The organism is Vicinamibacterales bacterium (assembly GCA_036012125.1).
GTDB lineage: Bacteria > Acidobacteriota > Vicinamibacteria > Vicinamibacterales > UBA823 > UBA11600.
Genome location: DASCOS010000034.1, coordinates 115,343 through 172,492, shown reverse-complemented (window position 1 = coordinate 172,492; position 57,150 = coordinate 115,343). Strand labels below are relative to the sequence as shown.

The following is a 57,150-nucleotide window of genomic DNA, read 5'->3' as shown; positions in this document are numbered from 1 at the left end:
CTCTTGAGCAAGTTGTTGGCAGCCGTCTTCGTTTCCATGGGTTACGGGTAGCGTTAGCCGAATCATGCACGGGTGGGCTCTTAGCGTCTCGGCTGACTGATGTGTCTGGAAGCTCCGCTTATCTCGACTTGGCTGTAGTTACATATTCTAATTTGGAAAAGATTAATCTTTTGGGCGTACCGGCAGCCCTCATCGAAACACATGGCGCGGTCAGCGAGGCTGTAGCTTTGGCCATGGCATCCGGTGTTGCGGCCAGAGCTAAGGCCGACATCGGTGTCGGCGTTACAGGCATTGCAGGGCCCGCAGGAGGCACTACTGCCAAGCCGGTCGGAACGGTGTTTATTGCTGTAGCCGGTGCAGGAGTTGAGATGGTTAAGTTGTTTGCATTTCGAGGTGAACGGGATATGGTCAAACGCCAAGCGTCACAGGCAGCGCTCGACATGCTCCGGCGAATACTTGACGATCATGAGTGACAGTGCCTCACGATCACGTCTCTTCATTGCCGTTGATCTCAGCGCGGTTGTGCGTCGCACGGTCGTAAAGATTTCTGCGTCGATTGCTGAATCTCTTACGATTAAAGGAGGGTCAAGAATCTCTTGGGTGCATCCGCGGAACCTCCATGTCACGGTAAGATTTCTTGGGCTGGTACACCCAGTCGTGATGGAACGACTACGGACTTTATTGGTTCAGCCTTGGTCGGTTGAAGCCTTCGAATTAGAGTTAGCGGCTGCGGTCACCGTTCCGTCGTCTGGTGCCCCGAGGGTAGTATGGCTGGGCGTACGCGACCGTGCTTCAGGTTTTGACCGTCTAATGCCAGAACTTTATGGGCGGCTCCATGCAGCCGGTGTCGTTCAAAATCAGGTGCGGTTTGTTCCACACGTTACAGTTGGACGTGTCAGGCGAGCGCCGCAGCGTGGGAGGATGATTCGTGACGCTGTTCAAAAGATTAGGGTCGAAGCTGTACGATGGCAGGTAAAGCATTTAACTCTCTATGAGAGTCGCATGGCCTCGTCGACTCCAGATTATGTGCCGCAAGCAACTGGGGTGCTACAGGCTATCGCTCCGTGATGAAGATGACAGATGTTTGGATAATTGCACTCGGGTATTTCGCTGGTTCAGTCCCGTTTGCCTTTCTTATACCGAGATGCTTTGCCGGCGTGGACGTGCGTAATGTGGGGAGTGGCAATATAGGCGCTGCGAACGTCTTCCGAGCAACCCGGCCATTAATCGGATTAGCCGTATTCGGACTTGACGTGTTTAAGGGCTTTGCGATTGTTTTGCTCGCCACGAGACTTGGTATGGACGATCCAACGCGTACAGCAGCTGGAGTAGCAACGATCATGGGCCATATCTATCCTGTGTGGCTTAGATTTCGTGGAGGGAAGGGAGTGGCCACGGCGGGTGGTGTCTTCGGCGTATTGTCGCCGATAGCTGCCCTGGCAAGTGTAGTGATATTTCTCGTTGTTGCTTGGTGGACACGTTACATTTCTGCCGGCTCGATTGTGGCATCACTAATACTCGTACCCTTACTCTATGTGATGGCAGCTCCCCCTTCGACGATGATCGGTGGGTCATTAGTCACGGTGCTCATCCTCTATCGACACCGAGGAAATCTGATTCGGTTGAGTGACGGGACAGAGCGGCGTTTTGGACAGTAGGAGGAGGCTTTAAGAGCATGGCGCATCGGTTGACGGTACTTGGAGCGGGTAGCTGGGGCACAGCGCTCGCGGTTCATATGGGGCGGGTGGGGCACGAGGTACGACTCTGGGGACGTGATGCACCGCTTGTCGCCTCGATGATTGAACACCGTCAGAATTCTGCTTACCTTCCTGATTTTGTACTGCCGGAATCGGTTATGCCAACTGCATCTCTGGAGGAAGCGTTGGTTGGGTCCACATGTGTTGTGGCTGCGGTACCCTCACACGGAGCCCGCACGGTAATCCAGCAGGCTAGTGCTTTCTTGCCTGGAGGTGTACCGATCGTGAGCGCTACGAAGGGGCTTGAGCCGGGCAGGATGAGGCGGATGTCGCAGGTTATCGAGGAAGAGATGGGTGGAGCAAATCCTGTGGCGGTACTCTCTGGGCCAAGCTTTGCGGCTGAGGTAGCACGTGACCTACCTACAGCGGTGCTAGTTGCATCGAGGGAACCATCTCTACTGAAGCTGGTGCAGGAAGAATTCCGGTCTAAGTACTTTCGGCTGTATGCGAGCAACGATGTCATCGGAGTAGAGCTTGGCGGTGCGCTCAAGAACGTCATAGCAATTGCGGCTGGCGTCGTCGAATCGCTCGGTCTCGGGAATAACGCTCTGGCTGGCTTGATCACGCGAGGTCTCGCTGAGATGACACGTTTGGCGTGTGCTGAGGGTGGGCGGCGTGAAACCCTGGCTGGTTTGAGCGGTCTCGGTGACCTCGTATTGACTTGTACCGGCGGGCTTAGCCGTAACCGGAGAGTCGGTCTTGAACTAGGCAAGGGACGGCCTCTCGAAGCGGTCCTTGGTGAAATGAAAATGGTGGCAGAGGGCGTGCGAACCACTGGTGCTGCACTTGCTCTTGGTGTCGAGCATGGTATCGAACTACCCATTGCCCTGCAGATGGCCGAGGTTTTGGCGGGTAGGGTAGCACCTTTTGAGGCGGTTGAGGCATTAATGCTGAGACGTCAGCGAGTTGAAGCTGACACGAATGAGCCGGCATGACTGGTCTTCCGTCTATGTCGTGCCGAGATTGTTGTCGATGGTGTTCTGACTGATCCACAGCTTGTTATAAGTGCGAAAATGTTGGGGTAACGTGTGGCAGGGGTAAGGGAGTTTACGTAAACAGTTAGCCTTGGTGAAGTGCTGGCTTTTTCTTAGAGATAGGTAGTTGCCTTTGGATGATGGCGAGTACATGGGTCGGGCCTTGAGAATGGCTGCCCTGGGTCGAGGCCTGACGAGTCCCAATCCACTGGTGGGGGCGGTCGTCATTTCCCCCAGCGGTGCTGTCGTCGGTAGCGGTTACCACCGACGTGCTGGCGAGCCCCATGCCGAAGTGTATGCGTTGCGTGCGGCTGGACCGGCCGCTCGAGGGGCGACCCTGTTCAGCACACTTGAGCCCTGTTGCCACACGGGCAGTACGGGGCCGTGCGTCGATCGAATTGTGGAGGCTGGTATTGCTAGGGTCGTGATTGGAGTTGAAGATCCTAATCCGCAAGTACATGGGAAGGGCATTCAGTTTCTTCGCGAGCATGGAATTGCGGTGACCGTGGGTGTGTGCGAAACGGAGGCCGCTCACTTGAATCTGCCGTTCTTCATACGCGTTCGGTATGGCCGACCGTATGTAATGATGAAAGTGGCGCTAACGCGGGACGAGTGTGTTGCGGAAGCGTTGGGGGTGCGGAGTAACATCACTGCCGAGCAGACGACGAGTGATGTGCACGCCCTGCGGGCTGAGTTCGACGCAGTGGGTGTTGGTTCTGGGACCGTGTTAATTGACGATCCTGAACTGACCGTTCGAGCGTCTCCTCAGACGCGACCGTTGACGCGTGTAATCTTCGATTCGCGCTTGCGGGTGCCTTGCTCGGCGGCGATGTTTTCGACCCAACAAGCCGGGCCGATTCTCATCGTTACGACCGAGGCTGCCGTGGCACATTCTTCGGATCACGCCGAGGCGCTCGAGTCGCTCGGAGCCAGGCTTTTGGTAGCACCGCTTCATGACTTGACCTCTGCACTGACCGTTCTCAGTAATGAAGGGATAACATCTCTACTGCTGGAGGGTGGTCCGACTTTGCATGGAGCAGCGTGGGAGGCAGGGGTAGTCGACCGGGTCCGAATCTACGTTTCCCAAACAGAGTTTGGTAGGAGTGGAGTCCGTTGGTTTCGGATGAGGTCAGCAATAGTTGAGTCACTTAATAATTTGGATGTTCGAATGGTCGGGCCAGACGAATGTACGGACGGATATGTTCACCGGATTGATTGAGTCCATCGGAATAGTGCGAACCGTGGCGCCCATGATGAAGGGGCTGCGCCTGAGTATTGATACTGTCCTAGCAGGCGAGTTGTCGGTCGGGGACAGTGTGTCCACCAACGGAGTCTGCTTGACCGTCATAGAGGTCACAAGCGAGATGTTCGACGTCGAGGTCTCGCCAGAAACAACCCGAGTGACAACGTTGGGAACGTTAGCTGTGGGCCACGTCGTCAATCTTGAACGGCCGGTACGGGCGGACACGCGCATGGGTGGACATTTTGTCCAAGGTCATGTCGATGCAGTAGGTTGTGTTGAGACCATACGTTCAGAATCTGAGTACCACCGTGTGAAGATTGCTTTTCCTGACTCGCTTTCAAGGTATTTGGTAGAGCGTGGCTCCATTGCCCTTGATGGCGTTAGTTTAACGGTTGTTGAACTCCGAGCCAGTACGTTCGATGTCCAAATCATTCCGTTCACATGGGAGCATACTGCTTTTAGTAAGTACTCTGAGGGTGATGCAGTGAACCTAGAATGCGATATTCTTGGTAAGTACGTCATGCGTGCCATGGAAATCAAGTCGCCAGACTCATGTTGAGTAAGCGGCGTAATCGAGGCATACCATCATGAAGTCCCGTTCGGTAGGACGTAAAGGATCGTTGAAGGTGGCCCATCGATCTGAAGATTATGGGTTTTCGTCGGTTGAGGATGCAGTGGCAGCGGTCCGTTCGGGCAGGATGATTATTGTGGTTGATGATGAGGATCGTGAGAACGAGGGTGACCTTACGATCGCGGCCGACAAGATCACTCCGGAGGCTATTAACTTTATGGCTCGGTACGGTCGCGGGTTAATTTGCATGCCTATGACTACTGAGCGCTTGGATGAACTCGATATTCCACTTATGGTGTCGCAGAATACAGCACGTTTTGATACTGCATTCTGCGTTTCGATCGAAGCAAAGGAATCTACAAGTACTGGAATTTCTGCAGGTGATCGTGCTGCCACGGTGCGAGCTGCTATGGACCCGGAGACGCGTCCCGCAGATTTGGCTAGACCTGGCCACATGTTTCCGCTCCGTGCGCGACCTGGCGGTGTACTTGTTCGTTCAGGTCAGACGGAAGCTGCAGTGGATCTCGCACGGATCGCTGGTTTGAACCCAGCCGGCGTTATTTGCGAGATCATGAACGATGACGGCACGATGTCGCGTGTACCAGAACTAGCTAAGTTTGCAGGTTTGCATGACCTGCCGATGATCACGATTGCTGAGCTGATTAAATATCGAATGGCGACGGAATGTCTGGTAAAGCGACTCGCGTCGGCAAAGTTGCCAACTGATTTCGGTGAGTTTCGTGTTATTGCGTATAAGAACATCATCGGGAACGAAACCCATGTAGCGATGGTCCGAGGTGAAATAGGAGATGGGCAGGACGTGGTTGTTCGGGTGCACTCCCGCTGCTTGACTGGTGATGTGTTCCATTCCACACGCTGTCCATGTAGGCGACAGTTGGATGCTAGCCTAGCTCGCATTGCTCAAGAGCCTCGCGCCGTACTGTTATATCTCAACCAGGACAGTCAAGGAATGACTTTGGCTAATCAGATTCTGGCTTACGAGCTTCAAGACCAGGGTCTTAATTCTGTGGAGGCAAATGAACGCATCGGTGTGAGTCCTGACCAGAGAGATTATGGTATCGGTGCCCAAATTCTGCGTGATCTTGGAGTTCGTTCGATGCGCATATTAACCAATAATCCCCGTAAGTTTGTTGGGTTAGAGGGCTACGGTCTTTCTATTATCGAGTCGATTTCGTTCGCGGTTGGGTCTAACACCGATTCGGGTAGGAACCTGGGTTCCGGCTAGCGCGACTCTCTATTGTTCAGACCAACTACCGTCTCGAAGTGCGGCATAACTAAATAACCGGGGCCACTTCCATCCGTTCCGTCGTTGACAGGTTGGCTAAGGCTAGACTACGATAAACGATTGCGCGTGAGTGGCTTACAGTAATTATAGCCTGCTCTTATCTAGTCGCTGAGTAATTGAAAAAGGGTTGTTGGTATGTTGTCGATACGTATGCGTCGTGTGGGATCAAAAAAACAGCCGTTTTATCGTGTAGTCGTCTTAGATTCAGCAAAGGCAACGGATGGTCGATTCGTCGAGATTCTCGGCTACTACAATCCGAGGACCGATCCTGAAACTATTGAGTTGGATCGAGAGCGGTTGGCTCACTGGGTGAAACGAGGGGCTCGAGCATCTGACACGGTCAGAACGCTTATTAAGCGCCATCCGATTGCTGTTGCAGAAGCTGAGGAAGTTACGGAGACGGCGACGTCGTGAGCCGGGCCCGGACACTCGTCGAAGTTGTTGCGAGAGCACTGGCGGAACTGCCCGAAGAAGTGAGTGTTTCTGAAACTACCCGTCAAGATTCAGAATTGATCGAACTGTTTACGGCACCCGGTGATCTAGGAAGGATGATCGGTCGGAGGGGGCGTACCGCCGCTGCTTTTCGCACACTGGCAGCAGTGGCCGCTGAAAAGGAAGGTTGCAACGTGACGGTCGAGTTTCGTGACAGGTCGCCCGATGACAGACGGTGACGAACGTTTACTCGAATGTGCGGTCGTGGGTCGGGTAGCGCGTACACACGGTCGTTCGGGTCAGGTCATCGTGAATCCTGAAACGGACTTTCAACATCAGCGCTTCATGGTAGGCGCTGTGTTCTTTGTCTGCTCCGACGACCGGGTTAGTCGAGCGACTGTGACTTCGGCAAGATTTCACCAAGGGCGTCCGATTCTGGGTTTTGAGGGGGTCGAAACGATCGATGCAGCGGAGATTTACGTTGGTGCTGAGTTGAGAGTGCCCTTATCAGAGCTGAAAGTGTTACCGACTGATATGTTTTATCACCACGACCTTATCGGCTGTGCCGTCCGGATGCCTGACGGGATGGTTCTTGGGTCGGTAGCTGCTGTTCAGGGAAATGCCGAGAATAGTCGACTTGTTATCCAAACAGCAACAGAGGAAGTGTTGGTACCTCTAGCTGCTGATATCTGTCAGCAAATAAGTGTTGCTGATAGGACTATTGAGATTGATCCGCCTGAGGGGCTGCTTGAGTTGAATACTACGAGCCGATCTCGGAGTACGGGATGAAAATTGACGTCGTAACAATCTTTCCGGAAACTGTCCAAGCGGTGCTTAGGGAAGGTGTAGTGCGGCGTGCTATCGATAGAGACCTTGTTGAAGTACGAATTCATGATCTGCGTGACTATAGCGATGACCGGCACCGTAGTGTGGACGATGTTCCATATGGTGGTGGCCCAGGAATGGTATTAAAGTGCGAACCACTCTTTCGTGCTATCAGTTCGATAGAAGACAGCGTTGGGTTGCCGGAAGCTGTGGTGTTAATGTCGCCACAGGGAAAACGATTTGCGCACCCCGATGCTCAGCGCCTAAGTCGTTTGTCACATTTTGTTGTGCTCTGTGGTCGGTACGAGGGCGTTGACGAACGAGTTAGAGAATCCATTGTAACCGAAGAGCTATCGATCGGAGACTACGTGCTAACGGGTGGGGAGCTGCCTGCGTTGGTAATCATTGATGCTGTAGCTAGGCTAGTGCCAGGGGTTGTGGGAGACGCTCGTTCGGTTGAAAGTGAGTCCTTTGTGCGGGGCTTACTCGACTTTCCGCAGTACACGCGGCCTGCTGAAGTGAGAGCATTGAGGGTGCCGGAGACTTTACTGTCGGGTCACCATAAGGAAATTTCTAGATGGAGGAAGCGGGAGGCGGTACGACGCACTTTAAATCGTCGTCCAGATCTACTTGCTCAGGCTTCTCTCGATGACGAGGAACGTGCCATTCTTCAAGAGCTATTGACGGAAAGGGTGAAGGGGGCAGAAGTATGAACGCGATCGAAACTATCGAACGGGGCCAGTTGGTAGAGCGGCCAGTAATGCAGTCTGGCGATACCGTAAGGGTTCACGTAAAGGTCCGTGAGGGTGAGAAGGAGCGCGTTCAGATATTTGAGGGCGTGGTTATTGCTCAACGTCGAGGCGGTGCTCGGGCGTCATTCACGGTCCGCAAAGTATCGTTCGGACAAGGAGTTGAACGGATTTTTCCTTTACATTCGCCCATTGTCGATCGCATTGAAGTCGTAAGATCGGCGCGAGTACGCCGGTCGAAGTTGTATTATTTGCGAGAACTTCGGGGGAAGGCCGCCAGGATGCGCGAGCGGAAGCCGAAACCCAGGGCCTGATTTTCTTCCCCGTTTGGCACTCAGACGACCAAAGCGAAGAAGCGCTGGGATGCCCAGACCTACTGCTCGTCGTACTACTGAGAACGCAATCAGGCGTTTGGGGTTTGCGAGGGTAGCCGGAGTCGATGAAGTTGGGCGCGGATGTCTGGCTGGTCCATTGGTTGCTGCAGTCGTCGTCCTAAATCCCGACCGGCACATTCCTGGTGTTTGTGACTCAAAGCTTTTATCTGCCTCGGCTCGCGAGTGTCTGTATGAAGAAATCGTTTCATTGGCAGACGGGTGGAGCGTTGGTTGGGCGAGTCCCTTTGTCATTGATAAGTTAAATGTTCACCAAGCAACGTTCTCTGCGATGCGGGACGCGGTGATGGGTTTAGTGACGCTTCCTGATTTTGTACTTGTAGACGGTTTCTGTATTCCAAACCTTGAGTTACCGCAACGTCACATTATCGGTGGCGACCGTCGGTGCTCGGCCATTGCTGCCGCCTCAATTATTGCTAAGGTTACACGAGATCGTCACATGAGACTTTTGCACGAACGAGATCCCCGCTACGGCTTCGACCGGCATAAAGGCTACCCAACGGCAAAGCATCTTGCTGCTATCAGTTGCCACGGTTATTCGACGGTGCATCGACGGTCATTCCACTGTTCGTCGCTGAGTGACGCACCGCACTGATCTCGAGGTGTTACTTCTTTTGATTTGTAGTGACCTCTCTGGTTTTTCAAGTGTAATGCCCTCCTGTAATGGACTTGGTGACTTGTTCGATAACCATGGCTATTTGTTGTAACGCCGGTTGACTCCGGTGATAGCCCGATGTCGATAGCGGTATTAAGTATTTAGCGAAAGTTGTGATCGCGTGCTAATGGGTTCTCCGCTAAGTGGTTGGCTATTTGTTGCTTACTTTCTGGAAGTGGGACTGGTGTTGACTTTCGTTCCGTGGTCGACTTACTGGGATCGGAATCTTCTTGGCGAAGTCATTCCAACGTTAAGAGTGGTCCTTCAAAACAACTATGTTCGGGGCGGTGTGTCAGGAATCGGTGTGATTAATCTTATTGTTGCCTTTGACGAAATCATGACGGTTATAGCGAATACTCGATTAAATAATGCACCTAATAAATCTGTCGCAGTGTCGGTTCTTGAAGATCCGGTCGAAGTTATCGAGCCCAGGTCCAATGAATCCTAAGGGTGAAACGTTATCAACGCGTGGTCCGCTCATCTGTCTTGTTACCGATCGTCAACGTTTGTCTCCAGGGGCTTCACTGGATTGTCAGATTAATAATCTCGTTACCTTCGTAACTTCGGCGGCAGTAGCTGGAATCGGAGTTGTTCAGGTGCGTGAACGAGATTTATCGGGACGGGTACTGACGTCGCTCGTTTCGCGATGCGTTAAAGCCACGGCCGGCAGTGCCATGCATGTTGTCGTGAACGATCGTGCTGATGTTGCACTTGCGAGTGGTGCGGCGGGCGTTCACCTTCGTGAGGACTCCGTCAAGGCAGAACGAGTCCGTACGATCAGTCCTCCTTCGTGGTTGGTGAGTCGTGCAGTTCACGATTCATCGATGGTGCTATCAATGTCCTCAACCTTGGACTATTTGGTCTTCGGTACTGTATTTCCGAGCCCTTCCAAGGCTATGACAGATGTGCCCGCAGGTCTTGGTGTACTTGAGAGGGTGATTAGTCAGAGTGAGATACCCGTGGTGGCCATTGGGGGCGTTAACGAGGATCGCCTCAAGAAAGTGTGGATGGTTGGTGCTGCGGGCTTTGCTGGTATTGGTCTATTCATTGAATCGGCTAGGGCAGGTTCTACTTGGACCGCTGGCCTCACTGATCTTGTTCAGCGTGTGCGACGGTCGTTTGACAGTGCCAGGTCTCACGTCTAGAGTATGTAGTTCCAGATCCGACAATGTTCGATTCTGATGGGGATTATTCGTGATGCTGCAAGTAGATATTGGGGCTCGGTTGCGAGAGGCGCGGGAGGCGCGTGGTTTAACCCTTGATGAGATTGCGGCAACCACAAGGATTGCTATTGGAACGCTTAGATCCTTAGAGCGTAATGAGGTCGATTGTTTACCGAAGGGTATTTTCTTTAGGTCATTTGTGCGTTCGTACGCGGCAGAGGTTGGTCTTGATCCCGAGGCGACGTTACAAGAGTTCTTGTTAGCACACCCTATCGATGGCCTGGTTGCGGGAGGTCCACGAGCAGCCGATTGGCAAGAGGGAGATCATATTTTTGAAAATCATCGAGAGATGGCTAGAGTGTGGTTCACACTTACGGCTTTTAGCCTTCCGCTTATTGGCTTAATAATCTATTTTAGTTTTGTTGGATTAGGTTCACCGACTTAAAATGATTTAGCACAGACATCGAAACCCACGGATGTCGTTGGGTCGATTGGCGAGGTCGCATTTGTGGAGACTTCGCTTTCGACTCGCGAAGGTGCGTTGCTAATCGACATTGAGCCGCAGGGTCCTTGTTGGGTGCAATTGACTGTTGATGGTGAGCCCGTAATGTCTAGGTTGGTACAAGCCGGTGAAAGCCTTCAGGTTGAGGCGGATAATGAGATTGTCATTAACGTCTCTGATGCTGGCGCCTTCAGGTTTACGCTAAACGGTCGCGCTGGGAGACGACTGGGCACAGCGCGCGAGATTGTCACCGTATTGATCAACCGTGATAACTACCGCGACTACCTGGTGTCATAGTGGCGTAGTTGCCAAACTCGATGATGTGAACACCACGACACCTTATTTATTGCTTCAGAGACTATTTAACAGAATAGTCGACATCCTGTTTCTCGAGTATCAATAGCACATCTTTTACCGGTGTTTGGCGCGGCGTTTTTTCGCCAGAGTCCACTCGGATCGTAACTGCGATAGGCCGTCCATATACACTGCTGCTTCTTGACGTGCACTCTCTGTCGGCAGCGACTTGAGTAGCTCGACGGCTTTATTCACGTTGCCCTGAATCGTTCTCGGGGTCGCCTCAAGATACAGCTTCCGTATTTGCCTGACGTTATTCCTTGTAACCGTGGGAGCCATGACGAGGAAGATGGACGAAGTTATTCGGGTGGTGCCACGCCAAGAGTGATCTGGAGTCCGTTCGTGTCGATGTCACACGGCAGTATCGTTGCACCGCCGTTACTTAATGCGGAGGATACAGCGACAACCTCTGTGGGTTCCGCTAAGCTGACGATGCATCCTCCTCCGCCCGCTCCACAGACTTTGGCCCCAAGTGCACCGACGCTTCTGGCCTGCTTAATGAGATTATCAATAGCCGGGGTGGTAACCCCGGGAGCTAGACATTTACGTAATTCCCACTCTCGGTTCATCTGATGGCCGACCTCTCGCCAATTGCCAGCAACCAATGCTGACCGCATAGCTCTGGCAACCAAACAGATTTGTTCAAAATGATCGATAAGGCTCGGTTCTCCATCGATCCTTCCCTTCATGACCTGCCAGTTGTTAATCCCTGATTGTCTTGAAACGCCACTATAAGCGACGACTAGGCGATCGGCGATCGCAGGAGTATCAACGTCGAGAGGCACACGCGTTATTCCTCCAACTCCCATCTCAATTGCGGAAATACCGCCGTAATAAGCGGGGCGATAGTCCTGTGCACCAGTCGGCACATTGATTACTTGAGCCTCGATGTTCATTGCGATGTCGAGAAGTTTCTCGGGGGAGAGGTTGAGGCCTCGCCACTTGGTGAATGCGGCGCATGTGGCAACGTTCAGGGCTGAAGACCCAGCGATACCTGCACCAATTGGAGAATCACTCTGAATTACGATGTTAAGTCCTTCGCCCTCAAAGAATTCGCTGATGCGTTTTATCAGGCTCCATGAAGGGTCATCAGGTAGTTCCGATCGATGTGTAACCTCAATGAGTTTATTGGTGTTGAGGGACCGCAAAACAAGCCTTCGGTCATCACGAGTTTGTAACCAACAGCGGGCTTTAAGAGTCACGGCAACGTTTATTGTTTGAACATCTGTGTGGTACAGATACAGAGGCCATATGTCTAAGGTGGCGCCGGCAAGGTCAATCCGCATAGGGGCGGACGCTTTGAGCTGCACTGGCGCATTATAATGTGACTACGGGTGAGTTGGGTGGACAGCCCAAGTGATCACTAGCTATCACTAACGCGACATGTCACAAACTGCGTTTCGTCGTCAAGTGGGGCAGTTCGCCATTGTGGGCTTTCATGGCTACACGGTGCCTGACGAACTGCGCATGTTGGTGAAAGAGTTTGATATTGGTGGCGTTATTTTGTTTTCACGCAATATCGACAGTCCAAATCAGGTTGCTGAACTTACGCGTGAGGTGCAATCGCTTCGACGGGATTGGCCATTGTGGGTCAGCGTTGACCAAGAGGGTGGTCGAGTCGCTCGCCTTCGCGATCCCTTCACGGAGTGGCCTGCGATGCAAGTACTTGGCAAAAGTCGTGACGCTAATCTAGCCCGCCGATTTGCATCAGCCCTCGCCTCTGAATTAACTGCTGTCGGTATTACCCTCAACTACGCACCAGTCATGGACCTACACACGAATTCGAAGAATCCTGTCATTGGCAACCGTGCAATGTCTGAGAATCCGGCTATCGTTTCAACACTCGGAGTTTCGATCATTGAAACCTTGCAGTCAGGGGGACTCGCTGCTTGTGCTAAGCACTTTCCAGGACACGGTGACACTAGTCAGGACTCGCACCATGAACTACCAATCCTCGACATCGATTTGGCGTGTTTGGACAAGCGGGAGTTAGTTCCATTTCGTGCGGCGATTGGCGCAGATGTTGCGTCGGTTATGACTGGGCATTTGCTAGTTCGGAGTCTTGATGAAGTTCGGCCCGCGACGCTATCACGGCGCGTAGTGCACGATCTGCTCAGGGGTGAATTGAATTACGGTGGCTTAGTTGTGACGGACGATATGGAAATGAAGGCGATAACAGGGAGATATGGCATAGAGGAGGCTGCTGTGGAAGCTGTTGGCGCTACTGTCGACCTGCTGCTGTTGTGCGGGACCGATACAGCGAGTCATGCCGGTGTGTTAGAAGCTCTTATACACGCGGCGGAGCAGGGTAGCTTGGCAATGCACGACCTGGAGAATTCTCTCGGGCGGCATCGGAAAGTGAAGGAGCGGTATTTAACAAAGTTGCCGTTAAGAAGGCCTAAAGGTCGTGTCGAAGATTGGATCGGGCGTAAGGAATACAGGATGATTGCCGAGGAAATAGCTCACCATGCCTGACGGTGTTCTGAATGAACTTGATGTCAGCGTAATCCGTAGTAGGTTGCGCGAATGCTAAAACCCAAGGCTTTACGTCCAGGTGACCGCCTGGCGATCGTTGCCCCAGCAAGTGGATTCGACCGTTCGGAGTTTGAGCTTGGTCTTACCGAATTGCGGGCGCTCGGATTTGACCCAGTTTATGACGAGAGTGTTTTTGATCGACGTGTCTACGTTGCTGGCGAGGCCGCAGAACGAGCTGAGGCGTTCCGTAAGGCTTGGCTTGATCCTGATATTGCCGGTCTGGTTGGAGCGCGAGGAGGCTATGGCAGCGTTCAGCTGCTCCCGTGGCTTACCCCAACCGAATTGCGACGAAGCCCGAAGGTGTTCCTTGGTTACAGCGATTTAACTAGTTTGCTTGCACATCTTACAACCGGATGTGGCGTGGTCGGGTTCCACGGTCCCACGGTCGTTGGACGTCTGTCTAAGGGTGAAGGAGCCTATGACCGGGAGTCCCTGAAGCGAGTGACGATGGTAGCCGAACCATTCGGGGAACTCTCACCTGATAGCCTTGAGACTCTGAATCCTGGTGAAGCTACGGGGACTCTCCTCGGAGGCACTCTGACCCAGCTCGTGGCTTCACTGGGTACGCCATATGCGTTTGCACCTCAGAAACCGTTCTTGCTGTTCATCGACGAGAGCGGCGAGCGTCCATACCGGCTCGACCGCATGTTAACCCAATTGCGATTGAGCGGTCTCTTAAGTAGGGCCTCAGGAGTTATATGGGGTGAGTTACCAAGTTGCGATGAACCGGCCGGCGAACCAACGGCCAGGGCGACGGTTGCTGATTTACTTTCAGATTTTAGGGGCCCTGTTGTGTTCGGCTTTCCTTCTGGTCATACACGGGGGTCGGCGATTACCTTGCCGTTCGGTGTGCGTGCTCGGCTCAGCACAGAAAGTAGGCCACGTTTAGTTATTGAGGAGGCGGCGGTTTCGTGAGGCACGTTCACTTTATCGGTATCGGTGGCACAGCGATGGCGACTCTCGCGGTCATGCTCAAGCAGCGCGGTGTCGACGTGCAAGGCTCAGACCAAGCGATTTATCCTCCGATGAGCGACGTTTTGGCGGCTGAAGGAATCGAGCCCTTTGATGACTTTCGACCTGAGCAGATCAGTGGTGATGTGGATCTCGTCATTGTTGGAAATGCTATTTCGCGCGGAAATGTGGAACTCGAAGCGGTGCTTGATCAAAAAATGGCCTACGCTTCTCTTCCGGAAGTTGTGCGCAACCAATTCCTATGGGATTCTCGATCATTCGTCGTTGCAGGCACACATGGTAAGACGACGACCGCAGCGCTTGTCGCGTGGCTACTAACACATGCTGGTCGCGATCCGAGCCTGTTGATGGGAGGGGTGGCTAAGAATTTTGGGGCGAGCCATCGGCTTGGCCGAGGTCGGGAATTCGTTATCGAGGGAGACGAATACGATAGTGCATTCTTTGATAAGACGGCGAAGTTTCTTAAGTATCTTCCAGATGTGGCTGTGGTTGGCAATCTGGAATTTGATCACGCGGACATTTTTGACGATCTTGATGCTATTCGTCTCGAGTTTCGTCGGCTAGTTCGACTTATTCCTGGGCAGGGTCTCCTGATAGTTGGTGCTGATAGCGACGAAGCCTTCGCGCTTCGGGATGAAGCCCACTGTCGTGTTGAGTCGTTCGGACTCAGTTCAGGCGCTGACTGGAAAGCGGTTTCGATTACGACGGTTGAAATAGGTACTGAGTTTTGGATTGAGAGAGACGACGAACCATTTGTGAGGATAACTTCTCCGTTGCTAGGTGACTACAACGTTCGGAATGTGCTTGCGGCGACGGCGATGGCGGCGGCGGCAGGCGTGGATGCAAAAGACATCGCTAATGGTGTAGCGACGTTCGAGGGTGTAAAACGACGACTTGAGTCGTTGGGCGAAGTTCGCGGGGTTACGCTCTATGACGATTTTGCGCATCATCCGACGGCTGTAGCTGAGACGTTGGCGGCGGTCAGGGCAGCCTATCCTGGTCGACGCATTTGGGCAATTTTTGAACCTCGCTCGGCGACTGCCTGTCGTCGACTGGTTGAGGCGGATCTTGTATCGGCTCTGATGAAAGCCGATGAAGTCGTCCTAGCGCCTGTCTACCGCAAGACAGTTGCTGAAGCCATGCGACTCTCACCAGAGCGGGTCATTGCAATGCTGACTACGAATGGAGTCCGGGCAAGATATCTTTCCGAGGTGGAGGATATTGTAAAGGTCGTGGCTGAAGAGGCCCGTGAGGGTGATCAAATTGTGATCATGTCGAATGGGGCATTCGCCGGTATTCACAATAAACTTTTGACTGCGTTGAGTGTCGCATGACAGCTCCTGTCGAGATTCGCGCGGCTGGAGACTCTGCGCTCGTCGTCGAGTTAGGCACTGAAATCGATTCTACTCTGAACGCGCAGGTTGTCGCGATCGCAGCGACACTTCGTCAGGAGCAAATCGAAGGGGTCCGCGATGTCATTTCAAGCTATGCTTCGGTTACCGTCTGCTTTGATCCGCTACGTACCAATCTCGAGAGTCTAATCTCTGCCATTACACGCCACGTTACTAATACTGCTACTACTACGGCGACAGTGTTGGCACCATCCCGATCACCAAGGGAGATTCCTGTTTGTTACGGGGGTGTGTATGGACCTGATCTAGAAGCCGTTGCAAATTACGCAGGCTGTTCAACCGACGATGTGGTACGTCTCCATTCGGAGGTTGCCTACCGGGTCTATCTGTTAGGTTTCGTACCAGGATTTGCCTATATGGCAAAGGTTAATGAGCGGATTGCAATGCCCAGACGTGAGACGCCGAGAGTATCTGTCTTGGCTGGTACTGTGGGTATTGCTGACTGTCAGACTGGAATTTATCCTTCCGCCACACCAGGCGGATGGCAACTCATTGGACGCTCGGCATTCTATCCGTTCGATCCAAATCGTGAGGAACCGTTTCTGTTTACGGCGGGGGATACTGTGCGTTTTGTACCGGTGGACGAGATAGAGTTCCGCTCTTTAGTGGGCCCAGGTGTTACGAATGGTGACTTTTGATGGGCATCCATGTGAATAGTCCGGGGATGTTAAGCACGGTGCAGGATCTTGGTAGATGGGGTTTTCAGAATCTCGGAGTGCCCGTTGCTGGTCCAATGGATCGCTACTCCCACCGTTTTGCCAACGCCTTACTGGGTAATCCGTTAGGATCTGCAACTCTAGAAATCACATTATTGGGACCAGAACTTTCCTTCGGACTTGCCACAAGAGTAGCGGTTACCGGTGCTGAATTCGAACTTGCCCTTAACGAGAAACTAGTGCCGATGAATGAACCGGTGGTTGTAGCGGCCGGTTCGAGATTATGTTTTGGCGAACGACGTGTAGGTGCTCGGGCCTACCTAGCAGTAGAGGGTGGTTTTGATGTGCCCGAGGTGTTGGGAAGTCGCTCGACACATCTTCCGAGTCAGACCGGTGGTATGGGGGGTCGTGCACTGATGACTGGTGATGTCCTGCATTCACGGTCGTTTGATGGGGAAAAGCCACAGCCTCCTCGATTACGGAACTCTCTCCTTCAATTACCAAGTGGAGGGGCCAGGATCCGTGTCATGCTTGGACCGCAGGAACGACTCTTCACGCCGTCAGGGACTAAGACTTTCTTTACGTCGCGGTATGTAATCAGTAACCAGTCCAATCGCATGGGTTATCGCTTGGATGGTCCGCCCATTTCCCTGGCCCCGTCAGTCGGTGTGCTGTCCGATGCAACGCCGACGGGTACAATTCAGGTGCCAGGTTCAGGTCAGCCGATTATTCTGATGGCGGATGGACAAACGACGGGTGGCTATCCAAAACTAGCGACCGCTATCACAGCGGACCTTCCACTGCTAGGGCAGTTGAGTCCTGGAGATTGGGTGGAGTTTGAGGTGTGTGACCGAGCGGGTGCCCTAAGTGCTCTAATCACGCAGGAGCAGACACAATTAAACTAATCCCCTAGTCTTTCTAGATCTAATTACAGCGGATACGGCGACCGGTCTTTTACAGGAATCAGATATCGTTCTGTCCTGTAAGCGTTGGCTAAGTAGGGACGGTCGAGGTCACTGGGGAACACCCTCGTGTCTAATGATCTCAACGTTCGCCGGGATGGTGAACGAAAAATGAGAATCAGCAATACCCAGGTTTTCCTCAAGATTGCTGAATCGAAAGGTTGATATGCCGCCCTGCCGGTCAATCGAAATGAGCCGATGTAACATCAAGTTACTACGATCGACGACTAAAGTCAGTGAGGTATAGTCAGGCGTTGGAACAATCGGCTCAAGTCTCAGAGCGTAACTGTCGTTTGCGAGGTCTGGAAGTTCAACATACTCCGGACGAAAGTCTCTAACGAGGTTGCCTCGTCCGATCAGTAGCAATACTGCTGCACTAATTTCGTCGCCTTGTGGCATAGGGCTCACGGTGACTTGTGCTTCATCCAAAAAATAGGCGTACATTGTGCGCCCGTCGAAGACGAACAGTTTCTCTTCAGGTGTGTCGTAGTGCCATCGCATCTTCCCAGGCTTCTTAATCTGCACGGTGCCTTTCTCGGTCGCCGTCATTCGCAAGGCACCACCTTCATACACGTGGACGAAGTCAGCAGCGAAGTCACGGACTTGATCGTAATGTTGCTGGAGTAAGCCGGCGAGTGTCGTCGGGTCAGGACGAAGTGGTGTTTGAGCTAGAAGTGGTGAGGCCGGGGAGGAGTAGCAGAAGCTGAGCAATAATCCAGCCGTAAGTAATGCAAAAGCGTTTGGCACGAGGTCGACTACTGGTTAACCATGAGAAAGGATTGCTAACCCTTCAATGAGCCGGCCTTTGGGGGAGCCTGTACCGGTGCAGCTTTGGTATCGGTTGGATACTTAGCGGCCATCCATTCGGCGATCCCGCCTTTTAGAACACGGGCTTGGAATCCTTTTCGGATCAACGTAGCTGCGTACTTTGCACCCACTAGCTCTTCGGGATCAGAGTCGTAAGTAACGATTTCCCGACCACGTGGAAGGGTTGAAGGATCTGGTTCACGAAGCGCCCCAGGCAGAGTGACGGTACTGTGTTCGTAGGGATACTTCAGTCGTACGTCAACTATGATTGGCATCGACGACCCGACGCCCTCGAGGCGTTCTTTCAGTTCTTCCTTGGTGATTCGTGATATTGACATCTTGAGTATTGTCGCTGGCGCCGAAATGTACTGTCAAGGTGCCGTTGTATAGCACTGTAGTAAAAAATCTGATAGGGCAGAGTGGTGGACGGCAAGGGGCTCGAACCCTCGACCTCGGCGTTGCGAACGCCGCGCTCTCCCAACTGAGCTAGCCGCCCATTTCAAAGGAGCGCGCTGCCAACGGCACTACGTGCACTCGGGATTTTAGCATACGCTTAAAACCTGCTGTTTGAGCGGAAAGAAACTACCCTGGGAAATTGGAGTCACCAGAAATCAGATGGAATCTAGAACGTCAAGGTATTTTAGCGCTCCACCCGTGTTAAACAGAACAACCTTGTCTTCCGGTTTGATGGAGTTATTGCCAATTAATTTATGTAGGGCTCCAAGAGCGGCTCCACCTTCAGGCGCGGCGCTGATGCCTTCGTAGTGGCCGAGATCGCGCATATAACCAACCATGTCGACATCATCGACTGCGATCGCGCATCCGCCGCTTTCGCGAAGGGCTCTGAGGATGAGGAAGTCCCCAATGGCTTTCGGTACACGTAAGCCATCGGCAACGGTATGTGCGTTAATCCACGGTTCAGCGAATTCGGTGCCTTTCTCAAATGCTCTGACGATTGGTGCGCACCCAGACGCCTGTACGGTAACCATGCGTGGTCGCCGACCCTTTGAAACCCAGCCGATCGTTTCGAGCTCGTCCATTGCCTTCCACATGCCAACCATTCCCGTGCCTCCGCCGGTCGGGTAAATAATCCAATCTGGCCATTCCCAGTCAAGCTGCTCAGCTAATTCGTAGGCCATCGTCTTCTTGCCCTCTATTCGATAGGGCTCTTTTAAGGTAGATACATCGTACCATCCGAGTGGTCCACCTCTCTCTGCTGCTAAGCGGCCGGCGTCGGTGATCAGTCCATCAACCAGCGTGACGTCTGCACCATAAAGCTCGCATTCACGGATGAATGGTCGCTTGACATCTTTTGGCATAAAGACCTTTGCTGGGATACCAGCTTGCGCCGCATAGGCGGCCATTGCATTAGCAGCATTTCCGGCTGATGGTACTGACAAGGTATGGGCTTTTAACGCACGAGCTCGTGTTACAGCAGCTGACAGTCCGCGAGCTTTGAATGAGTTGGTCGGGTTGAGTGATTCGTCTTTGATGTAGAGTGCCTGTAAGCCGAGTTTTCGTCCAAGCGACTTTGCGTGGAAGAGTGGAGTGAAGCCTTCACCCAACGTAACCGGTTCGCCATCGCCCAGAAGAGGCATCATCTCTTTGTAGCGCCACATGGTTGGCGGTCGGTCCACTAGAGTCGACTTCTTCCAAATGTTGGCTACGCGGTCAAGATGGTAGCGAACTAACAACGGCATTCCACACGAACAGAGATGATGTTGCTCGTGAGGGTCTAGGGGAGTGGCTCCGCAATTGGCGGAGCACTCAAGATGCGATACGTATGACATGGACACTAGGTCGGCCGCCGGTGCTAACGGTTTAGGAGTTCGTCGTCTTTCTTCTCTTGAACATCATCAATACTTTTCACATGTTCATTGGTTAGTTCTTGAACATGCTCTAAGGCACGACGTTCTTCGTCTTCAGAGACGTTCTTATTCTTGAGCATTTTCTTGAGTTGGTCGTTCGCGTCGCGCCGTGCCTGGCGTACACCGTTTCGACTTTCCTCGGCAAGTTTGTGGACAACCTTCGACAACTCTTTACGGCGTTCATCGGTTAGGGGCGGAATCGGAATTCGGATCATCTTTCCATCGTTATTCGGGTTGAGGCCTAGATTGGCTGCTTGGATAGCTTTTTCAATTGCACCGCTCAAGGAGGGATCAAATGGCTGCACTGCGATAAGCATCGGCTCGGGAACGGACAAGCTGGCCACCTGGTTGAGTGGTACTGACGCGCCGTACGCATCAACGTGCACGCCGTCAAGAATCGTGATCGAGGCACGTCCTGTGCGCACGCCTGAGAGCTCTCGACGGGCGTGCTCGATCAGACTATTCATTCGCTTATCGACTTCAGCATAGAGCTCTTTCAGATTATTGACATCCATCGCGCCTCTTTCCGCAACTAGTTCAGACCTTCACTAGCGATCCAACCGACTCGCCCATAATGGCACGCATTAGGTTACCGGGTTGCTGGATGTTGAAAACGACGATCGGCAGACTATTATCCATGCAGAGCGAAATAGCAGTAGCATCCATGACCTTTAAGCCCTGTTCGAGGACCTCTATGTAAGAAATTGAATCAAAACGTGTCGCTTCAGGATCCTTTAGTGGATCAGCGGTGTAAATCCCATCAACTTTGGTACCCTTAAGAATGACATCGGCTCTGATCTCCATTGCACGGAGCGCAGCTGCCGTGTCCGTTGTGAAGTATGGATTACCAGTACCGGCGGCGAAGACGACGACACGCCTTTTCTCTAAATGGCGGATAGCTCGACGACGAATAAATGGCTCGGCGACTGCGCGCATCTCTACGGCGGTAACGACCCTGGTCACCACCTGAATTTGTTCAAGAGCGTCCTGTAGCGCAAGGGCATTAATGACCGTTGCCAGCATGCCCATATAGTCGGCAGTGCCCCGGTCCATTCCACGGGCAGTCGCAGCAAGTCCGCGAAAAATGTTTCCGCCACCAATGACGATGGCCACTTCGACGCCGAGCCGGTGCACCGCGGCAATTTCTTCAGCGATCTGTGTGGTTACGTTCGGATCAATTCCGAAGGACTCAGGTCCAAGGAGGGCTTCTCCAGAAAGCTTGAGGATGACACGCTGGTATGCTGGTGAGGGCATGATCGTGGAGATTATAGATCGCCAACCGACTCGTAGTGGATTAGCTTTACTGAAGTCATCGAAGGCGTCAGGCTTGTTCCTCGCCGATCTTAAATCTTGCGAAACGTGAGATCGTGACGTTCTCGCCCATTTTTGCGATCGCAGACGTAACAAGCTGGCCAACCGTTGTTTTTGGATCACGAATTGATGGTTGGTCGATCAATACAATTTCTGAGTAATAGTTTTCAAGCTTGCCTTCTAGAATCTTTTCGACCACATGAGGCGGCTTGCCCTTGTCTTCTAGTTGAGATTGAAAGATTCCTTTTTCCTGTTCAATCGTTTTGGCGGGCACGTCCTCTCGCCGAACATAAAGTGGGTTAGCCGCAGCCACATGCATAGCTAGCTCCTTTACGAGCTGCTGAAAGTCCTCCGTTCTTGCGACGAAATCGGTCTCGCAGTTTACCTCAATGAGCACGCCGATTTTACCGCCTGTATGGATGTAACTTCCTACAACGCCCTGATCGGTTGAACGGCCAGCGCGCTTAGCGGCCTTAGCGAGCCCACGTTTTCGTAGGATGGTCATCGCTTGTTCGGTGTCACCCTGAGCTTCGGTAAGGGCCGCCTTGCATTCCATAAAGCCCACTCCGGTCTTATCGCGTAGAACCTTAACGTCTGTGGCTGAGATACTCATCGACTTTCTCCAGGTGCTTGGCCCGCATGGCGAGCAATGTACAGAAAAAATGCCGGCGCGCAGCTGGGCCGGCTCGATCGAAGCTGGGCGCGTTATCCTTAGGCAGAAGCAGGGGTAGTTGCCTGCTCAGCACTAACCGCTTGACTCGCCGAGTCAGAAGGGGTGGTGTCGCCGGCCGCACGTTCCGATTGGCTAGATTCTCGAAGACCCCGTCCTTCGATAACGGCATCTGCGAACTTACCCACAATCAACTTGATAGCTCGCAACGCGTCGTCATTACCAGGGATAACATAATCGACGTCGTCCGGGTCGCAGTTCGTGTCGACGATACCTATGATCGGGATCTTGAGCTTCCTTGCCTCATCGACCGCAATTTTTTCCTTGCGCGTATCGACAACGAATACCGCGTCTGGCAGTTTTGACATCTTGCGGATGCCATCAAGATTTTTATGAAGTTTTCGCTTCTCCTTCTCGAGCCGTGAAATTTCCTTCTTCGACAGTGTTTCGTAGCGTCCATCGGTGCCCATTGCTTCCAGATCGCGAAGCCGTCCGATGCTTCGTTGAATCGTCGTGAAGTTAGTTAGTAGGCCACCCAGCCATCTCTGATTAACGAAGAACATTCCGCAGCGCCGTGCTTCTTCGATAACAACATCCTGAGCTTGACGTTTAGTGCCAACGAAAAGGATTGTGCGGCCTTCTGCGGCTAGCGAAGAAACGAACTGCGTTGCCTCATAAAAGAGCTTGGCTGTCTTGCTGAGGTCGATGATGTAAATGCCGTTCCGTTCCCCAAAGATGTACTCCTTCATCTTTGGGTTCCAGCGCCTCGTCTGATGGCCAAAATGGACACCAGACTCGAGGAGTTCCTTTAATTCGACTGCACTCAAGCGTCTTCTCCTACGCGGGTTTCCGCCGAATTCAGGTCCTGTCTTGTAATCACAATACTTTTATCGCTTGCTAAATTGGAATCGCTTGCGTGCACCGGCTAGACCATACTTTTTGCGTTCCTTGATTCGGGGATCGCGAGTCAGAAAGCCAGCTTGCTTGAGATCGGCGCGGAGGCTTGGGTTCGCTTTAACCAAAGCGCGTGCGATTCCTAACCGTAAGGCGCCGGCTTGCCCAGAAACGCCGCCACCAGTCGCCGTGGCCAGAACATCATACTGGCCAAGAGTTTCAGTCAGTTGCTGCGGTTGCAGAATTTGCATCCGAAGCACTTCGGTCGGAAAGCTCACATTCAGCGAACGCCGGTTGACCTGAATGTTACCGGTACCAGGGCGGAGAAAGACGCGAGCAGTGGACGTCTTCCGACGTCCGGTGCCGTAGAATTGACTATCTGCCAAGGTTACGCAACCTCAAGGGCGGTAGGTTTCTGGGCGGAGTGTGGGTGGTCCGGGCCAGCGTATACATTTAGCTTACGGTACATCGTGTTCCCTAGCTTTGTCTTGGGAAGCATGCCCCGCACTGCCTGTTCAACCAGACGGATTGGTTTCCGCTGACGAACAAGTCTTGCACTTTCTTCTCGAAGACCGCCTTGATAACCGCTGTGCCGTCGATAAAGTTTTTGGTCTTCTTTGCGACCACTCAATTTGACCTGTGCAGCGTTGACGACAATGACATGGTCACCAGTATCAATGAAAGTTGTGTACTGCGGACGGTGCTTACCCTGGAGGAGGCGTGCCGCGACCGTTGCGATCCGCCCAAGGATCTGACCCTCGGCGTCAATCAGATGCCACTTGCGCTCCAAGTTCTTCGATGACGCCACAAACGTTTTCATCAACTACCTCTACAGGAACCACCTCGTAACCGCAAACCCAAATGATACGGTCGATTACAGGTGGTGTCAAGGAATCAACCCCTCAAATGGGCGGCAAGAAGTACCGTTGGTAATTGCATTCGACACCGTTTCGACCTCGCTGCGATTCCTATTTGCTGACCGATGATTTTCTGAAGAGCTTAGCCAGTCGGACAATGGACAGTGTTACTCTGTTTGTTTGTGGTCGAAGGGCCGATAAGGCTCACCAGGTGGTTTAGTTTATGCTCCCAATTTGGTGGTCTGCGCAGGCCAATAGCATTCCGAAAATGTTTGGGTGATGGGTAAGCCGACTTCGAAGGATCTAACGAGGCGTCTTGAACGAGTCTGGGAAAAACTCGATGATGAACACCTAGATGCGTTTCTTGTTAGTCACGTACCGAATGTTCGATATCTCACAAACTTTGAGGGTTCTTCAGCATCCCTCCTGGTCTCTCGCACTGGCTGCATCTTGGTGACCGACGGTCGATATTTAACAGCTGCTCGGGAATTGCTTCAATCAAGTCATGGACCGAGTTACATCGAAGTGAGGTCTGTGGCTCATAGCTATGAGAGCACACTCGGAGACCTTCTGGTGTCGTCCAATGCTGAGAAGTTGGGCTTCGAATCAGACCGGTTGACTGTTCAAGCCCACATCTATCTATCCACTGCACTCGAGCGGGCATTGGCCTCCGGGCATTCAGTTCCCGAATTGGTGGCCACGTCTCGAGTTGTTGAGAAGGTGAGGGCTGTGAAGGATGACTATGAGCGGACTACCCTGCGTGAGGCTGGACGGCTTCTCTCAATGGTTGCAGTTGACATAAACCGTATTATCGAACCAGGTCGTCAGGAACGTGATGTAGCAATTGAGATTGATGCCAGCCTACGCAATGCTGGTTTCGAGCGGCCAGCATTTGATACCATCGTTGCCTCCGGCCCCAATAGTGCCCTACCACACGCACAACCAGGTACTAGAGTTTTCACAGAGGGTGACATAGTCCTGCTAGACTTCGGCGGGGTCCTCGACGGATACTGTGTTGACCTGAGCCGCGTGGCGACTATTGGGACGCCCAGTAAGGTTGCTCGACGTCTCCACTCAGCTGTCGCAGCTGCTCAGGAAGCGGCGATTGCTACGGTCCGTCCTGGTGTGTGGGCGAGTGAAGTTGATGGTGCAGCGCGCCGGGTGCTTGAGGAGAGTGGGCTCGGTGAGGCTTTCAACCATGGGACGGGACATGGCCTAGGCTTGGAGATTCACGAGGATCCGAGAATCTCGAAGCGTGATTCGGACCGCGAGCACGCTATGGCTGAAGGATCCGACGTGCTCTTGGTTCCCGGCATGGTGTTCACTGTTGAACCGGGGGCCTACGAGCCGGGTCAAGGTGGGGTACGTATCGAAGACGACGTTCTTGTGACCGACGAAGGGCATGAGTTACTTACAGACGTTAGACGGGATCTGTGGGTTCAGTCTTGAGTCTTAACCGACTACGGAAGCAAACATGACCAACAAAGTTGGGCGAAAAGAGTTGCACCTTAATAATCTTGACGAGATCAAGGAAATCATTGAGCTTGCTCAGGAGCATAACCTCTCAGAGTTCGAAATTGAGAAGGAAGGTGTCCGTCTCCGGATCAAGCGCGAGGGTTCGCATGACCATGGTGCCGTGACCGCTGTTTCGGCACCAGCGCCTGCTCTGATCGCCGCTCAGTCAGTTGAATCGACGTTTGGGACTGACGTGGATGGGTCCACTGATCTGTCAGTAGTTAAGTCGCCGATTGTTGGAACATTTTTTCGTGCTCCAGATCCTGAGGCTAAACCGTTCGTTGAGGTCGGCGACAAAGTGGGCAAAGGGCAAGTTTTGTGCATCATTGAAGCGATGAAGTTGATGAACGAGATCAATGCTGAAGAGGATGGCGAGATCGCCGAGATTCTTGTTGAAAACGGTCAGCCCGTTCAGTACGGTGACCAGCTGTTTTCCATGCGCGTCCGTCCAAGGGTCAGTTGAAACCGGACAAGTTCTGTCCTCATTCTTAATTTTCAAGCTAAATGTTCAAGAAGATCCTGATTGCCAATCGTGGTGAAATCGCACTTCGTGTCATCCACGCCTGTCGTGAGCTGGATATCAAGACGGTAGCGGTTTACTCCGACGCGGATGAGCACTCCGTCCATGTCGGTTTTGCTGATGAGTCAGTCTGTATCGGCCCTGCCAGAAGCATCGATAGCTATTTGAGCGTGCCAGCAGTGATCAGCGCTGCTGAGATCACTGGCGTTGACGCATTGCATCCCGGATATGGCTTTCTGTCGGAAAGTGCGTTTCTCGCCGAAGCCTGTGAGTCCTGTCGTATCAAATTCATTGGTCCCGATCAGACCGTGATGCGTCTGATGGGTGATAAGGCGAGGGCGCGCCGAGCGATGAAGAAAGCTGGTGTGAAGGTCCTCCCAGGTAGTGACGGGCCGGTCGAAGGGTTAGAGAAGGCTCAGGTTCTCGGTAAGAAGATTGGATTTCCGCTCATCATTAAGGCGACGGCTGGTGGTGGTGGGAGAGGGCTACGGGTGGTACGGTCATTCCCGGAATTGGAAGTGGCTTTCCAGACGGCTCAACACGAAGCTGAAGTGGCGTTTGGATTCCGCGATGTATATATCGAGAAATTCGTTGAAGCACCTCGACACATTGAAGTGCAGGTGCTCGCCGATCAACACGGTCATGTCATTCACCTCGGAGAACGTGAGTGTTCGATTCAACGTCGTCACCAGAAGATTCTCGAGGAGGCTCCATCGGTGGCCCTTACCAACCGGTTGCGCAAGAAGTTGGGAAAAACGGTTGTGCATGCTGCTAAGGCTGTGCAGTATCAAAATGCTGGAACCTTTGAGTTTCTTTTGGACGGCAAGCGTAACTTCTACTTCATAGAAGCGAATGCTCGGCTTCAGGTCGAACATCCTGTGACGGAAATGATCACAGGAATTGATATTGTCAAGGAGCAGATTCGGATCGCCGCTGGTGAGAAGTTGGGCTTCCAGCAGAGGGGGGTGAACTTTGACGGCCACTCGATCGAATGCCGAATCAATGCCGAGGACCCCGACACCTTCGTGCCATCGCCAGGAGTGATCGAGACGTTCAGTTTCTTAGGTGGCCCGGGTATTAGACTCGATACTTACGCGCATGCTGGCTGCACGGTGTCCCCGTTTTATGATTCGCTTGTGGCGAAGGTCGTCGCGCACGGGCGCGACCGCAACGAGGCAATTGCTCGTCTAAGGCGTACACTTGATATGACAGTCATCGAAGGGATCAAGACGAACATCCCTCTCCATCAAGCCATTCTGGAGGACCCTGGATTCGTGGCGGCCGAGTTTGATACGACCTTTCTGGAGCGGTTCCAGGCAAATCGACCACGTAAAGGTTTGGCTAAGGCTGTCTAGTTCTATTGTAGGCGTATCTGTCGCGTTACAAAACCTAAGTCCTAAGCGTGTCCATGCCGCTGTCCCCACTTTACGCAATTGTTGATGCTGATGTGTCATCCCGCCATGGCTGGGAGGTCACGCAGCTTGCCGAGGCCGTGATGCGTGGCGGGGCGCGGCTTGTGCAGCTGCGGGCCAAGTCAGTATCGAGCAAGACCTTTATGGTCTGGGCTGACACCATCGTCAACCTAGGCATTCGATATGGAGCGAGCATTATTTTGAACGATCGTGCCGATCTTGTCAGGCTTTCCGGTGCTCGCGGCCTCCACCTTGGTCAAGAGGACTTGCCGGTGGATGCCGCACGGCAGATCGTAGGACCGGAAGCTTTGATAGGCCTCTCGACCCACACCCTGCGACAACTCAATGTCGCCCTGTCCGGGCCGACCTCCTACGTGGCTGTTGGCCCAGTCTTTGAGACGCAGAGTAAGACGGCTTCCGATGCGGTTGTGGGGCTAGAGTTTGTCGCGCAAGCTGCCGAACGTGTCAAGGGCGTACCGCTTGTTGGTATTGGCGGTATTACCCTGGAGCGTGCACGTAGTGTGATCTGCGCTGGTGCAACGTCGGTTGCGGTAATCTCCGACCTGCTGACCGGGGGTAATCCGGAACGCCGAGCAGCTGAATTTCTCGACGCTCTCACTGATTGAGTAAGAGTTCTTGTCCTAGCTGCTTGTGTTAGTGCCCTCGAAGTATTCTTGAGTCAACTTCTTAACGGTTCCAACGAGGAAGATCAGGCCTATCAGATTTGGAAACGCCATAAATCCATTTAACAGCGTGCCGATAGCCCAGACCATAGGCACTGAAATGACCGAACCGACCATGACGAGCGCCGTGAACAGCACTCGGTAGATCAGGATCTTGTCCGAGCCGAACAGGAACTCGAAGCATTTTTCACCGTAGTAGCACCAGCCGATGAGCGTCGAAAAGCCAAAGAGGAAGGAGCACACCGCGACCATCAGGGAGGCAAACGGAATGCTGGTGCTCAGGGCGGCAGCGGTTAGATCGCCGCTTGCCTGTTGGTAACTTGGGTCTGTCCACAGGCCTGAGGAGAGAATGATGAATGCGGTCATCGAGCACACCAAGATTGTGTCGACGAAGACTTCAAAGATACCAACCAAGCCCTGCTCAGAGGGATGTTTTACATTGGCAATCCCGTGCGCGATCGGTGCGCTACCTAGCCCAGCTTCATTCGAGAGTACGCCACGGCTAATTCCAGCAGCCAAGGCCTGAGCGACTGAGGCGCCGACGAAGCCTCCAACCGCGGCCGAGGGTGAAAAAGCCCGGGAGATGATTAATCCAAACATTGCCGGCAGTTCGGTCACGTTCATCAGGATATAGACCATTGCCACTGCGAGATAGACAACGATCATCGACGGCACCAGCTTTTCCGCAACGGCAGCAATTCGCTTGATGCCGCCGATTAACACGAGTCCGACAGCGGTCGTGATCAGTATGCCGGGAAACCAGAGAGGCACGTCGAGGTTGAAAATTGTTCGCGCCGCTTCCACGAACGTTCGTGCGACTGTGTTCGACTGGGCCATGTTGCCTGTGCCAAGTAAACAAGCTACGGCGCCGAAGAACGCGAAGGCGTAAGCTAGCGGTTTCGCAAGCCACCCATAAGGGATTCCACCGGTGATGTAGTACATCGGACCCGCCGCCAATTCGCCTGTCTCACGGGTTACCCGGAAGTGGACGCCTAGAACCGCCTCAGCGTACTTCGTGGCCATGCCGACTGCTGCACAGACCCACATCCAAAAGATAGCCCCCGGTCCACCGATGATTATGGCGGTGGCTACGCCACCGATATTGCCATTGCCGACGGTTGAGGCGAGAGCTGTTGATAGAGCCTGAAACGGAGTGATGGTCCCGTCTTGGGCGGTATTCTTCTTAAAGGCTCCAGCGAATACCATGCGGAAGGCAGCTGGGAAACGGCGAATCTGCACCAACCCTGTTGTGATGGTAATGAGTCCACCCGTGGCCAAGAGAATTAGGGGAACCGCATACCACTCGTACACAGAACTTTCGATGGCTTGGATTTGCTGCGTCAGTTCTTCCACCCGCGGCTCCTTAAATCGAGATTAACGTTGGCGAATAATATCAGGCGATTAAGCTTTGTAAAGTGCCGAAGATGATAAGAAAAATGGCTGCTGGGCAAGCGTAGCGGATGAGTAGGCCCCAGAACTGACGTCCTGGAAACCACGCCTGTTCAGCCAAAAGCTCCTCGAGTGCACTGTCAATGCGCCAGACGTAACCGACGAATACTGCGGTCAGAAGTCCTCCAATCGGCAAGGCAAAATCGTTCCAGACCGTGATCATCAGTGTTAGGAAGTCGAGGCCGATAATTGGAAGACTCGTAAAAAAATTATTAGCGCCACTGGCTAGAACTGACGGAATGGCGAGGACAAAAGTCGCCATCATCACAACGAGCACCGCCCGAGTGCGGCTCCAACTGTGTGTGTCAATGAAATGAGCTACGGGAACCTCGAGGAGCGAAATCGCTGAAGTAAGAGCAGCCAAGGTTAACAAGATGAAGAAAGCGGCTCCAAAAAACTGGCCTCCAGGGAGAGATGCAAACAGCCTAGGTAGCACAACGAAGATGAGCCCGGGTCCTTGGCTGCTGGGGTCGAATCCAGGAATTGAGAATCCTGACGGGAAGATCATGAAGCCGGCAAGTAAAGCTAGGCAGGTGTCGATAACTACCACCATAACAGCCGCTTTAGCGATACCTTCACGTCGGGTTAGATAGCTTCCGTAAACCAACATTGTTCCAAGACCGAGACTCAATGAGAAGAACGCCTGACCCAGAGCAGCGTTGAGGGTGCCAAAATTCATTACCTTGCTGAAGTCTGGCTTCAGGTAATATGCGACCCCTTCGGCCGCGCCTGGCAGTGTGATGGCACGGATGGCTAGCCCGACCAGGAGAACCGCTAGCACTGGCATGAGAAATCTTGAGACGCGTTCGATGCCTGAGCGGATGCCTCCAAGCAATACAACAGCTGTGGCTGCCAGCATCACGAAGGTCAGCATTAGGTTGATAGGTGCACGAGCCGTAAATTCGGTGAAGAATGTGGCACTTTCGAGTGCTCCACTACTCACTGTGCCGGTTGCACTGAACCAGATGTAGGCGAGCACCCATCCAGCAATGACGGAGTAGAAAGATAGAACCCCGAATCCGGCTGCCACGCCGAGTGCGCCCGCCATCCACCACCTAGTTCTTGGGCTGAGTTTTGCGTACGCGCTGACAGGGTCACTCTTGGTATGTCGACCGATCGCCAGTTCGGCGATGAGAATGGGGAGGCAGATAAAAATTACGCAAGCTAGGTAGACCAAAACGAAGGCGCCGCCGCCGTTCTGTCCGACCTTTGTCGGGAAGCCCCAGATGTTTCCGAGGCCGACAGCCGACCCTGCCGCAGCCAGCACGAAACCGAACCGTGAACCCCACGTGCCACGATCACTGATAGTCAACAACGTCTCCAGGCTGCATGCTTGATCATATAGGGGCGGCGGCATTCTACTGAAGTTCCCACGGGTTCCAAAGCCGAAACTCCCACTATTACTGTAAAGATGATGTTTGGGGCTGTTAGAATGGGATTGTTTCGATGTCCTGTTGGTTTTTATCTAGTTGGTGGAAGGATCTAACTGTAGGCGTTTCGGTATGGCAGCCCGAGTCTTAGACGGTAGGTGCATCGCGGCCGATATTCGCGCAGAACTCATTGCACGCGTTGAGGCCTGTAGGCTGGCTGCTCGACGTCCTCCAACATTGGGAATCCTGCTCGTTGGAGATGATGCGGCGTCTGAAGTATATGTAAATACTAAGTCAAAAGCCGGTGACGCGTTGGGCTTGAAAGTTGATGTAGTTCGGTTACCGAAGACGGCCACGCTTGATAAAGCTAAGGAGGTCGTGTGCCGGTTCAATCGTAGTCAGGACCACGATGGCATCTTAGTTCAGGCACCTTTGCCCAGCGCGCTCGGGACTGCTGCAGAGAGCATGCTTTTTGAGGCGATTGATCCTACGAAAGACGTCGACGGTTTTCATCCAACCAACGTCGGCCGGTTAGCCCAGGGACGCTCTGTGTTTGCTCCTTGTACCCCTTCTGGAATTCTCGAACTCCTCGACCGGAGTGGTATCAATCTTAAAGGTCAGCGTGCTGTTGTGATCGGACGCAGCCAAATAGTTGGTAAGCCAGTTGCTCTCATGCTGCTTCATCGCCATGCCACGGTCACAGTTTGTCACTCGAAGACGCGCGACCTAAGTGCGGTGGCTAGAGAGGCTGATGTTCTCATCGCAGCATTGGGTCGACCAGCGTTCGTAACGTCGGAGTTTGTCAAGCCTGGGGCCACGGTGATCGATGTAGGAGTTAATCGCTTGGTAGATGAAGCTATTGTGAAGAACCTGCTGCTGCCTAGTTCACCTAGGCTTCAAACGTTTGCGCGACGTGGATCTCTATTGGTAGGAGACGTTCATCCAGCTGTTAGTGAAACGGCTGGCGCGTTGACGCCAGTGCCTGGGGGCGTCGGTCCCCTCACTGTTGCGATGTTGATGGTTAATACTGTCCGAGCCGCGGAAATGCATCTGGGAAAGGCCGTCTAACACAGCGGCTAGATCGCTTGATCTAGCTCCTGCACGAATCGGTCGATCTGTGCATCGGTCTCTTTCAGTGTTCCCTCTGTTGAAATCACAACATCAGCTCGTGCCGCCTTCTGCGCCGTTGGAAGTTGGATAGAAATTCGTTGCTGAGCGTCTTCTTTGCTGAGCCCATCCCGGGCCATGACACGTTGCAACTGTGTTTTGGCATCGCACGCAACGACAATGACCTTATCAAAATCATCGTCGTGTCCAGTTTCATAAAGTAGCGGGATGTCGGCAACGGCGGCACGGTGGATACGCGCCTGCGCTAGGTCATCAAGCCAGTTTCTAATCTCTGAATAGACGCGAGGATGAAGGATGCCCTCCAGGTCTTTTCGGGCTACTTCGTCGGAAAAGATAATTGAAGCGAGAGCCGCTCGATTGAGAGAACCATCAGTTTTCCAAATGCCTTTACTGAAGCGTTGACGTATGTCGCGCCAAGCTGGTTGACCAGGACGGACTACCTCTCTAGCGATTGTGTCTGCATCGACTGTCGGCAGCCCTAGGGTGGCAACTCGAACTCTAACGTGACTCTTGCCGGTCGCAAGTCCTCCCGTGAGGCCAATTCTTAGCATGCCGAAGTCCCAAGTGGGTTCATTCGCGTTCGCGGTGCGGATTCGTTGGTTCCTTTGCAGGTGCCATCCGTGCTTCGAGAAAGGTCTTCCACTCGTGGCACTGAGGACACTTCCATAACAGTTCCAAGCTTCGATAATGACAGTTTATGCAAATATGCGGGTCGAGGTAAAAGATAGCGCCACGGGTTAATTCAACGTAGCGCTGCACAAGAACCGTGTCGAAGTTGAGTTCAGTCAACGTTTGAAAAATCGATTGATGGATTGAAAGAGCGTGTGGATTGTGTATGAGCGCTTCAAGGAGGAGTTCCAGTGCGTCACGGACCGAGCCTCGCTCAGCTAGGTGCCGTGCTAGGGCCTGACGTGCCCGCCAGTCAAACGGGTTTGATGTGATCAACTGACGGCATAACTCCTGAAACTTCTTGGGGGAACCGATTTTAGGGTAGGCGTCGTCGAGTCGGTCGAAAGCTAGGTAAGCGTGACTTGGCTCTACGTTAATGATGTGTTCCCAAGCTGAGACCGCCCCTTTGGCGTCACCCGAGGCTAAGCGTACGTCACCTAGGTTTAGGTATGCCGGCACCGTGCTCTTGTCAAGCGCTATGGCCGACTCAAAGCGAGAGATAGCCTCCTTTACATCAGCCTTGGATCGAGCTTCTTGGCCGATCTCAGTTTCAAGGAAAGCAAGAATGGAACGATGGGAGGCCTGTGATTCGGGCTCGGCGACTGCCATCACGCGCTTCCGTATTGCGTAGGCTTCGGGCCACTGGTGTTGATCTTCGTAAAGCCTTCCTAGGTATAGTAGAGCATAGTGGTTATCAGAATCGAGCCGAAGAACTTCATTAAACGTTTCTAGCGCTCGATCGACGATACCGCCACGTTTAAAGTCAAGTCCAAGGCAAAGGAGCACATGCGCATGTTCGATAGTGCTAAGTCCTGATCGTTGCAGTAGGTCTTGGTGAACTTGGATCGCACGGGCGACCTGACCTTTTTCACGATAGAGGTTGCCCAGAATCATATGGACTTCAAGCGCGTCTGCGTCAAGGCCAGCAGCGTTACTCAGTTCCTCGATTGCCAGATCGACTTGGTTCGAGACTAGGAAGTTAAGACCAAGGATGTAATGGGGAGATTCCCTGGCTTTTCGACGATCAATCCAGCGACCCCCACGCAATTTATAGCGTTCCCAGGCCTTTCCAATGGTAAGGCCGATGAGTAAGGCTACTAACACGCTAACAAATGTGACAGAAGCTGTTTCATCCATGGGATAGATCGGATTCTGGGTCGGCTTGAGACTCAACAATCGGCGGCCAGAGCGATCGAGCTCTCAGGACGACTTCAATCAAATCACGTGCAGCACCTTCACCGCCGCGTGCCGAGCTGATCCAGTCGACCTTCTGTCTTACGCCAATAGCAGCGTCGGCTGGCGCAGCAGAGAGACCGACCCGGGCGAGCACTGCTAAGTCGAGTAAGTCATCGCCCATGTAAGCGACTTCAGTGTCAGTCAGCTGATAATTGGCTAGGACTTGTTCGTACGCGGAGAGCTTTACTGTGACTCCTTGGAGAACAATGGGCATTTCAAGTTGCTTGGTTCGTAACGTTGTCGCAACTGAAGTACGCGCTGAGAGAATGCCTGTTAGTAGACCGGCCCGATTGGCCCACATAATCGCTGCGCCGTCGCGGATATGAAAACATTTTGATTCGCTGCCATCCGGGTGTAGTTCTATTCGACCGTCGGTGAGAACACCGTCAACATCGAACAGCAGTAGGCGAATTCTCGAGGCTTTATTATGGACCGACATGGTGTTACTTTCGTTGTGCAACTAGAGTTCAGAATTGCTCAACTCGCCAGAGGTCGTGCACGTGCAACACCCCTTGGATAACACGGTTGACATCAACGACAACAAGTGACGTGATGCGCTTCGCTTCCATGGTATTTAGCGCTGTAACAGCGAGAGCGGTTCCCTGGATTGTGACTGGCGCCGAAGTCATGACATCGCTTGCAGCACAGGTGAGGAAATCAGCTGAGTCGTTCATATGTCGACGTAGATCGCCATCAGTGATGATTCCCAGAAGGCAATGGTCGGCATTGGCTACGCAGGTCATGCCAAGACCCTTACTCGACATTTCGTAGATTACGTCACGCATGGGAGTTGTGGACTCGACGCAGGGTAGCTGAGGACCACCGTGCATTAGTTGGTCGACTCTCATTAGGCGCTCGCCGAGCTTCCCGCCAGGATGGTTTATCGCGAAGTCCTCCTGCTGGAAACCCTTTCTGACGCTGAGTACCATAGCTAGTGCGTCCCCTATAGCCAACGACGCGGTGGTACTGGCAGTCGGCACTAGATTGAGCGGACAAGCTTCTTCACCAACTCGACAGTTGAGAGTGACGTCCGCGGCCCGGCCAAGTGCTGATGAAGGATTGCCAGTAACGGCGATCAAGCGTATGTCTCGACGCCGGATCGTTTCGAGCAGTCGTAATAGCTCATCTGTTTCCCCGCTGTAAGAGAGCGCGAGTACGGCATCGTCGGGTTGGACCGCCCCAAGATCGCCGTGGATGGCCTCGGCCGGATGCAAGAAGAATGCAGGAGTCCCCGTACTTGAAAGCGTTGCAGCAATTTTTCGACAGATGATGCCTGACTTTCCCATGCCGGTAACGATGATTGTTCCTGAGCAGCGCTGGAGCAAGTCAACCGCGCGTTCGAATGCTGTGTCGAGACGATCAAGAAGCGCTAAGATGGCCGCAGCCTCAGTTTCGAGAACCTGACGCGCCAACGTCAGGCCGGCATTGTTTCCAGAGTCCGAAGCGGGCTGGTCTGGCATGTTGGCTTTTCGCGAATTACACACGCGTCGGAGTTGTCCGCACCACATCGTCAATTCGGACGAGGCGTTGCAGTAGCGGTTCTAATTCGTCGAGTGGACACGCGTTCGGTCCATCGCTCATAGCCTTAGTGGGGGAATCATGGATTTCGAGAAATAGTCCATCGATTCCGGCAGCCACTCCAGCAGAAGCAAGAGGTGTGATGAATTCGGCTTGACCGCTTGACTCACCATCCGCGCCGCCGGGCAGTTGAAGGCTGTGAGTTACATCGAAGACCACAGGTACTCCCAAACTACGAAGCTGAGGAAAGGCACGCATATCGACCATAAGGTTGTTGTATCCGAATGTAACCCCTCGCTCTGTCACAACTACCTGACTATTACCGCTCTCAGTAATTTTTGCGATTGCATAACGCATGTCCCCTGGTGCTAAGAATTGTCCCTTTTTTAGGTTAACAGGTCGGCCAGTTCGAGCGGCTGCAATCAGGAGATCGGTTTGGCGTGAGAGAAACGCAGGAATTTGCAAGGCGTCAGCTACCTCGGCGACCGGTGCAGCCTGTGCTGCCTCGTGAATGTCTGTGAGAATCGGAAGGTCTAGCTCACGTTTGACGCGGTCAAGGATACGGAGGCCCTCATCGATTCCAGGACCACGAAAGGAATGAAGTGATGTTCGGTTCGCCTTATCGAATGATGCCTTGAAGACTAGTGGAACGTTCTGGCGTGAAGTGATTGTCTTAATACGTTCACCTAGCGACAAAGCGTGCGCCTCGCTCTCGATAACACAGGGTCCACCGATCAGCGCAAGGCGATGGTTTCCGCCAAATCCGATGCCTCCGACTGTGACCGTTTCCATTGGTTCATTATAAACCGGCGTCGGATGTGACAGAGTCATTACAACGGTCATTTAGCCAGGGATGGAGCGGTTTCGGTTTGGCTTGAGATACCCCGTTTATGCTGGTAGCTAGCACCAACGAAGTGGTCGAACAGGGGGTGTGGCTGGAGGGGCTTCGACTTAAATTCTGGGTGAAACTGGACTGCCACGTACCACGGATGTTCTGGCAATTCGAGTACCTCAACGAATTTACCATCGGGAGATTGTCCAGCTATTCGTAGACCATGTTCCGCTAGTGGTTGCTCATATTCGCGGTTGAATTCGTACCGGTGGCGGTGCCGTTCGCTAATCTGACGCTTACCGTAGGCCGCGAACGACTTTGAGTCGGCTGTGAGCTCACAAGCGTACGCACCGAGCCGCATGGTTCCACCCAAATCATCCACTCCGAGGAGATCGCGTAATTTGTAGATAACCTTGTGCGGTGTATTAGGTGAGCACTCAGTGGAATCCGCGTCCCGTAAGCCACAAACGTTTCGTGCGAACTCCACTGCGGCCCACTGGAAGCCGTAACAGATCCCAAAATAGGGAATTAATCGTTCTCGGGCAATTCGAGTAGCGCACATCATGCCTCGGCTACCACGATCTCCAAAACCACCGGGCACAAGAATGCCATCAGCGTCATCTAGTAATTGTTCGCCGTCGGGAACCTCAAGCTCTTCGGATTCAATGCATTTAATCTTAATCTTTAAACCATGCTTAAAGCCCGCGTGGTAGACCGCTTCGTTTAGACTCTTATAGGAATCCTCGTAGCCCACGTACTTACCAACCACGCAGATCGTCAGGTTGTCTTTTGGGTGCTGAATCCGATTCACGAGGTCTTCCCACGCCCGCATGTTACGCCGCTCGTTAGATAGGTTGAGATGTTTAAGAGCTATGCGGTCAAGTCCTTCAGCTGCGAGGACGAGGGGCACCTTGTAAATGTTGTCAACATCCCGTGCCGTGATAACGGCTTCTTCGCTGACGTCACAGAACAGAGCGATTTTCTTCTTAATTTCGGTTTCGAGTATCCGGTCAGTTCGACATAGCAGAATGTCGGGTTGAATGCCAATAGCACGAAGATCGCGAACACTGTGCTGGGTTGGCTTGGTCTTGACTTCACCTGCTGTGCCAATAAAGGGCACTAATGTTAAGTGGACGTAAAGGGTGTTTTCGCGACCTACGTCCTGACGCATTTGACGGATTGCTTCGAGGAAAGGCTGGCTCTCGATGTCGCCGACAGTCCCGCCGACCTCCACGAGAACGACGTCAGCCTCGTCGGAGACACCACGAATGTTTCTCTTAATCTCATCAGTGATGTGTGGGATTATCTGCACGGTGCGACCGAGATAATCACCTCGGCGCTCTTTATTAATTACAGACAGGAAAATTTTTCCGGTTGTCCAATTGTGATTACGTGTCGTGATCGTACTGGTGAAGCGCTCATAGTGTCCGAGATCTAGGTCGGTTTCTGCGCCGTCGTTGGTGACATACACTTCACCGTGCTGGTATGGGCTCATTGTTCCGGGATCGACATTGACGTAAGGATCGAACTTCAGCATCGTTACCTTGTGCCCGTGCCCTTCGAGCAAGCAACCCAGTGACGCTGCGGCCAATCCTTTACCTAAGGATGACACCACGCCACCCGTCACGAAAATGTATTTAGTTGGCCGTTCTTTCCTATCCTGCGAAGGCTCGGTCACGATCGAACTCCTTAGGTCAAAGACCGACGAACCCGTTCGACATCTTCGGGTGTGTCAACTCCAAATGAATCACTCTTTGCCTCAACGGTCCTGATTGTGTAGCCGTGTTCCAGTACGCGAAGTTGTTCAAGCGACTCGGCGGTTTCAAGTGGCATGGGTGGCAATGTTGCCAACTCGAGTAGGAGATGTCTCCTATAAACGTAGAGCCCGATATGTTTATAGAAAATCGGTTCCACAGGGGACACTGAATGAGGGATCTTGTGTCGAGAGAAGTACAAGGCGTCTCCGTGACTATCGACGACGACCTTCACGATACTCGGATTCGCTAACTCTGCGGGTTCTGTAATTTGTCTACGCAGTGTGCACATTTGCACTGATGGCTCAGAACGAACCATTTCAAGTGCTTCCTTAATCATCGAAGGTTCGATGAGCGGTTCATCGCCCTGTATGTTGACAACGATGGCGCAGGGCAATCTCGCGGCGACTTCAGCAACTCGTTCTGTGCCAGAGCGATGGGTTGACTGAGTCCTCTCGGCGTGCCCACCGAAACCCAGAACGGCACTGATAATCCGGTCGTCGTCAGTTGCGACGATGACTGCATCAAGTTCTGGAACCGAAGATGCACGCCTGTAGACGTGCTCAATCATCGGTTTACCGGCGAGGTCGATGAGTGCTTTTCCTGGAAGTCGTGAGGACGCGTAACGAGCAGGGATGATAGCGACGATCGAAGACTTGGTGAGAGTCTTGAGGGAACTAAAGGTTGTTGAAGGGTGCACGACGAATGTTACCACAAATGATTTCGTGGGTCGACGAAGTGCTAGAGAGTGACGACATCTGAATAGCTTTTCCCAACTTCTTTTCTCACGAACTGTCCTAAATCCGCACCAGTTGGGCCGACTTGATGGCTGGCACAGCCCGGAGCGTGTCGAGAAGTCCCTCATCTAATTCACGGTTACCGGAATCCATCGAATCATCGATGCTAATAACGGAAACTGCCCCGGCCGGACCTCGACCCAGAGCGAAGCGTGCGATGTTGACTCCGCATTTAGCTAGGATCGACCCCACAGCGCCAACCACGCCAGGTTCGTCGAGATTACGGATCACAATGTGGGTACCTTCGAGACCGGCCTCGATTTCAACACCGTCAAGTAGGACAATACGGGCCCCGCCATGCTCAAAAATGGCACCCTCGACCCATAACTCGCCGTTGGAAGTATTTAATTTCACGGACATGAGGCTAGTGAAATTTCGGGGTCGAGGACTGCGTGACTCGACTACGTCCACACCACGACCCTCAGCTACTGAGCGTGCGTTGATTAGGGTGATCGTGTCCGAAAGCATTGTTTGGAAGAGACCCTTCAGTACGGCTCCAACTAGCGGTTCATTAGTGCCGGTGGTAAGACCTCCGTAATATCTGATGTTCACGGTTCCGGTTCTGCCGGTCGCCAGTTGAGCGACAAAAGCGCCTAGTTTCTCAGCTAGGTTAACAAAAGGCTGGAGCCGCTTGAGTTCTTCCAGCGGAATTGACGGGAAATTGACAGCGTTTTGCACGATACCGAGTTGGAGATAGTCGCGAATTCCTGCGGCCGTCTCTGCGCCGACTAGTTGCTGGGCTTCTTGGGTAGAGCCAGCAATGTGCGGTGTTGCAACGACTTGGGGCAGTGCGATGAGACGGGAATCGATGGGCGGCTCACACTCAAACACGTCGAGCCCAGCACCACCAACTTGTCCCGATTCAATAGCATCCGCTAATGCGGACTCATCGATGAGGTCGCCACGAGAAGTGTTAATGAGGTGTGAACCGTATTTAAGTTTGGCCAGTTGCTTAGCGTTGAACATCCGACGGGTTGTGGCTGTTAGAGGTAGATGAAGGCTCACGAAATCGGATTGGACGCATAGCTCGTCGAGGGTTAGTAGTTCGACGTCGAGACTTCTCGCCAGCTGTTCCGAGATATAAGGATCATGAGCAACAACATGCATACCGAAGGCGCGGCCACGAAATGCAACTTCCTGTCCAACCCGACCCAATCCGACTAGGCCGAGATTCTTACCGCGCAGCTCTATACCTACCAGTTCTTTTTTTGTCCATTGACCCTGCTTCATCGCCGTATCGGCGCGGGCAATGGAACGTCCTGAGGCAAGCATGAGTGCACAGGTGTGTTCGGCGACACTGACGCTGTTCGCACCGGGAGCGTTGATAATGAGAATTCCTCGGGCGCTGGCAGCTCCAACGTCGATGTTCTCAACGCCTGTGCCTGCACGTGCAATGACCTTCAGTTGGGGTGCTGAGGCCAGTAGTTCGGCGTCCACCTGGGTGTTGCTTCGCACGATCAGGCCATCCGCGTCTTTCAGATCGTGCAGTAGTTTCTCACGTGATCTTCTATCACGAGCGTCAACTTTCCAGCCCATCTGACGAAGTAAATCGGCAGCGGAATCAGGCAGGCTATCGGCAATAACAATCTTAAGCGGGTAGGGCTTGACGGGTGTCCCACCCGATATGTTCTCAGTTCCCATGTATGGTTAATCAGTGGTCATAAGCGATGATCGACCGTCCAAAATGGTGGTGGTAACGTGCCATCATTCACTACGGGTCGGTGAACAACGATGAGTGTATACAGTATAATGTGCCCGGCTTGCTGCCACCTCCGCGCAGTTGAGGACACCTTGTCGCACCACGATGGTGCAAAGCGCTGGAAAGCCTTAGTTGATGCGGCGTACTAAAGTCGACGGGAGCTTTTTCCACAGGCTTTTCCACAGATTCTGTGAATATCTTTTGTTAACGTCTGGGGTTCTGACCTAAAACGCACCCTCCCGTCTTCTTGCAGTCTGTTATATATAACCAGTCCCGTTTTCTTTTCGGTAGCCTATGTCTAGCAGCTTGGATTTGACACCACCCTCCGATGGGGCAGCAATTACCCTTGACGGAGGCCGACTGATTGTTCCTGATAACCCAATTGTACCTTTCATCGAAGGTGATGGAACGGGTCCAGACATCTGGGAGGCGAGCGTCCGTGTGTTTGATGCCGCGGTATCCAAAGCGTTTGATGGTGTTCGCCATATTGCTTGGTTCGAACTTCTTGCTGGCGAAAAGGCGAAGGGTTTGGTCAACGAGTGGCTTCCCAAGGAAACGATTGAAGCGGTCAAGGCATACAAGGTTGCAATTAAAGGCCCTTTGACGACCCCGGTTGGAGGCGGCATTCGTAGTCTCAATGTCACTTTACGGCAAGTTCTGGACCTATATGCCTGCGTTCGACCGGTGCGGTACTTTGAAGGCACGCCGGCGCCAGTCCGACATCCAGAGCGGATGAATGTCGTTATTTTCCGGGAGAACACTGAGGATGTCTACGCTGGGATTGAGTGGGAATGCGGCAGTGAGGAAGCGCTGAAGGTTGTCGAGTTTTTGGAACGTGATATGGGTCGGAAAATTAGGCCGGATTCAGGTATTGGGATAAAGCCGATCTCGGCGACTGGTAGCAAACGACTAGTTCGCATGGCAATCCGTTACGCCGTGGCTAACCACCGGAGCACCCTGACGCTGGTTCACAAGGGCAATATCATGAAGTTCACTGAAGGCGCTTTTCGGGACTGGGGCTACGAGGTGGCGACCGAGGAATTCCGGGACTCCGTTGTTACGGAAGAGGAACATTGGAATGGTGCAAAGTGCGACGGAAAAATTCTCGTAAATGATCGGATCGCTGACAGCGTATTCCAGCAGGTCCTTACCCGGACTGCTGACTATGACGTGTTCGCTACGCCGAACCTGAATGGCGATTATTTATCGGATGCCTGCGCGGCCCAAGTAGGCGGTTTGGGAATGGCACCAGGCGCTAACATTGGTGATGAGATCGGGTTTTTCGAGGCGACTCACGGCACGGCGCCGAAGTATGCGGGTAAGGACGTTATAAACCCGAGCTCAGTGATTCTGTCAGGAGCCATGATGTTTAGGCATTTGGGGTGGCAGGAAGCTGCTGACAGGATCGAGACCGCGCTTGCAAGGACGATTCAGCAGAAGAAGGTCACCTACGACTTGGCTCGACAGATGGACGGTGCTACGAAGCTGCGCACCTCGGAATTCGCCGACGCCATTATTTCGAATATGTAACCGGCGGTGGGTTGAGAGCTTCAAGGGAGAGCTATGTATGAATCGTAAAGTTACGGTAATTGGTTCCGGGAACGTCGGGGCCACCGCCGCACGTCGCATTGCCACGAAGGAACTGGCCGATGTGGTGCTGCTGGACATTCTTGAGGGGATTCCACAAGGCAAAGGGCTCGACATGCTTGAAGCCAACCCTGTAGAAGGTTCAGACGCTTGTGTGCTAGGCACGAACGACTACGCCGACACAGCGAATTCTGACGTCGTCGTGATCACAGCCGGTCTAGCACGTAAGCCTGGTATGAGTCGCGACGATCTTCTGTTGAAGAACAAAAACATAATTAAGGACGTTACCGAAAATGTCGTCAAGCACTCGCCGAATTGCATTTTGATCCCTGTGACGAATCCACTGGATGCAATGTGTCAGGTGGTATTTCGGGTCAGCGGGTTTCCGCGTGAGCGGGTAGTGGGCATGGCCGGTATTCTGGATTCAGCACGGATGCGGGCCTTTATTGCCATGGAACTTGGAGTTTCGGTTGAGAATACCCACGCTTTCGTGCTCGGTGGTCATGGAGACACAATGGTGCCACTGCCTCGGTATTCGACGGTGGCTGGGATTCCGATTACCGAACTCATGGACACTGCGACTCTTGATGCCCTAGTAAAGCGGACAGCGGCGGGCGGGGGCGAGATTGTCAAGCTGCTTGGTAGCGGGAGCGCCTACTATGCGCCGGGTTCGGCGATTGTAGAGATGGTAGAAGCCATTCTTAAAGACAAAAAGAAGATTCTCCCGTGTGCGACCTTCTTGCAGGGCGAATATGGCATCGAAGGTCTTTTTATCGGTGTGCCTGTCAAGTTGGGTGCCCGGGGTGTGGAAGAAATCATTCAGGTTGAATTGACTGCGGAGGAACAGGCGGCGCTCCGGAAGTCGGCCGATGCGGTAAAGGAGCTCGTGAACATAATCAAAGTGTAGAAACTTAGACCACATTAACCCGAACTTTTATGAAGATTCACGAATATCAGGCCAAAGAACTGTTAAGGGATTATGGTGTGCCCATTCCCAACGGTGGAGTTGTGTTTACCTCCGCTGAGGCACGAAAGGTCGCAGTGGGATTAGGTGTTGACGTAGTTGTACTCAAGGCTCAAATCCATGCAGGTGGTCGTGGGAAAGGTGGTGGGGTTAGGTTGGCGAGGGGACCAGCCGAGGTTGAGCAAATCGCCGAGGAGCTTCTTGGTATGCAGCTCGTGACCCACCAAACGGAACCAGAGGGACGTAAGGTCAGCCGGCTCTTGGTTGAAGAAGGCCTCGAAATTGAGCGCGAATTGTATCTCGGAGAGGTTCTCGACCGTGTAGTGGCCTGTCCAGTCATGATGGCCAGCACTGCCGGTGGTGTGGATATTGAGCAAGTCGCAGCCGATACTCCAGAGTTGATTAAGCGTCAGAAAGTGTCTAGTGAACTGACTGTGGATCAAGCGAGGAGTCTAGCGGAGGCACTAAAGCTTGGCGACGATAAACAGTGCGCGGAGGTCGTCGAACTGATTCTTAAGCTAAATAAGGTGTTCTGGGAAAACGATGTTTCGCTACTTGAGATCAACCCGCTAGTGGTCACTCGCAATGGACGACTCCTTGCGCTCGATGCCAAGATAAATTTTGATGACAGCGCGCTTTTTCGACAAAAGCATCTGGCCGACCTAAGAGACTTGGCCGAGGAAGAACCACTCGAAGTCGAAGCCTCGAAACACTCACTTAACTACATAAAACTAGACGGCACGATTGGGTGCATGGTTAATGGTGCCGGGTTAGCGATGGCAACGATGGACATTATTAAGCTCGCGGGTGGTGAGCCGGCGAACTTCTTGGATGTCGGCGGTGGTGCTAATGCCGAGCAGATAAGAAACGCCTTCAAGATACTGCTGTCCGATAGGAACGTTGAGGCCGTGCTCATCAATATTTTTGGGGGTATTCTTCGTTGCGATGTCTTGGCCGAAGGCGTCATTAGCGCTGTTAGAGACCTCGACGTTCAGATCCCGGTGGTAATCCGCATGGAGGGTACAAACGTTGAGAAGGGGCGCGAGATGCTTCAAGCGAGCGGCCTGAACTTTACAAATGTGGATACGATGGCTCAGGCTGCCGACCGAGTTGTAGGCTTGGCCCGGAAGCACTAGGTCAATCCTCTAATGGCCATTCTGATAGACAGCGATTCACGACTCCTCGTCCAAGGACTTACTGGACGCGAGGGTAGTTTTCATGCCAAACAGTCAATCGCATATGGCACGACTGTTGTTGGTGGAGTCACGCCTGGTAAAGGTGGAACCACGCATGAGGGCTTGCCAGTGTTCGACACCGTGTCTCAGGCTGTAGAGATAACTGGAGCCAATACTTCTCTAGTATTTGTCCCTCCCCGATTCGCCGCTGGCGCCGTTCTTGAAGCTGTTGGTGCAGGAGTTCCGCTTGTAGTCTGTATAAGCGAGGGCATTCCGACTCTGGATATGGTTGGTGTTCTCGGGTCAATTGATCAAACTGCCTCACGTCTCGTTGGTCCGAATTGTCCCGGGTTGATCTCTCCCGGACTGAGTAAGGCCGGCATCATTCCCGGACATATTTGCCAGAAGGGTCGCATTGGCGTTGTTTCGCGGAGCGGTACTTTGACCTACGAAGCAATCCATCAGCTAACGGAGCTAGGTCTTGGGCAGAGTACCTGTATCGGAATTGGCGGTGACCCGTTCATCGGCACCTCGTTTATTGATGCCCTCCGGTTATTTGCCGAAGACAGTCAAACTGATGCAGTGATTTTGATTGGAGAGATTGGTGGTACGGCTGAAGAGGAAGCGGCGGTCTACATCAAGGACAGTTTTAGGAAACCCATAGTCGGCTTCATTGCCGGTCAGACAGCACCACCGAGTCGTCGGATGGGTCATGCTGGTGCCATTATTTCAGGTGGAAAAGGTACTGCCGTGGAAAAGATGGATGCTTTGGTATCGGCAGGTGTTCACGTCGTAGAAAGCCCTGGCGATCTTGGAGCCGAGATGGTTCGTGTGTTGGGTCTGTGAGACTGCATTGTGCTGACCGCGGTACCGGAGCATCACATTCGATCGAAAATTGCGCTGAAAACCTAAGAAAACAGGCTCATATCGTGCTATAGTGGGCCGGTACGCTCCGTCAGGTTTGCCCGGCCATCTCGGACCTGCCTTGTGAGCCGGTGGCTGTGCGGTGACAAGGACGCAGCGTGCCGAGTTGTTGGCTCGGTAAGGACACGGTCGAATGTCGTCTACAAGTGTTGCGGCTCAGGATGCCGCAGCAAGTTCGTCAGCCCGCCAGACGGTCAACGATTTCAATATTCAAGTCGCCACGGTGAATGGGTCTGGGAGCCAGACAGCGAATCTTGTGCTCTTCCGGTCCGTCTTTAAGATGGGCATACCGGTTTCCGGTAAGAATCTGTTTCCTTCCAATATTGCGGGCTTACCAACGTGGTACACGATCCGTGTGAGTCGGGATGGCTATCTTGCTAGGAAACCCGAAGTTGATGTACTCGTTGCGATGAATACCGCGACCGCACGGGAAGATGTAATGGGACTCAATCCCGGCGCCGCTGTCGTTTACGACGAGGCGATGGATTTGAGTGCGGTTCGTGACGACCTGACCTTCTATCCGGTGCCATTTGCTAGCCTCGTGGCGGAGGCCTGTTCCGATGCAAAGCTTCGGAGGCTCGTCCGCAACATGGTTTATGTCGGGGTTTTGGCGAAGCTTTTTAATATCGACCTCGTTCATGTGGAGGAATCCCTTCACGGACAGCTTGGTCGTAAGGTGAAGGCCCTTGGGCTAAATCAGGCGGCACTAAGGGGTGGCTACGAGTACGCTGACGAACATTTGATTAAGCAGGACCGGTTCGTGCTTGAGTCCATGAGTGAGACGAACGGAAAAATTTTGGTCGACGGTAACAATGCGGCTGCGCTGGGCGCGATGATGGCTGGCGTAACAGTTGTGGCTTGGTATCCGATTACGCCGTCTTCGTCTCTCTGCGAGACGTTGATCGATTACATGGGCAAGTACCGAGTCGACAAGGAGACTGGCAAGGCAACTTTTGCCGTCGTACAGGCCGAGGATGAAATTGCGGCAATTGGAATGACTCTTGGTGCGGGCTGGGCCGGCGCGCGAGCGATGACGTCGACGTCAGGTCCTGGGATTTCATTAATGGCGGAGTTCACGGGGCTTGGCTACTATGCGGAAGTTCCGGCCGTAATCTTCGACGTGCAGCGGGTTGGTCCCTCCACAGGGCTACCGACTCGAACTGCCCAAGGCGACATCCTATCCACCGCGGTTCTGTCTCATGGTGATACGAAGCACTTACTTCTTTTGCCGTCTTCGGTGGCCGAATGTTACTCGATGAGTTTAAAGGCCTTTGACCTAGCCGAGCGCTTCCAGACGCCTGTGTTTGTGATGAGTGACCTTGACCTTGGAGTGAATAGCTGGATGTCGGAACCATTCGAGTATCCGACTGGGCCGCCCGATCGAGGGAAGTTGCTTGATGCTGAGACGTTAAAACGCCTTAAAGAATGGGGACGGTACAGGGATGTCGATGGTGACGGTGTCGCCTATCGGTCGTTGCCCGGCGACGGGATGCCGGCGTATTTCTGCCGTGGTTCCGGTCACGATGCCGAGGCCCGCTACAGTGAACGGGCCGATGACTATGAAAAAAATCTTAAGCGTCTTGCTACGAAGTTTGAGACCGCTCGTGATGCTGTGCCGGGACCGATCATCGAACGGGAGAGCGAGGGCCCAATTGGCGTATTGGCGTACGGAAGCAGTCACTGGGCGGTGATTGAAAGTTGCGATCAATTGAGCCACGAAGCTGACTTGGACCTGACCTATTGTCGCCTGCGCTCGTTACCTTTTAGCGCCGAGCTTGACGACTTCATCGATCGCTGTGAGCGTGTTTACGTGGTTGAGCAGAATCGTGATGCGCAGATGCTGTCCCTGATGCGCATGGAACTCTCACCCGAGCGTGTAGCTAAGCTGAGAAGCGTGCTGTATTTCGGTGGGCTGCCGCTTGATGCTCGCAGCGTCACCGACATCATTTTAGCTAGTGAAGGGGGCGAACTGGCGCCGACCGCCAGTGCATAAAGTAATAAATCAACAGACCGATTAGAGAGAGTGGGGAACTTACTAGGTCCAATGAGCAAAATCGCATCTTCACTAGGAAAGAAGGTCAATCGGATTGGCCTTGAATTGCAACCGTATCGAGGAGACAAAACGACCTTGTGCGCCGGCTGTGGTCACAATGCTATTTCAGAGCGAATCGTTGATGCGTGTTTCGAGATGGGTGTTGAGCCGAGTCGGGTGATCAAGCTGTCGGGGATTGGTTGCTCGAGTAAGAGTCCAGCCTACTTTCTCGGCGGGGCGCATGGATTCAATGGTGTTCATGGGCGTATGCCTTCGCTCGGAACTGGTGCGGTCCTCGCGAATAAGCAGTTGATAGCGATTGGTACGAGTGGCGATGGCGACACAGGAGCGATTGGTATCGGCCAGTTTGTGCACCTTATGCGCCGCAACCTACCCATCGTCTACATCATTGAGGACAATGGCTGTTATGGTTTAACGAAGGGGCAGTTTTCACCGACGGCTGACCTTGGCTCGAAGGCGAAAACCGGTGTCGTCAATGATCTGCCACCGATCGATACCTGTGCGCTGGCCGTTGAGATGGGTGCGTCTTTCGTTGCCAGGTCTTTTGCGGGCGATAAGAAGCAACTTACGGCCGTGCTGAAGGCTGCGCTCAGTCATCGTGGAACGGCGATGGTGGATGTCATCTCGCCGTGTGTGACCTTCAATGATCACGTCGGATCAACCAAGAGTTACGCCTACGCTCGTGATCACGACGAACCGCTCGGTGAAATCGACTTCATTCCACACTTTCAGGAGATTGCTGTCGAATATGAGCCAGGAACGACTCACGCAGTTACGATGCACGATGGGTCACAGTTGATTCTTAAGAAGCTTGAGTCGGAATATGATCCGACAGACCGTCTCGAAGCGGTGCGGGTGCTTCACGAGACTAGCCGCCGAGCAGAATTCGCAACCGGTGTGATTTATGTAGAACCTGACAAGGAAGACTTCATTGAGGTGCTTAATCTTGTTGAGGAACCGTTGGCGACGCTGCCTCTTGAGCGTGTTAGGCCGTCGAAAGCTGCGTTTGAAAGAATCTTGCAGGAGCTTCGCTGATTACGGCTGCTCAATGAAAGCGTAGGAGTTTGTGACTGGGTTCGAGGCCGCGCGTTGCGTGGCCTTTTTTCGGTGCGGTGTCGTCCAAACACATTTCAGGGGAAAGGTATAATCAGCGCCCATGGAACGCACGTTGGCGATTATTAAGCCTGATGCAGTGGCGACCCGACAGGTAGGCGCCATATTACAACGGATTGAGTTGGCTGGCTTCACGTTGCGCGGGATTCGCCTTGTTAATCTGTCACGTCATGATGCGGAAGGTTTTTACGCAGTCCATCGCACGAAACCGTTCTTCGATAGCTTGGTCACATTTATGTCTTCTGGGCCGGCGGTGGTGCTGGTACTCGAGGCGTCGGATGCGATTAGAAAATGGCGGGCGTTAATGGGTGCGACCGACCCAGCAAAAGCCGAGGCTGGAAGTATTCGTCGTGACTTTGGTAGCTCGATTGAACACAACGCCACGCACGGTTCCGACGCTGTGGACACTGCAGTGTTCGAGGTTGACTACTTTTTCTCCGACTTAGAGTACGGCGATTCTGTTGAAGGGTAGCGAGTGTGGGCAAAGCGTTGGTGATCATCGGTCTCATGGTTACAGCGCTTGGTGGGTTGATGATGCTTGGGTTACCGCTAGGACGGTTGCCTGGTGACCTGGTGTTTCGGCGTGGCAATGTCACGGTTTATGTTCCGATTGTCACCTCGATCGCGGTGAGTCTCTTGGCGACCCTATTTTTCGCCATCATGCGACGCTAAGCGTGGGAGCTCGATTTTTATGACTATCAAAGCAGACAGTTGGATCACCCGGATGGCGCGAGATTGTAAGATGATCGAGCCGTTTGTCGATACCCAAGTACGGAGCGGGGTGATTTCGTACGGGCTATCGTCCTATGGGTATGACATTCGGGTCGCTGACGAATTCAAGATCTTCACTAACATTAATAACACTCTTATCGATCCGAAAGCATTCGACCCACGTTCGTTCATCGACTTCAAAGGACCGGAATGCATCGTGCCACCAAACTCGTTTGCGCTCGCCCGAACGGTGGAGTATTTCCGTATTCCTCGGGATGTTCTGACAGTATGTCTGGGCAAGTCGACCTATGCCCGTTGCGGCATTATCGTGAATGTCACACCATTTGAGCCTGAGTGGGAAGGGACAGCCACTTTAGAGATTTCGAACACCACTCCACTACCTGCGAAGATCTATGCAAACGAAGGAATTGCCCAAGTGCTATTTTTTCAGAGCGATGAGGAATGCCAAACTTCATATGCCGATAAGAAGGGGAAATACCAAACTCAGCGGGAGGTTACGCTGCCTCGTATATGAGGTGCCGTGGCACTTTTTTGACCGAAATTCTACCTTGCGCTAAAATTCACGATCGAAATTCTGCGAAACCGGCACACCGATGAGGAAAATGGACAAACTCGAGGAACGAGACGGTCAGGTTTCGGAAGGGCGATCGGTGCCGGCGCTGGCTGTGCAGTTCTTTCTTATTCCTTTAGCAGTCGTTGTTGCGGTCATCTTGGTTTATGGCGGGTTTCGTTGGCTGCTCAACGATGAGCGAACTCCCCAAGAGTACTTGAGTGATATCCGTGTCGGTGGTCGGGAACGGCGATGGCCTGCGGCCTTTGAATTGTCGCGTCTCATGGCTGATCCAGAAGTCCAGGCCTCGGAGCCAACACTGGGTCCAGCCTTAGTCAGCGCTTTTGTTGAGTCGGAGAATGATGACCCACGGGTGCGACGCTATCTAGCCATGGCCGTTGGTCAATTGACACAGCCGCCTGAGGATGCCGGTGCAAGTCTCGTCGACGCACTCGATGATCCTGAGACCGAGACCAGGATTAGTGTGATTTGGGCGCTCGGGTCACTAGGTGACTCTAGCGTCATACCGGAACTGGCTGGGATGTACGCGTCTGATGATGCCGGTATTCGGAAGATGACAGTTTATGCACTTGGCGCGTTACCGGGTGATGAACAGATTTCCACCTTGCGTACCGCACTGAACGATTCTGTGCCAGATGTTCAGTGGAATGCTGCCGTGGCACTGGCGAGGCACGGCAATACTCAGGGTGTTGGGATATTGGGTCGGATGTTGGACCGCGAGTACGTCGAACGAGTGGCGGAGCCTACTATGGGTGTCGGTAGTGATGAGGTCGACCGCGTTGGTGAGGTTATGATCACCGGATTGAATGCGATCGCAGCTCTTAATGCTAACTCGTTTCGTGATTCGGTCCTCCAGTTGAGTCGTCAAGACGAGAGTCTTCGTGTCCGTCAGGCGGCGATTGAAGCGCTTGCAGTGTTTGATGCAGCTGATGACAGGCCTGAGGGGCGTGTACGTCGCTGAGGTGCAGGGTAGAAAAACAACAGCTCGTGAGAGACGAGCACACGGAGTAGATGAGATTAAATGGCTGACGAACCAAACGCTCCAGTAGAGGGCGCTCCGGCCTCGAAGGGTCCGCCCGCAAAACCGGTACAACCGGCCGTTCCGCCCAACTTGGCAGGCAAGACGACTTCTGTGGCTGCTGCGCCACGTCGGCCGCCGGCGAAGAAGAAAAAAGTCGTTGATGACACTTCACCACTTCTATCCCGTCGGTCTTGGCTAGGCTTAGCATGGGGATCCTTTACAGCGGCTTCGGCTACGGCGCTGGCAGCGACTGGACGGTTTATGTTTCCAAACGTCCTTAACGAGCCACCGCAGCAATTCAAGATTGGCTTTCCCGACGAGTACGCGCCAGGTGTCGATGAGCGGTGGAAAGACCGCTTTGGAATCTGGATCGTGCGTACTCCGAGCGATATCGTCCAGGAGGCTGCTGGATTCTATGCCCTGCTCACCGCTTGCACGCATCTCGGTTGCACTCCCAACTGGCTATCGGCTGAGTTGAAGTTTAAGTGTCCCTGTCACGGGAGTGGCTTTCGACCGACGGGCGTCAACTTTGAAGGTCCGGCGCCGCGTCCACTGGAGCGGGCGAGAATCGTACTGGCTGAGGATGGTCAAATTTTGGTCGATAAGGCGAGAAAATTTCAGTTTGAGTTGGGGCAGTGGGCAGACCCTGAATCATTTCTAAGGCTCTAAATCAGTGGATTGGGCCAATTGGTTGAGTATCATTCGGCAATCGTGTTGATGAGTTGTTATGGCTGACACAAAGATCGTTACTCCTAAAGAGGGCGCCCTAGAGCGTTCGTGGAATTGGCTGACCGAAACCCAGGTATGGAAGTCGGTTTTTCGGCACAACGCACCGATCACGGATCGGAATCGTGTATTAGTCGTGTTGTCTAACGTCTTCCTGCACCTGCATCCAGTCAGACTTCGTAAGTCTGGAGTGCGCCTGCGCTACACGTGGTGCATGGGCGGCCTCAGCTTTTTCCTTTTTTTGTCACTGACGTTTACAGGCGTGCTGCTGATGTTCTACTACCGTCCAACGTTGGAATACGCCTACACCGACATCGTTGGCTTGCGCGAGCACGTGCCGCTTGGAATCATGCGCGAAATGCATCGTTGGGGTGGACACGCGATGGTTGTCACGGTTTGGTTGCATATGTTTCGAGTGTTCATGACTGGGTCCTACAAGCCGCCACGGGAGTTCAACTGGAATGTTGGCGTAATCATGTTGGTGCTAACGCTCCTCCTCTCGTTCACGGGCTACCTCCTGCCTTGGGATCAGCTCGCGATATGGGCGATCACGGTCGGTTCAAACATGGCGCGGGCGACCCCTTTCATGGGTGCTGAAGGTCCGGGGTCAGCATTGTTGATGCTGGGCGATGTGAGACTTATTCACGCTGCCGACGACGCTCGGTTTGCTCTACTAGGTGGAACCTTTGTTGGTGAAGGGGCGTTACTTCGATTCTACGTGCTGCACTGCGTCGGTTTGCCGCTTGCGATTGCAGTGCTCATGGCCGTACATTTTTGGCGTGTCAGGAAGGACGGCGGTATTTCCGGCCCGGCGTAGAAGGCGGTTCGAATTATGGATGCGATCAAGGGATTTTTCAATTTCTTCGCCGACCCGCGTGTCTTCTTTTTGTTGACATTGAGCGCGTTTATTTTCGCAGTGTGGCGTCGTGACGTGTTTGTGAAACCGCGCGTCGGCTATGGGTTGCAGATCTTTCTCGTACTGTTTTTCGGGCTGGGCCTGTTCGATGAAAACTTCCGGTTGATCATCGGAAAGCCAGACAACGTTCCCATTGTCGGTCTAATTTTTTGTTTACTGTTCTTCACTTGGTACTCGATGCGCCAAGCGGTGCTAAACGACGAGAGGCTCGACAAGGGTGAGCCGGTCGTTGAAAAGGTCGAGGAGGGGCGTGTCTGGGTCTGGCCAGATTTAGTTTACACGGAGTTGATTTGTCTCATTCTGTGCTCCGTGGTCCTGATCGTTTGGTCAATTCTACTGGAAGCCCCACTGGAGCAGCCGGCCAACAGCGCTGCAACGCCGAATCCGTCGAAAGCCCCTTGGTACTTTTTGGGTTTGCAAGAAATGCTGGTCTATTTTGATCCTTGGCTGGCCGGTGTCGTCTTGCCTACGCTGATCATTGTGGGTTTGATGGCGATTCCGTATATCGATACGAACCCCAAAGGGAATGGTTACTACACCTTTAAGGAACGCAAGGTGGAGATTTCAATCTTTTTATTTGGCTTTGTCGTATTGTGGTCGTCACTCATAGTGCTAGGCACGTTCCTACGTGGTCCGAATTGGAATTTTTTTGGTCCGTTCGAATACTGGGACATTCATAAGCTTGAGGCGCTCACGAATGTGAATTTGTCTGAGTACATCTGGTTGCGTGGTCTTGGAGTGGGTTTGCCCTCACAATGGTTTATTCGTGAGTTTTTTGGGATCCTTCTCACTCTGATCTATGTCTTCGTGTTGCCGTTGCTCTTGGCTAAGAGTTTCCTCAAGGGTTATTACGAAAAACTTGGACCAGCCCGTTACTACGTGGGGATTTTTCTCTTTCTGATGATGCTTTCGCTGCCGGTGAAGATGCTAGCTCGCTGGCTGTTCAATCTCAAATACGTCGTTGCGATTCCGGAATTCTTCTTCAATATTTGATCGACCACGGATATGGCTGACAAGCGGACCGTTGGGCACGCCTACAACATCGACCTCCTGAACGTCGTTTTTGCGGCGTCAAGCATCTTTCTTTTTGTCTCAGTCTTATGGATGGTCTGGGATGACTACGACCGTGAGTGGAAGAACTATCAGCGACGGTTCGTTCAGCTCGAGACTGAAGTAACGCGACTCGGCCTCGAGGCGGCAAATGCCGATATCGATTCAACAGTCTTGGAACAGTTGCAAGCTGACCGAGCCAGGGCGGAGGAGGAGCTCGCTACTCAAGAAGGACAAATTGCGCCTCTTGAAGATGAATTGGCTGACCTTGATGCGCGATTGACGCTTGCGACCCAGAGGGCACAGTTCGCGAAGGCGACTTACGATGTAGATAAGTACACTTTCGAGGTTGGCCGCCGTGAGGGCGACCCTGAAAGCTATGTCGCCAGAGAGGCGGAAATCGAGGCGCAGTACGGTGAGTGGCTCGAACTCGGGCTTGTAGTTGAACAGTTAACCGCTGAGCGAGACGGTTTGAGAAGCCAGATTGCTGAAGTGCAGCAGGGTGTTACTGATCTTGATGACCAGATTCGGGCTCTGACAACAGAGACTTCTCGGTTGGAGCAGCGCTTGGTCGACTTGGCACCGAGCTTGGTAGATGACTATTTTCTTAACGCGCCACTTCTTGACTTTATGGCGCCAACCATCAGAGTGCAGCAGGTTATTACGCCAAACGTTTTTGATGATCTGAATTTTACAAGGGTGCCGAAGATGGACCGGTGCATGACGTGCCATCTGGCCATCAATCGGGAGGGCTATGAAGAATATCCTCAGCCCTTCACAACGCATCCAAATCTCGACGTGTACGTCGGCAGTGCTTCGCCGCATCCGCTTGAGACAACAGGCTGCACTGTTTGTCATGAAGGCATGCCGCAGTCCATTAGTTTCCAAGATGTGTCACACACTCCGGTGAACGAGCAGCAAGAGCACGAGTGGGAGGAGTCCTACGATTGGGCAGAGTCCCATCTTTGGGACTATCCGATGTTACCTACGGGCATGGCTGAGGCTTCCTGCGCAAAGTGTCACGTCGAAGAGGTGTACGTTCCTGAGGCTGATGTGCTCAATTTAGCTTACGGTTTGTATGAGCGGGCGGGATGTTACTCCTGTCACAAGTCAAGTGGTTTTGAGGGCCTGAGGAATCCAGGGCCAAGCTTGACTAAGATTGAGTCAAAGCTGACACCGGAATGGGTGGCTGACTGGATTCGCGATCCCCGCGCGGTTAAGCCGACGACCTGGATGCCACGTGTCTGGTACAACTCGAATACTTCGTCGCCTGAGGATGCTCAACGAAACGAAGTTGAAATCGATGCCGTTGTTGCTTACCTGTTTGCGAACTCTGAGGAGTATTCGTATGCAGTTCCGACTCCACCCCGTGGTGACAGTGCCAATGGGCAGGTGATTGTTGAATCAGTCGGATGTCTTGCCTGCCACGTCACTGGTGATGAAACGCGAGAGGAAGCGGGACCGCGACGAACATTTGGGCAGGCCTTGCAAAACATCGGTAGTAAGACGAGCTATGAGTGGGTGTTCGATTGGGTTCGGAATCCCCAGCACTACAGTGAAGGGACTTTCATGCCCAACCTGCGTTTAACCGATCCGGAAGCCGCCGACGTAGCGGCCTATCTACTGACTCTTGGTGGTGGGCAACCGCGAGAGGCGGAAGCGACCTACGACCAAGCTTATGCAGACTCGGTACTTCTTGATTATCTCAAGGCGGTAGTACCAACGGCTGAGGCGGAAGCGACGATAGCGGGTATGTCGGGCGAGGAACGAACGCTTGAGTTGGGCGAGCAGGTCATCAGTCGCTATGGCTGTTTCAGCTGTCATGACATCGCTGGTTTTGAGGAAGTGCGGCCGATAGGCATTGAGCTGTCTGAAGAGGGCACCAAATTGCTTACGCAACTCGATTTTGCGTTCGTAGATATCCCGCATACGAAGATTGAATGGTTCGAAAATAAGCTGAAGGACCCACGGGTCTACGACCAGAACCGAGTTTTGCAACCGCTAGAGAAGCTTCGGATGCCGAATTACGGATTCAGCCCAGAGGAAGTGCACCTCCTAACCACGGCGATTATGAGTTTTCAGCGTGATGTCCAGCCAACGGCGGCCTTGGTGCAAGGTTCGGCTAGACAAGACGGTTTGCGGGTTGGGCGGGCATTGGTTCGCCGTCGGAACTGCGTTGCCTGCCACCAGATTGAAGATGATGGCGGTGATTACCAGGCACTCGTTGCCGATCCTTCGTTAGCGCCTCCCTTGCTGACACCGGAGGGTGCCAAGGTTCAATCTGATTGGCTTTACGCTTTCCTCAAAGGGCCGATTACGATCAGGCCATGGCTGGATGTGCGGATGCCGACCTTTGATCTCGAAGATGAACACTGGAATCAGACGTTGGACTATTTCGGTGCAATCTCAGAGACTTTGGGCGAATTTCGGCCGCACTCGGTCGTTTCGTCTCGGCGTGGTTCTGTGGCAACTGGCAGCGAACTGTTTGACCTTCTTAGGTGTCAGCAATGCCACGTTCTCGACGAGATTCCAGCGGACCAACCAACTGAGAACTTGGCGCCAGACTTGCGGATGACACCGGATCGACTTCAAGCAGATTGGATCATTGACTGGATCCGTGACCCGCAGAGTATCCAACCAGGTACTCGTATGCCGGCTTTCTGGCCGGATTACCCCGAAGCGTTTTATCCTCAGTTTGACCGGAACGCCGACCAACAGATCCGTTCGATTAGGGACCATATGTTGACATTCAACGGTGGACCACGACCAGTGGAACCGGTGGTTGAGCTTGGCGACGAGCCCTAAAAGTAGTCGAGTTCCCGACGGTATGATTACAGGGCGCGGTAGAACCGCGCCCTGTGTGCATCTGGCCAGGTGAGCTTCACCGAACGATTGCATGTGGCCTTCGGCTACGTGGCCCTTGTAAGTAGGGACCCAGAGATTGGGCGACCGTCTTGTTCTAGTCGTTGCGCTGTTTTCACTAAGCACCGCGATGTGAGAGTTCTTTTTCCGTGCTTCTTCTGGGTGCCGATGGGGAAGAAGTTATTGTCGTGCTCGCCTTGGAATGCAGCACGATAGTAGAATTTGGTCATCCGACACATGGACTCCTCATTTATTCAATCTTTACGAACGGTTGTAGATGACATTGGTATCGTGGAGGAGTTCACCGATCGAATTGTCTACGAATGCGATGCGTTGAGCTCCCTTCGTGCAGTGCCTGGCGTTGTCGTGCTTCCCTCGAACACCGATCAATTACAAGACGTTGTCCGGCTTTGCCATAACGCCGGGGTGCCGTTCGTTGCTCGTGGGAATGGGACTGGGCTTTCTGGTGGGGCGAGGCCGGAAGAGGATGGGGTTCTTATCGTCTTAACACGGCTTAATAGGATTCTTGATGTTGACCCTTCGAACCTTCGGATGACTGTCCAGCCCGGCGTCACCAACCTCGATATTAGCCGGCGTGCGGCACCTTTCGGGCTTTATTACGCACCGGATCCTTCCTCACAGCAGGTTTGCTCGATAGGTGGCAACGTTGCTGAGAATTCTGGTGGGGCACATTGTTTGAAATACGGTTTCACCTTGCATCACGTACTTGGACTTGAAGCCGTTCTTCCGGATGGCACGCTAGTCCACTTTGGTGGACCAGTGGTCGACACTCCAGGATTCGACCTAGTTGGTTCTTTGGTCGGCTCTGAGGGAACGCTGGCAATTGTGACCAAGGTAATACTTCGACTACTGCGCGTGCCCGAGTCAGTACGAACTTTGTTGGCAGCGTTTGAGTCCATTGATTCGGCAGGTAAAGCGGTTTCGGGAATTATTGCTGCTGGCATCGTTCCCGCAGCAGCGGAGATGATGGATAGGCTGACGATAGA

General features: G+C 53.1%; 62 protein-coding genes and 1 tRNA gene (2 of these 63 only partly in view). 42 read left to right on the top strand and 21 right to left on the bottom strand.

What is annotated here, in order from left to right; all coding sequences use genetic code 11:
• The 17 genes from QGH09_10485 to QGH09_10405 form a co-directional block, all read left to right on the top strand.
• A protein-coding gene (locus QGH09_10485) for a competence/damage-inducible protein A (GenBank protein HJO18613.1) crosses the window boundary here: on the top strand, positions 1-473 show its final stretch. Its footprint begins 799 nt before the window's first position; only the last 473 of its 1,272 coding nucleotides appear in the window; its start codon lies beyond the left edge, outside the window; the stop codon is at positions 471-473.
• Positions 466-1,068 (top strand): RNA 2',3'-cyclic phosphodiesterase, encoded by a 603-nt coding sequence (thpR, locus tag QGH09_10480; GenBank protein HJO18612.1) that lies wholly within the window; start codon positions 466-468, stop codon positions 1,066-1,068. The genes QGH09_10485 and thpR overlap by 8 nt, the downstream gene beginning before the upstream one ends.
• A 5-nt stretch (positions 1,069-1,073) precedes the next feature.
• Positions 1,074-1,658, top strand: coding sequence for a glycerol-3-phosphate 1-O-acyltransferase PlsY (gene plsY, locus QGH09_10475; GenBank protein HJO18611.1), 585 nt, complete (start codon positions 1,074-1,076; stop codon positions 1,656-1,658).
• Positions 1,659-1,675: 17 nt separating this feature from the next.
• A complete protein-coding gene (locus tag QGH09_10470) occupies positions 1,676-2,692 on the top strand; it encodes an NAD(P)H-dependent glycerol-3-phosphate dehydrogenase (protein HJO18610.1) in 1,017 nt (338 codons plus the stop codon).
• Between the two features lie 190 nt (positions 2,693-2,882).
• Complete coding sequence (gene ribD, locus QGH09_10465; GenBank protein HJO18609.1) at positions 2,883-3,950, top strand: bifunctional diaminohydroxyphosphoribosylaminopyrimidine deaminase/5-amino-6-(5-phosphoribosylamino)uracil reductase RibD; 1,068 nt, start codon at positions 2,883-2,885, stop codon at positions 3,948-3,950.
• The gene (locus QGH09_10460; protein ID HJO18608.1) at positions 3,931-4,533 is read left to right on the top strand and encodes a riboflavin synthase; all 603 of its coding nucleotides are present in this window, start codon (positions 3,931-3,933) and stop codon (positions 4,531-4,533) included. The genes ribD and QGH09_10460 overlap by 20 nt, the downstream gene beginning before the upstream one ends.
• Before the next feature lie 67 nt (positions 4,534-4,600).
• A complete protein-coding gene (gene ribB, locus QGH09_10455; GenBank protein ID HJO18607.1) occupies positions 4,601-5,791 on the top strand; it encodes a 3,4-dihydroxy-2-butanone-4-phosphate synthase in 1,191 nt (396 codons plus the stop codon).
• Positions 5,792-5,986: 195 nt separating this feature from the next.
• Complete coding sequence (gene rpsP / locus QGH09_10450; protein ID HJO18606.1) at positions 5,987-6,265, top strand: 30S ribosomal protein S16; 279 nt, start codon at positions 5,987-5,989, stop codon at positions 6,263-6,265.
• Positions 6,262-6,522, top strand: a complete 261-nt coding sequence (locus QGH09_10445) for a KH domain-containing protein (GenBank protein ID HJO18605.1) — start codon at positions 6,262-6,264, stop codon at positions 6,520-6,522. Before rpsP ends, QGH09_10445 begins: the two co-directional genes overlap by 4 nt.
• On the top strand, positions 6,509-7,072 hold the full coding sequence (gene rimM / locus QGH09_10440; protein ID HJO18604.1) for a ribosome maturation factor RimM: 564 nt from the start codon (positions 6,509-6,511) through the stop codon (positions 7,070-7,072). Before QGH09_10445 ends, rimM begins: the two co-directional genes overlap by 14 nt.
• Positions 7,069-7,821, top strand: a complete 753-nt coding sequence (gene trmD / locus QGH09_10435; protein ID HJO18603.1) for a tRNA (guanosine(37)-N1)-methyltransferase TrmD — start codon at positions 7,069-7,071, stop codon at positions 7,819-7,821. Before rimM ends, trmD begins: the two co-directional genes overlap by 4 nt.
• Entirely contained in the window at positions 7,818-8,171 is a 354-nt protein-coding gene (rplS, locus tag QGH09_10430) for a 50S ribosomal protein L19 (protein ID HJO18602.1), read from the top strand. The genes trmD and rplS overlap by 4 nt, the downstream gene beginning before the upstream one ends.
• 49 nt (positions 8,172-8,220) lie before the next feature.
• A complete protein-coding gene (locus QGH09_10425) occupies positions 8,221-8,844 on the top strand; it encodes a ribonuclease HII (protein ID HJO18601.1) in 624 nt (207 codons plus the stop codon).
• Between the two features lie 187 nt (positions 8,845-9,031).
• Positions 9,032-9,352 (top strand): hypothetical protein, encoded by a 321-nt coding sequence (locus QGH09_10420; GenBank protein ID HJO18600.1) that lies wholly within the window; start codon positions 9,032-9,034, stop codon positions 9,350-9,352.
• Complete coding sequence (locus QGH09_10415) at positions 9,342-10,049, top strand: thiamine phosphate synthase (protein HJO18599.1); 708 nt, start codon at positions 9,342-9,344, stop codon at positions 10,047-10,049. The genes QGH09_10420 and QGH09_10415 overlap by 11 nt, the downstream gene beginning before the upstream one ends.
• Before the next feature lie 52 nt (positions 10,050-10,101).
• Positions 10,102-10,512 (top strand): helix-turn-helix domain-containing protein, encoded by a 411-nt coding sequence (locus QGH09_10410; protein HJO18598.1) that lies wholly within the window; start codon positions 10,102-10,104, stop codon positions 10,510-10,512.
• 63 nt (positions 10,513-10,575) lie between these two features.
• A complete protein-coding gene (locus tag QGH09_10405) occupies positions 10,576-10,866 on the top strand; it encodes a DUF4115 domain-containing protein (protein HJO18597.1) in 291 nt (96 codons plus the stop codon).
• Positions 10,867-11,222: 356 nt separating this feature from the next.
• On the opposite strand, the gene QGH09_10400 is transcribed toward QGH09_10405, so the two are convergent.
• Positions 11,223-12,125, bottom strand: a complete 903-nt coding sequence (locus QGH09_10400; GenBank protein HJO18596.1) for a hypothetical protein — start codon at positions 12,123-12,125, stop codon at positions 11,223-11,225.
• A gap of 181 nt (positions 12,126-12,306) precedes the next feature.
• Between QGH09_10400 and nagZ the strand changes: the two genes are divergently transcribed.
• From nagZ to QGH09_10375, 5 genes are read left to right on the top strand one after another with little or no spacing between them, the layout of a single operon-like run.
• A complete protein-coding gene (gene nagZ / locus QGH09_10395; protein HJO18595.1) occupies positions 12,307-13,398 on the top strand; it encodes a beta-N-acetylhexosaminidase in 1,092 nt (363 codons plus the stop codon).
• 51 nt (positions 13,399-13,449) lie between these two features.
• Positions 13,450-14,373, top strand: coding sequence for an LD-carboxypeptidase (locus QGH09_10390; protein ID HJO18594.1), 924 nt, complete (start codon positions 13,450-13,452; stop codon positions 14,371-14,373).
• Complete coding sequence (gene mpl / locus QGH09_10385; protein ID HJO18593.1) at positions 14,370-15,764, top strand: UDP-N-acetylmuramate:L-alanyl-gamma-D-glutamyl-meso-diaminopimelate ligase; 1,395 nt, start codon at positions 14,370-14,372, stop codon at positions 15,762-15,764. Before QGH09_10390 ends, mpl begins: the two co-directional genes overlap by 4 nt.
• Positions 15,761-16,480 (top strand): 5-oxoprolinase subunit PxpB, encoded by a 720-nt coding sequence (gene pxpB / locus QGH09_10380; protein HJO18592.1) that lies wholly within the window; start codon positions 15,761-15,763, stop codon positions 16,478-16,480. The genes mpl and pxpB overlap by 4 nt, the downstream gene beginning before the upstream one ends.
• Positions 16,480-17,403, top strand: a complete 924-nt coding sequence (locus QGH09_10375; GenBank protein HJO18591.1) for a biotin-dependent carboxyltransferase family protein — start codon at positions 16,480-16,482, stop codon at positions 17,401-17,403. The genes pxpB and QGH09_10375 overlap by 1 nt, the downstream gene beginning before the upstream one ends.
• Positions 17,404-17,511: 108 nt before the next feature.
• Here the strand turns inward: QGH09_10375 and QGH09_10370 are convergent, their stop codons facing one another.
• The 10 genes from QGH09_10370 to rplM all read right to left on the bottom strand — a co-directional run bounded on the left by QGH09_10370 (position 17,512) and on the right by rplM (position 23,830).
• Positions 17,512-18,207 carry an outer membrane lipoprotein carrier protein LolA gene (locus QGH09_10370; protein ID HJO18590.1) on the bottom strand — a complete coding sequence of 232 codons (696 nt, stop codon included), beginning with the start codon at positions 18,205-18,207 and terminating at the stop codon, positions 17,512-17,514.
• A 35-nt stretch (positions 18,208-18,242) separates the two neighbouring features.
• Entirely contained in the window at positions 18,243-18,605 is a 363-nt protein-coding gene (locus QGH09_10365; GenBank protein ID HJO18589.1) for a rhodanese-like sulfurtransferase, read from the bottom strand.
• Between the two features lie 82 nt (positions 18,606-18,687).
• Positions 18,688-18,763, bottom strand: a tRNA-Ala gene (locus QGH09_10360).
• A gap of 115 nt (positions 18,764-18,878) precedes the next feature.
• Complete coding sequence (locus tag QGH09_10355) at positions 18,879-20,057, bottom strand: threonine synthase (GenBank protein HJO18588.1); 1,179 nt, start codon at positions 20,055-20,057, stop codon at positions 18,879-18,881.
• A 23-nt stretch (positions 20,058-20,080) separates the two neighbouring features.
• Entirely contained in the window at positions 20,081-20,650 is a 570-nt protein-coding gene (gene frr, locus QGH09_10350; protein HJO18587.1) for a ribosome recycling factor, read from the bottom strand.
• Positions 20,651-20,672: 22 nt separating this feature from the next.
• A complete protein-coding gene (gene pyrH / locus QGH09_10345; protein HJO18586.1) occupies positions 20,673-21,389 on the bottom strand; it encodes a UMP kinase in 717 nt (238 codons plus the stop codon).
• 67 nt (positions 21,390-21,456) lie between these two features.
• Positions 21,457-22,059 carry a translation elongation factor Ts gene (gene tsf, locus QGH09_10340; GenBank protein ID HJO18585.1) on the bottom strand — a complete coding sequence of 201 codons (603 nt, stop codon included), beginning with the start codon at positions 22,057-22,059 and terminating at the stop codon, positions 21,457-21,459.
• Between the two features lie 98 nt (positions 22,060-22,157).
• Positions 22,158-22,943 carry a 30S ribosomal protein S2 gene (gene rpsB / locus QGH09_10335; GenBank protein ID HJO18584.1) on the bottom strand — a complete coding sequence of 262 codons (786 nt, stop codon included), beginning with the start codon at positions 22,941-22,943 and terminating at the stop codon, positions 22,158-22,160.
• A gap of 60 nt (positions 22,944-23,003) precedes the next feature.
• Positions 23,004-23,396 carry a 30S ribosomal protein S9 gene (rpsI, locus tag QGH09_10330; protein ID HJO18583.1) on the bottom strand — a complete coding sequence of 131 codons (393 nt, stop codon included), beginning with the start codon at positions 23,394-23,396 and terminating at the stop codon, positions 23,004-23,006.
• Between the two features lie 2 nt (positions 23,397-23,398).
• Entirely contained in the window at positions 23,399-23,830 is a 432-nt protein-coding gene (gene rplM / locus QGH09_10325) for a 50S ribosomal protein L13 (protein HJO18582.1), read from the bottom strand.
• A gap of 316 nt (positions 23,831-24,146) precedes the next feature.
• Here rplM and QGH09_10320 point away from each other — a divergent pair, with 316 nt between their 5' ends.
• From QGH09_10320 to thiE, 4 genes are read left to right on the top strand one after another with little or no spacing between them, the layout of a single operon-like run.
• Positions 24,147-25,316: a Xaa-Pro peptidase family protein gene (locus tag QGH09_10320; GenBank protein ID HJO18581.1), complete on the top strand. Its 1,170-nt coding sequence runs from the start codon at positions 24,147-24,149 to the stop codon at positions 25,314-25,316.
• Positions 25,317-25,341: 25 nt separating this feature from the next.
• Entirely contained in the window at positions 25,342-25,845 is a 504-nt protein-coding gene (gene accB, locus QGH09_10315) for an acetyl-CoA carboxylase biotin carboxyl carrier protein (GenBank protein HJO18580.1), read from the top strand.
• Between the two features lie 41 nt (positions 25,846-25,886).
• Positions 25,887-27,257, top strand: coding sequence for an acetyl-CoA carboxylase biotin carboxylase subunit (gene accC / locus QGH09_10310; protein ID HJO18579.1), 1,371 nt, complete (start codon positions 25,887-25,889; stop codon positions 27,255-27,257).
• Between the two features lie 53 nt (positions 27,258-27,310).
• Complete coding sequence (gene thiE, locus QGH09_10305) at positions 27,311-27,940, top strand: thiamine phosphate synthase (GenBank protein HJO18578.1); 630 nt, start codon at positions 27,311-27,313, stop codon at positions 27,938-27,940.
• Positions 27,941-27,955: 15 nt separating this feature from the next.
• Here the strand turns inward: thiE and QGH09_10300 are convergent, their stop codons facing one another.
• Positions 27,956-29,350: a sodium:alanine symporter family protein gene (locus tag QGH09_10300; protein HJO18577.1), complete on the bottom strand. Its 1,395-nt coding sequence runs from the start codon at positions 29,348-29,350 to the stop codon at positions 27,956-27,958.
• 40 nt (positions 29,351-29,390) lie between these two features.
• On the bottom strand, positions 29,391-30,758 hold the full coding sequence (locus tag QGH09_10295; protein HJO18576.1) for a sodium-dependent transporter: 1,368 nt from the start codon (positions 30,756-30,758) through the stop codon (positions 29,391-29,393).
• A 190-nt stretch (positions 30,759-30,948) separates the two neighbouring features.
• Between QGH09_10295 and QGH09_10290 the strand changes: the two genes are divergently transcribed.
• A complete protein-coding gene (locus QGH09_10290) occupies positions 30,949-31,884 on the top strand; it encodes a bifunctional 5,10-methylenetetrahydrofolate dehydrogenase/5,10-methenyltetrahydrofolate cyclohydrolase (protein ID HJO18575.1) in 936 nt (311 codons plus the stop codon).
• Between the two features lie 8 nt (positions 31,885-31,892).
• On the opposite strand, the gene coaE is transcribed toward QGH09_10290, so the two are convergent.
• The 8 genes from coaE to serA form a co-directional block, all read right to left on the bottom strand.
• Entirely contained in the window at positions 31,893-32,495 is a 603-nt protein-coding gene (coaE, locus tag QGH09_10285; protein HJO18574.1) for a dephospho-CoA kinase, read from the bottom strand.
• Between the two features lie 19 nt (positions 32,496-32,514).
• The gene (locus QGH09_10280) at positions 32,515-33,750 is read right to left on the bottom strand and encodes a tetratricopeptide repeat protein (protein HJO18573.1); all 1,236 of its coding nucleotides are present in this window, start codon (positions 33,748-33,750) and stop codon (positions 32,515-32,517) included.
• On the bottom strand, positions 33,743-34,288 hold the full coding sequence (locus QGH09_10275; GenBank protein HJO18572.1) for an HAD-IIIA family hydrolase: 546 nt from the start codon (positions 34,286-34,288) through the stop codon (positions 33,743-33,745). Before QGH09_10275 ends, QGH09_10280 begins: the two co-directional genes overlap by 8 nt.
• Before the next feature lie 28 nt (positions 34,289-34,316).
• A complete protein-coding gene (locus QGH09_10270; GenBank protein HJO18571.1) occupies positions 34,317-35,309 on the bottom strand; it encodes a KpsF/GutQ family sugar-phosphate isomerase in 993 nt (330 codons plus the stop codon).
• A gap of 16 nt (positions 35,310-35,325) precedes the next feature.
• The gene (gene kdsA / locus QGH09_10265) at positions 35,326-36,198 is read right to left on the bottom strand and encodes a 3-deoxy-8-phosphooctulonate synthase (GenBank protein ID HJO18570.1); all 873 of its coding nucleotides are present in this window, start codon (positions 36,196-36,198) and stop codon (positions 35,326-35,328) included.
• Positions 36,199-36,206: 8 nt separating this feature from the next.
• Complete coding sequence (locus tag QGH09_10260; GenBank protein ID HJO18569.1) at positions 36,207-37,877, bottom strand: CTP synthase; 1,671 nt, start codon at positions 37,875-37,877, stop codon at positions 36,207-36,209.
• Between the two features lie 11 nt (positions 37,878-37,888).
• Complete coding sequence (gene kdsB, locus QGH09_10255; protein ID HJO18568.1) at positions 37,889-38,668, bottom strand: 3-deoxy-manno-octulosonate cytidylyltransferase; 780 nt, start codon at positions 38,666-38,668, stop codon at positions 37,889-37,891.
• An 82-nt stretch (positions 38,669-38,750) separates the two neighbouring features.
• The gene (gene serA / locus QGH09_10250; GenBank protein ID HJO18567.1) at positions 38,751-40,391 is read right to left on the bottom strand and encodes a phosphoglycerate dehydrogenase; all 1,641 of its coding nucleotides are present in this window, start codon (positions 40,389-40,391) and stop codon (positions 38,751-38,753) included.
• Positions 40,392-40,743: 352 nt separating this feature from the next.
• Between serA and icd the strand changes: the two genes are divergently transcribed.
• The 15 genes from icd to QGH09_10175 form a co-directional block, all read left to right on the top strand.
• Positions 40,744-41,979 carry an isocitrate dehydrogenase (NADP(+)) gene (gene icd / locus QGH09_10245; GenBank protein HJO18566.1) on the top strand — a complete coding sequence of 412 codons (1,236 nt, stop codon included), beginning with the start codon at positions 40,744-40,746 and terminating at the stop codon, positions 41,977-41,979.
• 37 nt (positions 41,980-42,016) lie between these two features.
• Complete coding sequence (mdh, locus tag QGH09_10240) at positions 42,017-42,943, top strand: malate dehydrogenase (GenBank protein HJO18565.1); 927 nt, start codon at positions 42,017-42,019, stop codon at positions 42,941-42,943.
• 29 nt (positions 42,944-42,972) lie between these two features.
• Positions 42,973-44,136 (top strand): ADP-forming succinate--CoA ligase subunit beta, encoded by a 1,164-nt coding sequence (gene sucC / locus QGH09_10235; protein ID HJO18564.1) that lies wholly within the window; start codon positions 42,973-42,975, stop codon positions 44,134-44,136.
• A 12-nt stretch (positions 44,137-44,148) separates the two neighbouring features.
• Entirely contained in the window at positions 44,149-45,021 is an 873-nt protein-coding gene (gene sucD, locus QGH09_10230) for a succinate--CoA ligase subunit alpha (GenBank protein HJO18563.1), read from the top strand.
• Positions 45,022-45,232: 211 nt separating this feature from the next.
• Entirely contained in the window at positions 45,233-47,092 is a 1,860-nt protein-coding gene (locus QGH09_10225) for a 2-oxoacid:acceptor oxidoreductase subunit alpha (GenBank protein ID HJO18562.1), read from the top strand.
• Positions 47,093-47,143: 51 nt separating this feature from the next.
• Positions 47,144-48,187, top strand: a complete 1,044-nt coding sequence (locus QGH09_10220; GenBank protein ID HJO18561.1) for a 2-oxoacid:ferredoxin oxidoreductase subunit beta — start codon at positions 47,144-47,146, stop codon at positions 48,185-48,187.
• 121 nt (positions 48,188-48,308) lie between these two features.
• Positions 48,309-48,737, top strand: a complete 429-nt coding sequence (ndk, locus tag QGH09_10215) for a nucleoside-diphosphate kinase (GenBank protein ID HJO18560.1) — start codon at positions 48,309-48,311, stop codon at positions 48,735-48,737.
• A gap of 5 nt (positions 48,738-48,742) precedes the next feature.
• Positions 48,743-48,937: a DUF2905 domain-containing protein gene (locus QGH09_10210; GenBank protein HJO18559.1), complete on the top strand. Its 195-nt coding sequence runs from the start codon at positions 48,743-48,745 to the stop codon at positions 48,935-48,937.
• A gap of 19 nt (positions 48,938-48,956) precedes the next feature.
• Positions 48,957-49,511, top strand: coding sequence for a dCTP deaminase (dcd, locus tag QGH09_10205; GenBank protein ID HJO18558.1), 555 nt, complete (start codon positions 48,957-48,959; stop codon positions 49,509-49,511).
• Between the two features lie 88 nt (positions 49,512-49,599).
• A complete protein-coding gene (locus QGH09_10200) occupies positions 49,600-50,529 on the top strand; it encodes a HEAT repeat domain-containing protein (GenBank protein ID HJO18557.1) in 930 nt (309 codons plus the stop codon).
• A 60-nt stretch (positions 50,530-50,589) separates the two neighbouring features.
• Positions 50,590-51,258 carry a Rieske 2Fe-2S domain-containing protein gene (locus QGH09_10195; protein HJO18556.1) on the top strand — a complete coding sequence of 223 codons (669 nt, stop codon included), beginning with the start codon at positions 50,590-50,592 and terminating at the stop codon, positions 51,256-51,258.
• Positions 51,259-51,316: 58 nt separating this feature from the next.
• Positions 51,317-52,132 carry a cytochrome b N-terminal domain-containing protein gene (locus QGH09_10190; protein ID HJO18555.1) on the top strand — a complete coding sequence of 272 codons (816 nt, stop codon included), beginning with the start codon at positions 51,317-51,319 and terminating at the stop codon, positions 52,130-52,132.
• A gap of 15 nt (positions 52,133-52,147) precedes the next feature.
• On the top strand, positions 52,148-53,224 hold the full coding sequence (locus tag QGH09_10185; protein HJO18554.1) for a hypothetical protein: 1,077 nt from the start codon (positions 52,148-52,150) through the stop codon (positions 53,222-53,224).
• Between the two features lie 12 nt (positions 53,225-53,236).
• Positions 53,237-56,086 carry a c-type cytochrome gene (locus QGH09_10180; protein HJO18553.1) on the top strand — a complete coding sequence of 950 codons (2,850 nt, stop codon included), beginning with the start codon at positions 53,237-53,239 and terminating at the stop codon, positions 56,084-56,086.
• Between the two features lie 294 nt (positions 56,087-56,380).
• On the top strand, positions 56,381-57,150 hold the 5' portion of the coding sequence (locus tag QGH09_10175; GenBank protein HJO18552.1) for an FAD-linked oxidase C-terminal domain-containing protein. It continues 679 nt past the right edge of the window; the window shows 770 of its 1,449 coding nt (coding positions 1-770); its start codon is at positions 56,381-56,383; its stop codon lies beyond the right edge, outside the window.

Coding starts and splice junctions, on each gene's coding strand:
- thpR (HJO18612.1), top strand. CDS start 466: ATGAGTGACAGTGCCTCACGATCACGTCTCTTCATTGCCGTTGATCTC.
- plsY (HJO18611.1), top strand. CDS start 1,074: ATGACAGATGTTTGGATAATTGCACTCGGGTATTTCGCTGGTTCAGTC.
- QGH09_10470 (HJO18610.1), top strand. CDS start 1,676: ATGGCGCATCGGTTGACGGTACTTGGAGCGGGTAGCTGGGGCACAGCG.
- ribD (HJO18609.1), top strand. CDS start 2,883: ATGGGTCGGGCCTTGAGAATGGCTGCCCTGGGTCGAGGCCTGACGAGT.
- QGH09_10460 (HJO18608.1), top strand. CDS start 3,931: ATGTTCACCGGATTGATTGAGTCCATCGGAATAGTGCGAACCGTGGCG.
- rpsP (HJO18606.1), top strand. CDS start 5,987: ATGTTGTCGATACGTATGCGTCGTGTGGGATCAAAAAAACAGCCGTTT.
- rimM (HJO18604.1), top strand. CDS start 6,509: ATGACAGACGGTGACGAACGTTTACTCGAATGTGCGGTCGTGGGTCGG.
- trmD (HJO18603.1), top strand. CDS start 7,069: ATGAAAATTGACGTCGTAACAATCTTTCCGGAAACTGTCCAAGCGGTG.
- rplS (HJO18602.1), top strand. CDS start 7,818: ATGAACGCGATCGAAACTATCGAACGGGGCCAGTTGGTAGAGCGGCCA.
- QGH09_10425 (HJO18601.1), top strand. CDS start 8,221: ATGCCCAGACCTACTGCTCGTCGTACTACTGAGAACGCAATCAGGCGT.
- QGH09_10420 (HJO18600.1), top strand. CDS start 9,032: ATGGGTTCTCCGCTAAGTGGTTGGCTATTTGTTGCTTACTTTCTGGAA.
- QGH09_10415 (HJO18599.1), top strand. CDS start 9,342: ATGAATCCTAAGGGTGAAACGTTATCAACGCGTGGTCCGCTCATCTGT.
- QGH09_10410 (HJO18598.1), top strand. CDS start 10,102: ATGCTGCAAGTAGATATTGGGGCTCGGTTGCGAGAGGCGCGGGAGGCG.
- nagZ (HJO18595.1), top strand. CDS start 12,307: ATGTCACAAACTGCGTTTCGTCGTCAAGTGGGGCAGTTCGCCATTGTG.
- QGH09_10390 (HJO18594.1), top strand. CDS start 13,450: ATGCTAAAACCCAAGGCTTTACGTCCAGGTGACCGCCTGGCGATCGTT.
- pxpB (HJO18592.1), top strand. CDS start 15,761: ATGACAGCTCCTGTCGAGATTCGCGCGGCTGGAGACTCTGCGCTCGTC.
- QGH09_10375 (HJO18591.1), top strand. CDS start 16,480: ATGGGCATCCATGTGAATAGTCCGGGGATGTTAAGCACGGTGCAGGAT.
- QGH09_10365 (HJO18589.1), bottom strand. CDS start 18,605: ATGTCAATATCACGAATCACCAAGGAAGAACTGAAAGAACGCCTCGAG.
- QGH09_10355 (HJO18588.1), bottom strand. CDS start 20,057: ATGTCATACGTATCGCATCTTGAGTGCTCCGCCAATTGCGGAGCCACT.
- frr (HJO18587.1), bottom strand. CDS start 20,650: ATGGATGTCAATAATCTGAAAGAGCTCTATGCTGAAGTCGATAAGCGA.
- pyrH (HJO18586.1), bottom strand. CDS start 21,389: ATGCCCTCACCAGCATACCAGCGTGTCATCCTCAAGCTTTCTGGAGAA.
- tsf (HJO18585.1), bottom strand. CDS start 22,059: ATGAGTATCTCAGCCACAGACGTTAAGGTTCTACGCGATAAGACCGGA.
- rplM (HJO18582.1), bottom strand. CDS start 23,830: ATGAAAACGTTTGTGGCGTCATCGAAGAACTTGGAGCGCAAGTGGCAT.
- QGH09_10320 (HJO18581.1), top strand. CDS start 24,147: ATGGGTAAGCCGACTTCGAAGGATCTAACGAGGCGTCTTGAACGAGTC.
- accB (HJO18580.1), top strand. CDS start 25,342: ATGACCAACAAAGTTGGGCGAAAAGAGTTGCACCTTAATAATCTTGAC.
- accC (HJO18579.1), top strand. CDS start 25,887: ATGTTCAAGAAGATCCTGATTGCCAATCGTGGTGAAATCGCACTTCGT.
- thiE (HJO18578.1), top strand. CDS start 27,311: ATGCCGCTGTCCCCACTTTACGCAATTGTTGATGCTGATGTGTCATCC.
- QGH09_10290 (HJO18575.1), top strand. CDS start 30,949: ATGGCAGCCCGAGTCTTAGACGGTAGGTGCATCGCGGCCGATATTCGC.
- coaE (HJO18574.1), bottom strand. CDS start 32,495: ATGCTAAGAATTGGCCTCACGGGAGGACTTGCGACCGGCAAGAGTCAC.
- QGH09_10280 (HJO18573.1), bottom strand. CDS start 33,750: ATGGATGAAACAGCTTCTGTCACATTTGTTAGCGTGTTAGTAGCCTTA.
- QGH09_10275 (HJO18572.1), bottom strand. CDS start 34,288: ATGTCGGTCCATAATAAAGCCTCGAGAATTCGCCTACTGCTGTTCGAT.
- QGH09_10270 (HJO18571.1), bottom strand. CDS start 35,309: ATGCCAGACCAGCCCGCTTCGGACTCTGGAAACAATGCCGGCCTGACG.
- kdsA (HJO18570.1), bottom strand. CDS start 36,198: ATGACTCTGTCACATCCGACGCCGGTTTATAATGAACCAATGGAAACG.
- serA (HJO18567.1), bottom strand. CDS start 40,391: ATGGGAACTGAGAACATATCGGGTGGGACACCCGTCAAGCCCTACCCG.
- icd (HJO18566.1), top strand. CDS start 40,744: ATGTCTAGCAGCTTGGATTTGACACCACCCTCCGATGGGGCAGCAATT.
- mdh (HJO18565.1), top strand. CDS start 42,017: ATGAATCGTAAAGTTACGGTAATTGGTTCCGGGAACGTCGGGGCCACC.
- sucC (HJO18564.1), top strand. CDS start 42,973: ATGAAGATTCACGAATATCAGGCCAAAGAACTGTTAAGGGATTATGGT.
- sucD (HJO18563.1), top strand. CDS start 44,149: ATGGCCATTCTGATAGACAGCGATTCACGACTCCTCGTCCAAGGACTT.
- QGH09_10225 (HJO18562.1), top strand. CDS start 45,233: ATGTCGTCTACAAGTGTTGCGGCTCAGGATGCCGCAGCAAGTTCGTCA.
- QGH09_10220 (HJO18561.1), top strand. CDS start 47,144: ATGAGCAAAATCGCATCTTCACTAGGAAAGAAGGTCAATCGGATTGGC.
- ndk (HJO18560.1), top strand. CDS start 48,309: ATGGAACGCACGTTGGCGATTATTAAGCCTGATGCAGTGGCGACCCGA.
- dcd (HJO18558.1), top strand. CDS start 48,957: ATGACTATCAAAGCAGACAGTTGGATCACCCGGATGGCGCGAGATTGT.
- QGH09_10200 (HJO18557.1), top strand. CDS start 49,600: ATGGACAAACTCGAGGAACGAGACGGTCAGGTTTCGGAAGGGCGATCG.
- QGH09_10195 (HJO18556.1), top strand. CDS start 50,590: ATGGCTGACGAACCAAACGCTCCAGTAGAGGGCGCTCCGGCCTCGAAG.
- QGH09_10190 (HJO18555.1), top strand. CDS start 51,317: ATGGCTGACACAAAGATCGTTACTCCTAAAGAGGGCGCCCTAGAGCGT.
- QGH09_10185 (HJO18554.1), top strand. CDS start 52,148: ATGGATGCGATCAAGGGATTTTTCAATTTCTTCGCCGACCCGCGTGTC.
- QGH09_10180 (HJO18553.1), top strand. CDS start 53,237: ATGGCTGACAAGCGGACCGTTGGGCACGCCTACAACATCGACCTCCTG.